Below are 57,671 nucleotides of genomic sequence, written 5' to 3'. Positions count from 1 at the left end.
TCTCGCTACCTTTTAGATCGACTAGATCTATGAGAAAGCAAGCTTCAACGCAGGTTGCGTTAGTTTGATTGATAAGCTCAACTGAAGCCTTTGCAGTGCCTCCAGTGGCTATGAGATCGTCCATCAAAAGCACTCTAGCGCCCGCTTTTTCTCCAAAAGCATCGATGTGAATTTGCACTTCATCGACGCCGTATTCTAGGCTATATTTTTGAGAAAGTGTGATAAAAGGCAGTTTTTTTGGCTTGCGAATAGGCACAAAAGGCAGCCTTAGTCTTGCTGCAAGCGCTGCGCCAAAGATGAAGCCGCGAGACTCGATGCCAGCGATGTAGTCGATATTTGCGTCCTCATATCTAGCCACTAAATGATCTATCAAAAAGTTAAATGCTTCTTTGTTATTTAGTAGTGTCGTGATGTCGCGAAATACTATGCCAGGCTTTGGAAAGTCGTTTATGCAGCGAATAGAGTTTAGTAAAAATTCTCTTCCTTTTTGATCTAAAATTTTCATAAATTTCCTTAAATTTGATGTTAAAGTAGCGCTTCGATTTTGCCTTCAAGCTCACGTATACGTTGTCTTAGCTTGTCGTTTTCTAAGCGGTACTGGGAATTTCTTGTGCGAAGCGAGGTCACGTCGTTTTTAGTTTTGTTTAGCTCGTCTGTTAAGATGTCGATGTTGCCTAGGCTTCGCTGAAGTTGGATCTGAAATTTTCTTATGACGACCTCGGTATCTTGGAGGTTATTTTTCATAAAATCTTTTGTCGCACGCTCTTTTTTTAGAAGCGTTTTGAAGTAAAAAACCATAACAGTTAGGTAGATCGCAGCACAAACAAGAGCGGTAAAAACGATCCACTCGCCTATCATTTGGCTTCCTTAAGCTCTATTTTTTTGATTCTTCTTTCATGTCTGCCGCCTGCAAACTCTGTCTTTAAAAATGTTTCAAGTGCTGCTGTAGCCACGCCAGCTCCGATAACCCTTGCGCCAAAAGCAATGACGTTTGCATCGTTGTGCTCTCTTGCAAGTCTTGCAGTAAATTCATCGTGACAAAGGGCACACCTTACGTTTTCATGCCTATTTGCAGCGATTGAGATGCCAATACCTGTGCCACAAATGAGCACGCCGTAGCAGTTAGGCTCAAGCTTGCTTGCTAGCAAATGCGCATAGTCAGGGTAATCAACGCTATTTTTGTCATTCGTACCAAGGTCAATGACTTCATAATCAAGCTTTTTTATGGCTTCTTTTAACTCTGCCTTAAGCTCTACACCAGCGTGATCGCAAGCGATAAAAATTTTATCTATTTTCATGAAAAATCCAATAAATTTTTTGCAGATTATAGTCAAAGTTGCATTAAAATAAAATTTTGCTTGCATGTGAGAAAAGGCTATAATTTTAGAAATTCTTAAAAGGGAAAAATATGAAAAAGACGCTCTTTTTAATGGCTTCAGCGTTAGCCTTTGCAAATGAAAATTTGATAGAGATCTACATTGATCAAACCATCATCACTCAAAAATTTAGCGACGCAAATAGCTCTTTTAGCGCCTTTGTGCCAGAGGGTGTACAGAGTGATAGTATCACTATAAATGGCGATTGTGACGTGAATGCTAATCTAAAAAAGATCAGTGAAGAAAATAGTCCAAGTTACATAAAATGGAAGCAAGAAGTTGTAAATTTAAGTAGCAAGCTTGAGGCACTAAAAGCAAGAGGTAGGTTTATAGAGCAAGCTTTGATAGGAGAAAACAAAAGTAATGATGTGACAAAAAGAGCTGATGAGTTTTATAAATTTAGCCTAGAAAATATCGAGAAAATTTCAGCTGTCAAAGGCGAGCTTGAAGCGCTTAATGAAAATGAGCCAAAGAGCGAGATGGCTGGATTTTTGCAGCTTGATATAAAATTTGCTTGCGACCTAAAAGAGGCGACACTTTCATATATGGATGATGAGGCCCCAAAGACGCTAAATGAAATTTACGCAGACACAAAAAACAAAAATATCTTGATAAAACAAGAAATTTTGCTCACCAACCCATTTGCCAGCGATATTAAAAATTTAAAACTCGTTATCTATCCAACCAGATATCAAAAAGCGCTTGCTCCAAGCAAGTTTTACCCTTGGTACGAGGAGAGTGAGGCGGAGGCTGATGGTTACGGCGCTTCAAGAAATATGCTAAGGGCTGCAAAAGTCACCGCTGAGGTCGCTGATATGCGTGTGCAAAGAGATGAGAATGAATTTGCCAAAATTTGGAAGATAGATGGGCTAAATTTAGCAAAAGGTGAGAGCAAATATATAACTTATGACACACAAAAGATGGATGCAAATTTTAGTGTTTTTGCTGATTTTTACGGCTCGCTAAAGGCATATAATGTGGCTAGTTTTAAGATAAATGACGATCTAACTCCAGCTAAAACGCAGTTTTATGTTAATGGTGTGAGTGTTGGTAGTCCTAGCGAGTTTGAGATGAAAGCAAAAGATGAGCCAGTGCAGTTATTTTTAGGGCAAAACGAACTAATCGAACTTAAAAAAGAGCGCTTAAATAAATTTAAAAAGAGTTCGCTTCTTGGCAAGGAGCGCATAAGCGAAGAGGGCTATGAGATAAGTGTCAAAAATAACTCAAGTAAGAGCGTTGATGTCACTTTGGTGGAGCGCGTGCCAGTATCTGCTGATGAGGCGGTAAAGGTCGAGGTAAAGGGCTTTGACAAAAAAGATATCAGCAAAGATGGCAAGGTGGAGCTTAAATTTAGCCTTGCGCCAAAAGAGGAATTTAAAAGAGAGTACTCTTATAAGATCACAAAGCCAAAAATTTAGAGCAAATTTGCTCTAAATTTAGCCATTTATAAAGGTACTTGCGATATCTAAAACGTATCTTGTCGGATAAAAGATAGTATCTTTTAAAGGCGAGACGAGGATGATGATAAGGATGACAAAGCCATATCTTGAGATGCCCTCTAGCTTTTCAGCCAGTGCGTGAAAGCCAAAATTTCTAAGCACATACTCGAGCGCGTGAAAGCCATCAAGTGGCGGGATCGGATAGAGGTTGAAGATGGCTAACATCAAATTTAAAAGCGCAAGCGTAAATAAAAACTGAAGTAAAATTTCAAAGGTTTCTATATTTAGCAGAGCCTTTAGCACAAATAGCGACAAGATGCCTAAGATGACGTTGTAGCAGATGCCAGCTAGACTTACGTAGATAGCTGCCTTGTAGCCGCCATTTCGTACGACTGTGTAGGTATTTACAGGCACTGGTTTTGCCCAGCCAAACATCATGCCAGTGCTTAGATAAAGCACCAGTGGCACGATGATAGTGCCAACAAGATCGATATGTTTTATGGGATTTATGCTAAGTCTGCCAAGATTTTTTGCGGTGTTATCGCCAAATTTATAAGCGACATATCCGTGAGCGATCTCGTGACCGACGATGGCGATTATTAAAGAGATGACGATAGTGGCGACCTTGATAGGGTCAAAATTAGTGAAGCCCATCTACTTCGCCTTCTTTTAGAGCTTTGTTAGTGAAAAATTCGTCATTTTCTATCGTATCCACAAAGCGTCCGATACGCTCCCAGCGCACATTGTAGTTGCTATCCCAGCTAAAATATATAAACCAAGGCTGTCCGACTATGTCCTTGTAAGCCACGCTTCCCCAAAAACGGCTATCGTTTGAGTGATCGCGGTTGTCGCCTATCATGAAGTATTCATCTTTTGGCACTTTGACGTAAAATGCATTAAAGTTAAAATTTGGATTTTGAGGAAGTGAGCTAATGGACACTGGCTTCATAAAAACACTATCTTTGTTTGTATTTAGCATGAAAATCATCTGCTCAAATAAATTTACATTTTCGTCATAGTGGATGCCACTAAACCTATATGGCTCTTTTATGAAAAGTTTGCCATCAAGCTCGGTTATATCGCTACATGAGTAGCCAAATTTACTCTCTTTCCCGTTTAAATTTTCACGGCAGTTTGCCTTTATGAAGCTATCTCCCTCTTTTGGACGCAAATACAAGGCTTTTTCGGTAAACACTATCTCATCTTCGCTTGTGGCAAAGCAGCGTTTTACAAAGTGGGTCTTTTCATCTTTTGGATAACGAAAGACGACTATATCGCCTCTTGCCGGACCATCGCCTGTGATAAGATGCCCATTGTCATTTAGCTCGGGTAAAATTTTTACCTCAAGCCATGGAATTCTTGGTGTTGGTATGCCATAAACAAATTTTTTTGCAAATAAAAAATCACCAACCAAAAGCGTATTTTTCATCGAACCAGACGGGATAACAAAGGCTTGAGCTATGAAAAATATAACAAAAAGTACGATGATGACCGTGCCTGTCCAGCTCGAGCAAAAGTCATAAAATTTAGTAAAAAATTTTTTCATTATTACGCTCTTTTGTGGCTAGCTATCTTAGCTTGGGCTGCAAGGATTGTGTTGTTTAAAAGCATCGCAATCGTCATCGGACCCACACCTCCTGGAACTGGTGTTATGTATGAGCATTTTGGTGCGACCTCGTCAAAATCCACATCACCTACAAGCCTGCCATCATCAAGTCTATTTATGCCTACATCAACGACTACTGCGCCATCTTTTACCATATCAGCCTTTAAGAAAAATGGTTTACCAATGGCTGCGACGATGAGGTCGGCATTTTTACAAATTTCTTTTAAATTTTTAGTCTTGCTGTGAGTCACGGTAACGGTTGCTGAGGCGTTTAAAAGCAAATTTGCCATAGGCTTGCCAACAATGTTGCTTCTACCGATCACTACTGCATTTAGCCCAGTTACTTCTATGCCATACTCTTTTAAAATTTCCATCACGCCAAGCGGTGTGCAAGGCACAAAACCATCAAGGCCGCTAACAAGTTTGCCGACATTTACAGCGTGAAAGCCATCTACATCTTTTGCTGGATCAATTGTTGCTAAAACGGTATTTGTATCTATATGTTTTGGAAGTGGTAGCTGAACCAAGATGCCGTGGATGCTATCGTCTAAATTTAGCACATTTATAAGTGCTAGAAGCTCCGCTTGGGTTGTATTTTCGCTTAGACGGTGAGCCACGCTTTTTATGCCGTATTCGTTGCAGGCTTTCTCTTTGGCTCTAACGTATGTTTGAGATGCCTTATCTTCGCCGACCAAGACGACGGCCAAGGTTGGCTCGACGCCAAATTTTTTTAGTTCTTCAGCTCTTACTTTTACGCTTTCTTTGACCTTTAAAGATACGGCTTTGCCGTCTAAAATTTTCATATTGGATCCTTATTTAAAAGCTTTTTTAATCACAAGGGTGGTATCATACCTAAAATTAAATTAAATTTTTAAAAGAGAGGTTTATGCGGTCTGTTTTTTTGATTTTGCTTTTTTGTGTGGCGATTTTTGGAGCTGATTTTATCACAAAGACTGAGTACGCCAAGATGCTATATCTAAATCCACGCGGCATAGGATGCGATAAATGTCACGGCGCAAAGGGCGAGGGTAGTCTCATATCTAAATACAAACACTTTGACAAAAAAGCAAACAAAACGGTTGATGATGAGCTTAGAGCACCAAAGATAAACGATATAGATTTTGAAAGCTTTAAAGCAGCTCTAACTAAGCCAAAAGGCGTCATGCCAAGCTACTTTTTGACAGACGAGGAGACTACGATTCTTTATGAATACATTACGAATAAGATAAATACTCCTTCAAAAGCAGCAAAAGCGCAAAATTTGGGCAAGTCAGTTTCCACTGATACGACGCAAAAACAGCCAGAGCAATCTACTAAAGCCGCTCCTGCTACAAAACCAGCAGAACCAGCTAAAACTGCCCCTGTAAAACCAGCTGAGTCAGCAAAAACCGCTACTACGCAAGCCCCAAAGTCGCCAGCAAAACCAGCTGCAAACCCAAAAGATAATCAAAAAATAAATCTAAAAACACAAAATCAAAAGGATAAAAAATGACAAATAAAGAGGCATTTAGCGAAGCCAAAAAATATATCCCAGGTGGCGTAAATTCGCCAGTACGTGCATTTGGAAGCGTTGGCGGTGAGCCTGTGATGATCGATCACGCAAAGGGAGCTTATCTATACGACGTCGAGGGTAAAAAATATCTTGACTTTATCCAAAGCTGGGGACCGCTCATCTTTGGTCACTGCGACAAAGATATCGAAGAGGCGATCATCTCTGCTGTAAAACAAGGCGTCTCATACGGTGCTCCGTCACCAAAAGAGACAGCTCTAGCAAAGCTTATCTGCGATGAATTTAAGCAAATAGATAAAATTCGCTTCGTTAGCTCTGGTACGGAGGCTACCATGAGCGCGATCAGGGTGGCTAGAGGATATGCTAAAAAAGATGGACTAATAAAATTTGAGGGCTGCTACCACGGACACAGCGACGCACTTCTTATCAAAGCAGGAAGTGGCGCTACGACATACGGCAACGCATCAAGCAGCGGCGTACCACAAGATGTTGTGAAAAACACCTATTTAGCAGTTTATAACGATATAGAAAGCGTAAGAGCTATTTTTGAAAACAATAAAGACAAAATAGGCGTCGTTATAATCGAGCCTATTGCTGGAAATATGGGGCTTGTGCCAGCTGATAAGAAATTTTTACGTGAGCTTAGAGAGCTTTGTGATAAATTTGGCGCTGTGCTCATTCTTGATGAGGTTATGAGTGGTTTTAGAGCTTCTCGCCTTGGCTCATATCCATTTCATGAGGTGGACGCTGATCTCATTACATTTGGCAAGGTTATAGGCGGAGGCATGAACGTCGCTGCATTTGGTGGCAAGGCCAAGATAATGGACTGCTTAAGCCCAGAAGGTGCTGTCTATCAAGCAGGCACGCTAAGTGGCAACCCAGTAGCGATGAGTGCTGGTATAGCAGCGATTTCTAAGATAAATAACGACGTAAATTTATACACCAGACTCGAAAAGCTTGCTATAAAACTAATGGACGGCTTTAAAGAGGCTGCAAAGAGTGCTGGTATTACTATCCAAACTGATGTTCGTGGCTCTATGTTTGGCTACTTTTTTACAGATCACGCCGTAAAAAACTACGACGATGCACTAAAGAGTGATACAAAGCTATTTGCTAAATTTCACCAAGCGATGCTTAAGCGCGGAATCTATCTAGCTCCAAGTCAGTTTGAGACTGGATTTGTTTGCGATGCGATGAGTGAAGCGGATATCGATCTAGCGGTAAGCGCAGCTAAAGAGGCGTTTTTGGAGATAAAAGCCTAATGGCAAAATTTAAGATAAAAGATATCGTAGCGGGGGCTGAGCAGCTAAGCCTTGGCGTTTCAATCGTAGTTGCGATCTTGCTTGGCACTGGACTAGGGTATTTTGTAAAAAAGGCTACAAATTTCACGCCAGCTCTTTGGATAGGCTTTGCTATTGGCATTGCAGCTGCTATTTTAAATGTCTATAAAGCTTACAAAGCACAGATAAAAAGCCTAGATGAGCTAAAAGATGAAAGCAGATACAAAGGCTACACAAAAGACGATGATGAGGACGATTAGTAGGCTTTTGATTTGCTATTTTGCGCTTTGGCTAGCTCTTAGCGTGGTTGGCAAATTTATATCAAATCAATTTTTTATAAGCTCGCAAATTTCATTTTTTGCCTCGCTTATCATCCTAACGGCTAGTTTTTTTGCCTATAAAAACCGCATAAATTCAAGGCTAGAAAATGCTAGAGAGGAAATTTTAGCCAAGATAGAAGAAGAGAACGATGAAGATGATGAAAATTTGGTGCAAAATGAGACAAACGAATTTAGCCTAAAAGAAGAAAAAGCAAGGCTAAAAAAGCAGAAATTTTCATTTAAAGATAAAAGTTTTGTAGCAGCCTTTATGCCTTACCGCTTGGTGGCTTATGCGATACTTTTTTTTGGATTTATTTTTTTAAAAAATGAAAATTTACTAAATGTGTCTGGCTTTTTAGTTGGGCTTGCTCCGATGCCTATTGGTGCTTTTGTCTTTGGGCTTATGGAGAATAAATTTAATACTGCAAAGGACACTGATGGCAAGTAGCTTTAGGATCATCCGCTCGATGGGACCGCTATTTTTGGGCATGAGTTTGCTTTTTATCGGAAATGGCCTAGTCATCGCATCTTGCAGCGCACTTCTTAAGCAAAATGGAGTGGGCGAGCTAGAGATTGGATTAATCAATACAGGCTTTTTTGTGGGTGCGTTAATTAGCACCATTACAGCTCACAGAGTCATCTCAACTACTGGCCACATCAGAGCATTTGCCATCTTTTCAGCCATTTTTGCAGTCTCAGCTATGCTTCATGCGGTAAATCAAAATTTAGTATTCTGGGCGATCTTGCGTGCATTTTTGGGATATTGCTACTACGCGCTTTTGATGGTTATAGAAAGCTGGCTAAATGCAAAAATTCCAAACAAAATAAGATCTCGTGTGATAGCCTTTTATGAAGGCGTTTTTTACACAAGTTTTGGACTTGGCATTTTGATCTTAGCGCTTGATCTTAAAACCTTTGAAATTTTCATCATAAGTGCAGCTTTTATCATGCTCTCAAGCATTCCATTAAATTTGATTCGTATAAATCAGCCTCAAATCCCAGAGCGTCAGCCTATAAACATCCCAAAAATTTTTGGTATCGTCCCGCTTGCTCTTGTTGGCGCGCTCATTGCAGGCTTAGCGATAAATGGCTTTTTTTCGATGGCAAGCCTTTTTGTTTTGCTTCAAGGATACGGCACAAAAGAGGCGTCATTTTTTATGACGGTTGCGATGATCGGAGGCTTTTTAGCTCAAGTTTTTATCGGTAGTTTCTCTGATAGATATGGTAGAAGGCCAGCTATTTTGCTTTGTAGCAGCGTGGCTTTAATAAGTGCGGTTTTGTTTTTGCTAAATGGCAAAAATTTAACGGTTGAATATCTACTTTCATTCTTTTTTGGAGCTGGAATTTTTTGCACCTATGGGCTTTCTTTAGCTAGGGCAAATGATGAGATCACAGATAAAACTAAAAGCGTGCAAGTCGCACGTGCCTTGCTATTTAGCTACTCTTTGGCTTCGCTTTTTTCGCCGCTTCTTATGAGCTATGCGATGAAAATTTTTGGAGCATTTGGCTTTATCTATGTTTATTTGGTGCTTTTTGCTGGACTTATTTTATTTGCGCTAACGCAAAAGACAATACCACAGCACATGAGAAAAGAGTACAACGACAGGCTCGTTGCAAGAACGGCTGGTATAGCTACTATTGAGCAAAATGGAAATTTTGCCGATAGAAAAAATAAAAAGTAAAAAATGGACGTAGGAAATTCTTTGAATATATCAAACACTTCGGTTCAGACCGGACAAAATACTACTCAAAATGTGCCAGTTCGTAAAAATGAAGGCTCGCTTTTTAAAAATCAGCCAAGCGTACAAACGCCTAGTGAGCAGAGCATTTCAGAGACACTTGATAATGTTGGAAAACTCGTTGCAAGAGTACTTGATGATCTAAAAAGTGCTTCAAGTCTTAGCAAGGCTGAACAAATTTTATCTCAGGCAAAAGATACGAAAATCGCTCCAAATTTAGCCAGTGAGCTATCAGACCTTACAAAAAGCTTAGAAGCAGAAGCAACCCAAAATGAAAGCCCTGAGATAAAGAGCTTGGCTTTAAAGCTCAAAGAATTTCTAAAGCCAATAGCCGATCTAAAAGCTGGCTCGCTCAATGATCAGATCAAAAATTCAGGTGTCATGCTTGAAGCAAATTTAAAAGATGCACTTAGCCCAGAGAAGCTTCCAAACTCGGTTCAGAAGCTACTAAGCGATATAAAAAATCTCTCAAGTGGGAATTTACTAAATCAAATTTTAACCCTAAATGATGAAAAATTAGATAATCAAAACTCTTTTTCAAAGCTTGCTTCTATACTTGAAAAAGCGAGCAATGACGCAAAAAACATTCTTGATAACTCAAACATAAAAACCCTTTTAAAAGATGTTGATAAGCTTGATAGTGTGGTTAAATTTTTAGATAAAAATTTTTCAAAAGATCAAAATGGCGAGCTAGTAAAAAATCAAATAGGCAAAATGCAAAATTTCATCTCAAATTTAAGCGAGAAAGTCGCAAGCCTAGCAAATGAAAAGCTAAATCAAAATTTTGGTTTTAGCCAAAATCACAAAGAGCTAAAAACTATCCTTGATAGCATAAAAAACGATCTAAAAACGCTAAATAATATAGGCGATGAAGTAGGGCTTGTAAAAGCGTTTAATGAGATGAGCGATGTTTCAAAGGATGGCAGCTTGCAAGATAAGCTTCAAAGTGCGGCGAGACGTCTTGCTCATAGCCTAAGTCTTGCTGATGCTAAGGCAAGTTTGGCTAAAAATGAGCTAAGTGAGAGCAAGGCGCTTTTAAAGCAGTTAAATCTCGCTACAAATGATATAAATAACATTACGACTAAAAATAGTGGTGAAATTTCAAAGGTGCTAAGCCAAGATATAAAAAGTACGCTTTTAAATATCAGTGAAAAGAGTCAAAACTCACAAAGCGTAAATGCTGCAAATAAGATGATTTCACAGATTGAGATGCATCAAATGATATCAAGCCTTCAAGGCGGGATTCAAACCTATATGCCTTATATTTGGGACGGCGTTGAGGGTGGAAATATCGCATTTAAGCAAGGCAAAAAGGATAAATTTTACGCTCAGATCGATCTGAATTTTAAGAAATTTGGACAGATAAATGTGATGGTTGGACTTATTGATAAAAGATACATTGATCTCTCGGTAGCTACGCAAACAAATGAGTTTAAGGAGCTAATTCTTTCAAACTCTAGTGAATTAAAACAAGCAATATCAAAGCTTGGACTCATAGTTTCAAACTTTAATATCAAAACTTTGTCAAAAGTAAAGTTAAATGATAGATTTAAAAAATTTGGTGGCCTTGATGTGGGCTTTGATAAGAAAATTTAATGCAAGTAAATAAGAAAAAAGCAGTAGCTCTTGGCTACAACAGATCTAAAGATAATGCTCCAAGAGTGCTGGCTAGTGGCGCTGGCGAGATAGCAAATAGAATAATTGATCTTGCAAAAGAGCATGATATACCGATCAAAGAGGATCCTGATCTTATTGAAATTTTAAGCAAGGTTGAAGTTGATCAAGAAATTCCACCAAATTTATATAAAGCTGTTGCTGAAATTTTTAGCTTTTTATATAAGATCACAAAGAAATGATCTATAAATTTGCTTAAAAATTAGCAAGGCATATAAAGAGTGGCAAGGATATTGACGATATACAAAAAAGTGGCGTAAGCTAAATATTAAATTAAAATTTTAAAGGCTATTTGTGGCACAAAAATTAATATTAATAGGGGCATCTACTGGCGGGCCTGGGCATTTAAAAAAGTTACTAAAAAACGTAAAACTAAATGGAGCTATCATCGTGATAGCCCAGCACATGAATAAAATGTTTATAAACTCTTTTGCTATGCAAATTGGAAAAGAGTGTGGCTTGGATGTTGAAATTTTAAATGAGAGGAAAATTTTAAAAGAAAATACCGTATATGTCTGCGAACAAAATGTAGTGGTATCACCAAATTTACCAATTAGTGCAAAGCCAAATACAGAAGAAAAGACTATATATACGCCAAATGTTGATGTGTTGTTTAAATCTGGAGTTGGAATTTGCAAAAGTGCAAATGTCTTAGCTATCTTGCTAACTGGCATCGGAGACGATGGTGCATCTGGGCTTGACAAGCTTTATAAGGCTGGAGCAAAATGTATAGCTGAAAATGAAGAGAGTGCGATAGTTTATGGTATGCCAAAACGTGCAAAAGAGCTAAATCAAAGCTTAAAATCATTAAATCTAACTATGATAAAAAAAGAGCTGGAGGATTTTTTAAATGCTATTAACTAATGACGCAAAAGATACAAAAACAATGCAAACAAATACTTCACAAGATATGGATAGTTTTAATGAATTTATGAATGTTATCAAAACTCTTTGCGGAGTTGATCTGGAGCCAAAAAGAGATATTACATTGCAGCGAATTACCATTTTTATTAGAGATCGCCAGATAAAAAGCTTTAAAGATCTTGTTTCGATGATAAGATATAACTCAAGCTTACGACAAGACATTTTAAATCTAGTAACTGTAAATGAGACTTATTTTTATAGAGAATTACCTCAACTTAAAGATGTGATCTATTACGCAAAGGAGCTTGGAGGAGCTAGAATTTTGTGTGCTCCTTGCTCTACTGGAGATGAGTCATATTCGCTTGCAATGCTTGCTTATGAGATGGGATTTAAACAGCATGAAATTTCGATCGTAGGTATAGACATAAACTCAGAAGCCATAGCAAGCTGTCAAAATGGTATTTTTAGTGAGAGGAGCTTGCACAGATTAAGCGATTTTCAAAAAGAGAGATTTTTTACAAAAGTTGATGATAAATTTAAGATAAAAAAAGAAAACTTACCAAGGTGTGAGTTTAAAATTTTAAATGTTTTTGATGATGCTATTTTTAATCTAGGAAAATTTGATATAGTGCTTTCAAGAAATATGATGATTTATTTTGATGATGATTTTAGATTAAAATGTGTTGAGAGGCTTCATAAATTGCTTAAGCCAGATGGTAGGCTTTACGCTGGGCACGCTGATCTTGTGCCTTACACTCCAGCTTATGAAAAACGCTTTTCAAATGGAACTACCTACTATCTAAAAAAATAAAAATTTGCCAAGTCGCCTTTTAACTTAGGCGACTTAATTTAAAAACAATCACCTTATTTTGTAGCTTTTTAATACGATGTGATAGTAAAAAGCCCCTATAAAAAAGAGGCTTCCCATAAAACTCGCAATCATCTCAACGCTAAGCCCAATATCATAAAGCAGACCAATGATAAATGAAATGAGAGCGCTAAAGCCAAGAAAAACCATATCGTTATATGCAATCACTCGGCCATAAAATTCTTTTTTGCAGTTTTGCTGAAGCATCGTATAGGTGTAGCTCCAAAGACTTGATGTGCAAAATCCAGCGAAGATAATGCCAATAAGCGATAGATAAAAATTCCAAAGCGATAAAGCCCAAATAATGATACCAAGGCCTTGACCGATATATACGAAAATAAGCGTATTTTTATTTATAAATTTACTAAGTATGGCTGGAGCAAACATAAGTGAAATGGATCTTGAGGTATTTAATAATCCTATAATTAGCGATGTCGAGAGCAAATTTGCATATTTGTAATCAGCCAAAAGTGCTATAAGCGCGTCATAAGCGGTAATGCCAACAAAGGCATGCAAAAATATAAGATGCACGATAAGCCTGTTTTCTTTTAAATACACAAGGCCATTTTTTAGCATTTTTAGTGGTTTTTCTATAAATTCTGGCTTTAGACCTTGTAAATTTAAAAAATATAAAAATCCAAAGCTAAAAATGTATAGTATGCCATCAAGCAAAAATGCGCTTTTAATACCAAAAAAGTGTATATAAACTCCAGCTAGCCCCATACCAGCGGTGTATGAGACTGCCCAGATGATAGAGTGGATCTCATTTGCGAGTTTGAGATTTTCTTTGCTTAAAATTTTTGGCAGTACGCTCATCTCTACTTGAAAATACATTCCACCGGTGCCATTTCTAACAAAAATGATAAGTAAAAGTAGCCATAAAAAATCAAGTGAGTCTATAAAAAGAAGCATGAAAACGCTTATCGTCTCAACTGCCATCATGATGACAAGCATCGGTTTTGGGCTAAATTTATCAACTAAAATTCCACTAAATGGAGCTATGACAACACCTGGGATAAATGCCATCGCTGCACTTAGCGTAATCGCCCAAACAGGAGCGTCAAGCTTGATAAGAAGGGTAAAAATACCTGTGTGCGAAAACCATACGCCAAAATAGCATATAAGCTGAATGATGCTTAAGAGGCGAAAATTTTTCTCTTCTTTTAAAAGTTTAAGATATTCTTTCAACTTATTGATTCCACATTAGCGTTATTTGCTCTATCTTTGTTTCATCTGGTATATCGTTTAGGCTTGTTATCTCTTTGGCAAGTGGATTTTTTAGTGTGATTAACATATCGTGGCTATCTATTTTTAGATAGATATTGTTTTTGTCACTACTAAATTTAGAGATAACAAGAGAATTTTTTATATCTTTGAAATTTGATTTAAGGCTGATATTTTCTGGAGTTTTAAACTCATTTGAATAAATTTCAATGCTTGTGATAATGCCATTTAGCAAGGTGTATTCAAAAATTCTTTCATTTTTATTTATTACGATGTAGCTGTTTTCTTTTTTTGTGTTATCACGTTTTATGTTTTTTGAGCCGTAAATTTTTATCACATCTCTATTTGCTGATTCGTTTGTCAGCTCTGCAAAAAAGCCTTTACCAAAGAGATTTTTTTGATCTTTATCTTTTTTATATCGTCCGCTTATGTGAGCATTTTTACAAATTTTATCGTTTGCTACTAGAAAAATTGCATTATTTATCCTGTGTATGCTTAGAGCAATTCCTTTTTCATCTAAAAGGTAAAAAATTCCTTTGTCGTAAAGTAGCTCAGAGCTAAACTCGCAAAGTGGCGAGCCATTTTTTAACGATGAATAAAAACTTATTTTCGCACCATTTTTGCTTGGTACGATTACAATGTCTAAAAAGTTATCTTTGTTTTTAAATTTATAAAATTTGGCAAAAAAACTATCTTTGTAAGCTTTGTTTACCGGCTCGAAATTATAAATTTGAGCTAGCACGCCAACTCGCTTATTTTTCTTGTCATCAAGTTGAAGAAGTGAGTTTTTATTTGGCGCAAAGTAGCTAAGATTGCCATTCTCATCTTTTAAAATGATAGCACTATCATCAACATCAAATGTACCATTTTTTTCAACCAAGCTTACTTCTTTATCCATAGTAAGCATTGTTTTTGTATAGGTTTTGTCTTTATTTAACGTAATGATAGTTTTTATGCCTTCGCAATTTGGGCAAGGCAAAATAGTGTGAAAACTACTATAAATTGAGTTTGGAAGTATTAGCTTTTCTGGCTTTTTGGGTGTATTTGCCTGAACTAGCAGTTTGTCTTCTTTTACTGTATTTTGTGTGCTTTGATTTGGCTCTAAATTTTCATTTTTTGCGCAGCCAAGGATGAAAAATGAGATAAGTATGGCAAAAAGATATTTCATTTGCAACTCCTTAAAAATTGCAAAATTATATCATTTTGCCTTTAAAATTTATTTTACGCGTTTAAAGATGTATTTATCTTTTAGCTCGCCAGTGACCTCTTTTTGATCCATATCTAGCATTTTTAGGTTCTCGCCTTCTATTTTATAAAAGCTCTTTTCTTTATACTCATCAATCGTTGTTATCACACCATTTTCGATTGAGTATTTGCCTTTACTAACAGCTTTGTAGTTGTCTTTTGACTTGTAGTTCATCACACTTTCAAATGTGCCGTCCTTTTTTAGTATAAGGGTTGAGTCTATACCCATGCAGCTAGCGCAAGGCAAAAATGCTTTATAAGTGCCCTCGATGCTGTTAATTGGAGCTTCGCAGCTACTTTTTACTTCACATTTGCCTTGTGGGACGTTTGTGTTTTGGCTAGATGATGCACAACCTGCCAAAAGTAGAGCCGCACTTAGTGCAAATATAAAATTTTTCATGCTAATCCTTTTTGAAAATAAAATTTAAAATGTATTATAATACTTAAGAAAATAACAAATTATAAATTAAAGGAGTAAAAATGCAAATCGAAGCATTTGGCGTTTTAGTCGTAGTTCTGGTTATCTTTGCGTTCTTGTTTTTAAAGGCTGGCATCAAGATCGTCTCACAAGCTGATAATCTACTCATCGAGCGACTTGGTAAATTCCACAAAGTGCTTGACGGTGGATTTCACATAATTATCCCATTTGTCGATCAAATAAGAGCGATAATCACCGTAAAAGAGCAGCTAGTAGATATTACAAAACAGCAAGTCATCACAAAAGATAACGTTAATATAAGCGTCGATGGTATCGTTTTTTTAAAGGTATTTGATGCAAAAATGGCGGTTTATAATGTAGATAACTATAAGCGCGCCATAGCAAATTTAGCCATGACAACGCTTCGTGGCGAGATCGGCGCGATGAATCTTGATGATACACTAAGCTCACGTGACCGCCTAAATGCCGCACTTCAAGTGGCTCTTGGCGACGCTGCTGGCAACTGGGGCGTAAAGATCATGCGTGTAGAAATTTCTGAAATTTCTGTCCCACTTGGCATCGAAGAGGCGATGAATATGCAGATGAAAGCCGAGCGTGAAAAACGTGCGATCGAGCTAAAAGCCTTGGCTGAAAAAGAGGCGCTAATACGCAACGCCGAAGCGTTAAAACAAGAAAAAGTACTTCAAGCAGAGGCGATCGAGCGTATGGCTGATGCGAAAAAATACGAACAAATCGCTATCGCAACGGCTCAAAAAGAGGCTATGGATATGATAAATGATAGCATGAGCAAAAACGCGAATGCGGCAGAATTTTTGCTCGCGCGCGATAGAGTCGGGGCATTTAGCGAGCTAGCTAAAAATAGCTCAAAAGATAAAATTTTAGTCCCTTATGAGGCGACTGAGCTTATTGGTTCACTTAGCGTTTTGAAAAATTTTCTAGCTAAGGATAAGGCGTGATCAACCCTTTTATAATGATAGCAATCGGTGTGGTTTTGTGCATCACCGAGTTTATCTTTTTTTCATTTTATTTGCTATTTTTTGGCATAGCTTTTATAGTAGTTGGAGCTATAAATTTTGGTTTTAGTTTTGCTTGGAGCTATCAAATTTTAATTACGGCAGCGATTGCGATCATGCTTCTTGCACTTTTAAAAGCACCGCTAAAGAGCAAATTTATGTCTAGAAAAGAGAGCTTTAACGAGGAATTTTTAGACGAAGCCGGAGTTGGCGAGGTCAGAGAAAATATGGTCTATTTTAAAGGCACTCTTTGGAAATATGACGGAAATTTAGCTAACGGAGAAAAAGTGACGGTTCTTGGCACCAAAGGCGACAAGGTGATATTAAAATAAAAGTGCCTTTTGGCACTTTTACTATTTTGCGTGAGCTGGGCAGCCTTGCATATCGCCGTGCATTGAGCCTTGCATCATGCAACCTTGATGGTGGCAACCTTGTTTTTGCATATCACTTTTTGTCTCTTTGTGATGAGAACAACCGCAACCTTCGTGGCTTGCTGGCTTTGGCTCATTTTTAGCACAACCAACTAAAAATAGTCCGCAAATAACGGCAAATACTATCTTTTTCATAACTTGCTCCTTTAAAGAATTTCTCACATTTTAGCCTTTAAAAATTAATTTTTCATAACGCCTGATTTATCATATTTAAAAGCATTTTTGGCTAAACTTTCGCCCAAAAATAAGCAAAATAAAAGGTTAAAATTGAAAAGACTTAGTGTAAATGAGGCCATCGATCTTATAGAAAATGCACCGCTTCACGAGCTTGGCAAGATGGCATTAGCTAGAAAAAAAGAGCTTCATCCAGAGGGCATTACGACCTTTATCGTCGATCGCAACATCAACTATACGAACGTCTGCTGGGTGGATTGTAAATTTTGCGCATTTTACCGTCACGCAAAAGAGGAAGACGCTTACGTGCTAAGTTTTGAGGAGATCGGCAAGAAGATCGAGGAGCTAATCGCCATTGGCGGCACGCAAATTTTATTTCAAGGTGGTGTTCATCCTAAGCTAAATATCGAGTGGTACGAGGAGCTTGTCAGCTACATCAGCAAGCACTATCCAAGCATCACGATACATGGTTTTTCAGCCGTTGAGATCGACTACATCGCAAGAGTTTCAAAAATTTCTACCAAAGAGGTCTTAAGGCGCCTAAACGAAAAGGGCTTATACTCGATGCCAGGGGCTGGAGCGGAGATTTTAAGCGACCGCGTTCGTGACATCATCGCCCCAAAAAAGTGTGACACCGCAGACTGGCTTCGCATACACAAAGAGGCGCACGAGCTTGGCATAAAAACGACTGCTACGATGATGTTTGGCACGGTTGAGAGCACTCGTGAGATCGTGGAGCACTGGGAGCACATCAGAAATTTACAAGATGAAACGGCTGGATTTAGAGCGTTTATACTTTGGAGCTTTCAAGGGTTAAACACAAGACTCATGCAAGAATTCCCAGAGATCAAAAAGCAAAGCTCAAACGTCTATCTAAGGCTTCTTGCGGTTTCAAGGCTCTTTTTGGATAACTTTAAAAATATCCAAAGCAGCTGGGTCACGCAGGGCAGCTACGTTGGTCAGCTTGCGCTTCTTTTTGGCGCAAACGATCTTGGTAGCACAATGATGGAGGAAAACGTCGTAAAAGCCGCAGGTGCTAGCTTTAGGATGAATCAAGACCAGATGATCGAGCTTATAAAAGATGTCGGAGAAATCCCAGCTAAGCGCAACACAAACTACGATATTTTGGAGAAATTTTAGATGAAAATTTTAGATATCAATGTAAAAAATGTAAAAATTCCAGTCGTTTTTGAAAGTTCAAAGGCGATGCCAGTAGTGAGCCTCAGACTTGTTTTCAAAACAGCTGGTAGCTCGCAAAATGGCAAGCTAGCAGGCCTTGCAAGGCTAAGTGCAAATTTACTAAACGAGGGCGATATAAAGCTAGGCTCGGCTAAATTCGCTAAAGAGCTTGAAGTAAGGGCGATCAGCCTAAACGCAAGCTGTGGCTTTGAGACATTTTGCATCGATCTAAACTGCCTAAAAGAGCACTTTGCCTTTGCATGCGGCAAGCTAAAAGAGCTACTGCTCGCCCCAAATTTGACAGATGAGATCCTAAATAGGTGCAAAACCGTCACACTTGGCGAGATCGCAGCAAATGAAAACGACTTTGACTACGTGGCAAGGCAGGGGCTCTTTGAGCTTTTGTACCCAAAAAGCGTGCTTGCTCTGCCAAGTATCGGCACTAAAAAGAGCATAAAAGCGATCACGCTTGAGGATGTAAGTAAATTTTTAAACGAGCATTTAGACCTTTCAAATCTGCTTTGCGTGCTAGGTGGCGACATCGATGAGAAGCAGACAAAAGAGCTTGCTAGTGTTTTAGAAATTTTAAAACCTGGTAAAGCTCGAAGGTTAGAGCACTTTAGCCCAAGTGACAAGTGCGAAAGCAGCGAGATCATCAGGCAAAGCGAACAGGCCTACATCTACTTTGGCGCGCCATTTGATGTAAAGCCTGAAGAAAAATACAAGGCCGCTGTGGCGACATTTATTTTAGGCGAGGGCGGCTTTGGCTCGAGGCTCATGGAGGAGATACGCGTGAAAAGAGGGCTTGCATATAGCGCATACGCTAGAAATTTGCTAAATCTCTCTTACAGCCAGCTTTACGGCTACATGCAGACAAAAAATGAGAAAAAAGATGAGGCGATCGCCGTTATAAAAGAGGAAATTTTAAAATTTAGTAAAAAAGGCGTTAGCAAGGCCGAGCTTGAGCAGGCGAAGAAATTTTTACTTGGCTCGTTGCCACTTAGACTTGAGACGCTATTTAAGCGCCTTGACATAGCACAAGGCGAGTTTTATGAGCATGGCGAGCTTGGGGCATTTTTAAAGGATCTGGATAAAATTTCAGCCCTTTCGCTAAGTGAGCTAAATAGCTTCATAAAAGCCCACACAGAGATCAATCAGCTAAGTTTTTGTGTCCTAAAAAATGAAATTTGAAGCAAGCGATAGAGCAAAACTTCTAAAAATAGGCGTGCTTAGCCTGCTTGACCTTGCTCTCGTGCTACCAAAGGGCTTTGAGGATACGACGATCGCTAAGAGCCCAAGAGAAGGGCAGGTCTGCATAAATGTAAAGATCACCTCACTCGCCTCACGCCCTGGCATGCTAACTGCACTTGCCTTTTGCGAGCAGTGGCAAAGTAGCGTAAAGATCGTCATTTTTAACGCAAAGTCTTGGCACTACGGTGCTTTTAAGGTTGGCAAAGAGATGGCGATATATGGGCTTTGCTCCTACGCCTTTGGCTCGTGGCAGATCGTAAATCCAAAAATCACCACAAAAGTAGGCCAGATCGTGCCTAAATTTAAGACTGAGCTAAAAGATGAAGAAGTCAAAAAACTTGTTTTAAAATATATAAATTTACAAAATTTATTAGCCGAGGGCTTAAATGAAAAAGAGGCTAAATTTCTAGCTGATCTGCAAAGGCTAGATGAGCAAAGCGTACAAATTTTATACCGCCTAAAAAACGACAATGAGGGTGCGCAGATCTTAAAATTTGTAGAAATTTTTAACTACATAAAAAAGCTAAGTGCCAAAAAAACCTACTTTAAAAGCCCAAAAATCAAGCTTTTTGACATAAGCTCTTGGCTTAAGAGCTTGCCATTTACGCCGACAAATGACCAGATAAACGCCATAAATGACATCAGAGACGACCTTAGCGCTGTGCAGGCAAAAAGGCGCGTCATAATGGGCGATGTAGGAAGTGGCAAGACGCTTGTGATCCTAGCAGCAGCGTTTAGCGTCTATCCGCAAAGTGCCATTTTGATGGCGCCAACAAGCATCTTAAGCGAGCAAATTTACAACGAAGCAAAGAGGCTGCTGCCCGCTTTTATGAACGTGATGCTGGTGCGAAGCGGGGAGAAAAAGATAGACTTTAGCGGGGCAAATTTGATCGTTGGCACGCATGCGCTGCTCTTTCACGAGCTGCCAAACTCACCGCTTATCATGGTTGATGAGCAGCACCGCTTTGGCTCAAATCAGCGTAAAAAGATAGAGGAGCTTGCCTCAAACGAGGACGAGCGAGCAAATTTCGTGCAGTTTTCAGCTACGCCCATACCAAGGACGCTAAGCCTCATTCAGTCTGAGATCGTAAATTTTAGCTTTTTAAAGCAGATGCCATTTAAGAAAAATATAACGAGCCAAATTTTAGGCGCTAGCGAGTTTGGTTTTTTGCTAACTCACATCAAAAAGCAGCTTGCGGGCGGCTTTCAAGTAGCCATCATCTATCCGCTAGTTGAGAGCAGCGAGAGCTCAAACTACCAAAGTCTAAGCGAGGCGCAGGGCTTTTGGCTAAAGAATTTCAAAAATGTCTTCGTCACACACGGCAAAGACAAAGAAAAAGAGGAAATTTTAAGGCGATTTAGAGAAGAGGGTGAAATTTTGCTCTCAACCACCGTTGTTGAGGTCGGGATCTCGCTACCAAGGCTAAATACGATAGTGATCGTGGGCGCTGAGCGGCTGGGGCTTGCCACGCTTCATCAGCTGCGCGGTAGAGTGGGGCGAAATGGCGGCGATGGATACTGCTTTTTATTTACCAAGCTAAAAGAGGCGCCAGCTAGGCTAAAAGAATTTTGCGCGACAAATGACGGCTTTAAGGTGGCCGAGCTTGATCTGAAAAACCGCCAAAGCGGCGATATACTAAATGGCTTTTTCCAGCACGGAGCGACCTTTAACTTTTATGACTACGAGGATGATATCACACAGGCTGCAAAGGCTAGAGTGGCGGCGCTTGCTAAAAATAACGCCTAGTTGCTTTTAGCTTAACCTAAATTTTTGATTTTGTTGGCTTTAAATTTTAGCGGAGTAAATTTTAATAAAATTATTTTTCTACTCTGCGCTCTTTGCATACATTCTCGCATGGTATACCGTCACGATCACGATCAAACCCACTGCGTCCGCATTTTCTTAGATAGTGATATGCTTCTTCGCAACTTTTCATCTCTTTGCAGTAGCGTTTAGAACAATCAAATTTATCCGCTGCGTTTGCCATCAATGCAAAAAATAAAATCAAAACTACTTTTTTCATTTTTACTCCAAAGGCAGTATTAAATAAGAAAAATAATACAAAAAAGCGCTCTCAAAAGAATTTCTCTTTTGAGAGTATAAATTTAAAGAGGATATGTTAAGCAACACTCTCTTTTTACCTCGTCGATGTAGCTTACGTTTAAGCTTAGTCCGTAAAGCTTGCTTAAATTTTCGCTTCTGATGATCTCATTAACCGTGCCAAACTCAACATTTCCATCACCTTTTACAAGTGCGACATATCCGCCAAGAAGCACGGCAAAGTCAGGGTTGTGAGTGGTTAGCACGACTGAGTAGCCAAGCTCTTTTAGCCACTTAACGGTGCGTAAAAATTTATACTGGTTGCCAAAATCAAGCGCACTCGTTGGCTCGTCAAAAATGATCATCTTTGGCTGCGCAGCCATCGCACGAGCGATCATACACATCTGCTTTTGACCGCCACTCATTTGAGTTATAAATTTCTCTTCAAGGTGCTCGATCTCAAGCTTTTTAGTGTAAATCTTAGCTATCTCTTCATCTTCTTTGCTAGGTCTTGCAAAGATGCCAAGGTGCGCCGCACGTCCCATCGTGATGAACTCAAGTCCAGTGTATTCATACTCGGCAACCTCACTTTGAGCCACATATGCCATGATCTTAGCGCGCTCTTTATTGCTTAGGCTATCTACGTTTTTGCCATCAAGGAAAATTTCTCCTGAAATTGGCTTTAGTGAGCCGCTTATTAGCCCAAGAGTGGTTGATTTGCCAGCTCCATTTCGACCAAGTATGGTTAAAATTTCGCCTGCGCCTATCTTTAAATTTACATTTTCTAGTTTGCCAGCCCCATTTGGGTAGCTAAAGTTTAAATTTCTAACTTCAAGCATCATGCAACCTTTTTATTTCGCCATAAAACCCAGACAAAAAATACCGTGCCGATAAAGCCAGTAAGCACGCCAAGAGGCACTTCACTCACGCTTATGCTGCGAGCTAAGGTATCTACAAATAGCAAAAATATCGCGCCCATAAATATGCTTGCAGGCATGCTTTTTATGTTATTTGCTCCAACTAGCATGCGTGCTAAGTGAGGCATGAGAAGTCCCACCCATGCGACTATGCCGCTTATGCAGACGCTGCATGCCGTAAGAAGCGTGGCGCATATTATAACGATAGCACGTTCAAAAGCCACATTTACGCCAAGTCTAGCCGCACTCTCGTCGCCAAGAGAGACTAAATTTATACGCCAGCTCATGGCTATTAGTAAAATGGCACAGATGATCATAACTGGGGCTATGTACTTTAAATTTTCACTATCAAGCTTTGCAAGGCTTCCAAGCTGCCAGTAGACGATATCAGGTAGCTTTGTTTCAGGATCAGCGACGTACTTTAAAAAGCCGATGATTGAGCCCATAAGACCGCTTACGATGATACCAGAAAGCACCAGCATAAGCGTGCTCGTACGCCCCATCATCTTTGGTATGGCTAGCGTGATAGCAACGGCTGCTAGGCCAAAGCCAAATGCAAAAGCCTGTATCCAAAATAGCGATAGATCAAAGATGATCGCAGTGGCAGCGCCCACGCAAGCGCCTGCTGATACGCCTAGAAGATCTGGGCTTACAAGCTGGTTTTTAAAGACGCCTTGATAGGCAGCACCGCTCACGCTAAGAGCTGCACCGACTAAGATAGCTGCGATGATGCGTGGGATACGTAAATTTTCTATCACGTTTGTGATGTTGCTAGCTGCTCCCTCTCCTAGGCCAATGCTATGAGCTAACACACTAAATACATCGCCAAATGAAATGTAAAATCTACCAACGCAAAGTGCGACAAAGGCGCAAAGAAGCGTTAGCAGAGCTAAAAAAATGGTAACTAATGAAAAATTTGCGTTTTTCATATATTATTTTTTGCTACCGTCTGGGTTTAGACCTTTTAGGATATAGTCGTACTCTGTATCGCTAAGATCGTGGTTTAAGAACTCTTTGTAAAATTCTTTTGTCTTAGCTTTTATATCGACATCTTTAAATAGATCTGGTTGGATAGTCTTTGCTGCCCATAAAATTTGAAGAGCACTCTCTGCGCCGTATCTATCCCAGCCAAAAACGCCTTTTGGGTTGCCATAAACTTTGCCGTTTTTAACAGCATTTGAGCCCGAATATGCAGGGTTTTCTTTTATACTTTTGATCTGTGCGTCTGTATCAGCACCACCAACGATGATGATATCAGGGTTTGCATTGATGAGCTCTTCAGCTGTTAGCTCGATCATAGAGCCCTCTTTTGAGACTGCGTTTTTGCCGCCAGCTAAATTTATCCAAGTGTTTATGATAGTTTTTGTGCCATCAACCTTTAATAAATTTGCTCCACCAAGCAAGTGAAGCACTTTTGGACGTTTAGCATCAGGGATATTTTTTGTCCTATCAGTTACAAATTTAGTGTTATCTTGGATATTTTTTGTAAGTTTATCAGCCATAGCTCTAGCCTTGTCAGTGCCGATCACTTCAGCTGTTGCGTAGATACTTTTTTCCATATCTGGATAGTCTCTAAAGATCAAATTTACAGCGCTAAAGCCGTTTTTGCTAAGCTCATCTTGATAGTTTTTGCTTGAGACTACGACAACATCAGGAGCAAGCTTAACAAGCTCTTCGATCTGAAGATCTTTGCCATCAAGTGCGGCTGGTAAATTTTTAAGTCTTGGATAGACGAGGGCGAACCACTTGTTTTTCTTGATCTGATCGGTTGTAGCTACAACTTTATCCATACCGCCAAGCGCTAGGATGATCTCGTTGTTTGCGTGCCAAAGAGCAGCGATCTTTTCAACCTTCTCAGGCACGCCTACTTTGACGCCTTGCATATCTGTTATGCTTCTAGCAGACTCAGCTGCGTTTAGGTTAAGAGCCATAAAAAGTGAAGCGACAAGGCTAAATTTAGCCATTTTTTGCAAAAAATTTCTTTGCATATTTTTTTTCCTTTATTTTAAAAATATAAAGTTGTATATTAATAATTTTTAGGTTAATTCTATGTAAAATTCCGCCAATTTCATAAATTTTTTAAAATTTTTATTAAGACAATATATATCTTTTATTGACATATATCATTAGCTGCTTTTTTAAAATGAGATAAACTTCGCCTTAAAATTTTTAAAAAAGGAGAATCAATGCGTGAATACAAAAAGTATTGGCTAGCACTTGTTGCAGTACTAGTAATTTGCTTTAGTATTTTAGGCTACTACGGCGTTGAAGTTTATAGAAGCTCGCCACCAGTTGTAAATTTTACAGATGAGAATGGCAATGTCGTTATCGACAAAGAGAGCATCTATAAAGGTCAAGAGGCCTGGCAAAGCATAGGAGGTATGCAAGTTGGCTCTGTTTGGGGACACGGTGCATATCAAGCACCTGATTGGAGTGCGGACTGGCTTCACAAAGAGTTAGTTATATTTTTAGAGTTAAAAGCAGATGAAATTTACCACTCAAAATATGCTGACTTAAATGATGAGCAAAAGGCAAATCTAAAAGTTCTACTTAAAAAAGAGTACCGAGAAAATGGCGTAAAAGACGATAAGATCGTACTTAGCAGCGATAGATTAAAGGCTATGAAACAAGTAAGCCAAGAGTATTCGTCGCTTTTTGGAAATGACCCTAAGTTTAAATCTTTAAGAGAAGCTTATGCGATGAAAGAAAATACTCTTCCAAATGCTTCTGATAGAGATGATCTTAATAACTTTTTCTTCTGGTCAGCATGGGCAACTGCAGCAAATAGACCTAATAGCGATGCTACATACACAAACAACTGGCCACACGAGCCACTAATCGATAATGTACCAACAAGCGAAAATATCTTTTGGTCAATCGCAAGTGTTGTAATACTTATTGCTGGTATTGGATTTCTTGTTTGGTTTAGCTCTTTTTATGGTAAAAAAGATGATGAAAAGTTGGAAGCTATTAGCGAGGATCCGCTTAGTAAATTAAGCCTAACTCCATCTCAAAAAGCTCTTAAAAAATATCTTTTTGTAACTTTGGCTCTTTTTGCATTCCAAATTTTAATAGGCGGCTTTACAGCTCACTATACAGTAGAAGGACAAGAATTTTACGGTATAAATTTATCAGCTTATATTCCTTATTCACTTGCTAGAACATGGCACATTCAGGCTAGTATTTTCTGGATTGCGACAGGATTTTTAGCAGGCGGTCTTTTCCTAGCACCTATTATAAATGGCGGTAAGGATCCAAAATTCCAAAAGCTTGGCGTAGATTTATTATTTTACGCACTACTAATCCTTGTGGTCGGCAGTTTTGCTGGCGAGTATTTAGCGATCGCAAATATTATGCCTATAAATTTAAGCTTCTGGTTTGGACATCAAGGATATGAATATATCGAGCTTGGACGTGTTTGGCAAATTATTTTATTTGTTGGCCTTGTCATTTGGATGCTACTTTTACTTCGCGGATTTATCGGTGGATTTAAGAACAAAGGTGACAAAAATTTACTTGCTATCTTTGCAGCTTCAGCCGTTGCAGTTGGATTATTTTACGGAGCAGGATTATTTTACGGTCAAAGAAGTCCACTTCCAGTGATGGAATACTGGCGCTGGTGGGTTGTACACCTTTGGGTTGAAGGCTTTTTTGAGGTATTTGCTACCGCTTCACTTGCTTTTGTATTTGTTAGTCTTGGTCTTGTTTCAAAGAGATTTGCTACGTTTTCAACACTTGCGAGTGCATCACTTTTCTTAGTAGGCGGAATTCCAGGAACTTTCCACCACTTATATTTTGCAGGCACTACAACACCTATAATGGCAGTTGGCGCTAGCTTCTCAGCACTTGAAGTAGTTCCTCTTGTATTACTTGGTGCTGAAGCTTATGAGCATTACAGACTTCAGTTTGCTCAAACTTGGGCTAAGACATTAAAATGGCCACTTTACTGCTTTATTGCAGTTGCTTTCTGGAATATGCTAGGCGCTGGTGTATTTGGATTTTTAATCAATCCTCCAATTTCACTATTTTATATCCAAGGCCTAAATACGACTCCAGTTCACGGACATGCTGCGCTATTTGGTGTTTATGGATTTTTGGCACTTGGATTTGTTTGGCTAGTAGCTACTTATCTATTCAAAGGTCAAGAATTTGATGAAAAACTTATGAAAGTAGGTTTTTGGGGCTTAAATATAGGTCTTATGCTAATGATCGTGCTTTCACTACTTCCAATAGGAATTTATCAAGCATTTGCAAGCCTAGAGCATGGTATGTGGTATGCAAGAAGCGCTGAGCTTTTACAACAATCACACTTACAAAATTTAAGATGGGTAAGAATGATTGGTGATACGATTTTAATAATCGGTGGAATCAGTTTCCTTGCACAACTTCTAAAATTTATGCTTAATAAAAAAGCTTAAAATCAAAGGGGTATTTTGCCCCTTTATTAAGCTATCTTTTCATAAAATAACGCAAATTTAAAAGGAAAGAAATGATTACATTTTTTAAAAGAATTTGCGTTATTTTTATCGTGCTTTTACACTCTTTTTTGGCTCTTGTAGTTGATTATTCGTTTCCACACTATGCAAATGTGCAAATCACAGGTGGCGATGTCAAACGTATGGACAAAGATGGTATCATCGATGCTAAAAATCCGGCTGATGGCCCTACCAGAGATGTTTATTTTATCTACACTAAAGATTCTAATAATTCAAATAAAGTCATGGCTTATAGAAATGAAGATACTGCATGGGGATTTCCGTTTTATTTTAAATTTAATTCAGCTGATGTACAAGCCAAAGCTCAAGGCTTTGCAAATAGCGATAAAAACGTAACTGTAAAATATTATGGATATAGAATTTCTATGCTTCAAGAGTTTAGAAATGTCATCTCACTAAAAGAAAGTGGCACAGATACTAGTTGGCCGGTAGCTAGCTATGTATTTTACTTTATCTTGTTTATCTCGCTAATCATTTGGATAAGAAAGATAAATAAGGCCTTTAGACCAAAAACTAGTGAAAATTTAGAGAAATAGATAGCATTTGTTTTAGCTATTTGATATTTTAAAAATCAAAAAGAGAGCTTTGTTTCTCTTTTATCTTTAAAAAATTCTAGTGCTATCAAGTATATTTTTAGCTCGTTTGCTCTGCTATGTTGTTTGTTATATTTATCTACGCTTTCTCAGCCTATAAAATAAAATTCCATACTTTGATACTTGCAATTATTTTTTTTAAAAAATACTTACTTTTTTACAGCACTTACTTCTTTGCCGTGCTCTCTGCCAGCTACAACTTAGTTTATGTCGTTAAATTTGGTTCGCCAATCTTCTAAAATGACTCGCACGAAAGCCACCTTGTATATGTATCTATCTCACACAAGGATATCTATTCTGCAAAATTTTAGGCACTTTTTGATTTTAGAGTACTCTTTTATTATATATGTATTTGGTTAAAACCAGAATTGATGATTTGATAAGATTTTTTGCAACCTTAATAGTCTCATAAACAAAGCTAAATAAAAATTGCTCATAAAATTTACAAAAATATAGTTGAATTTTTAACGCTTAAAGGATCGCTCAAACGCTTGGGTAAAATTTTAAATTTAAAGCTATTTGCTGGCACAGTAGTTTTTGCAACAGGTTTTTTAGATTTTAGAAAGAAAATTTATAGTGAATTAGCTTAAATTTTAGGGGCAAAGCTGCCCCTGTTTTTAGTAAAGACCGAAAGTTCCGTCTGTTCTTTTGTAGATCACACGCATTTTTGCGTCAACATCGTTAAATACGTAAAATTGTTTATCGCTTGATTTTAGTTTATCAAGTGCCTCTTCGACTTCAAGTGGTTTATAAATTTCAAGCTCCATAGGCACGATCTCTTCAACGCCTTCGATCTTTTCTTCGCCTATTCTTGAGCGAAATTCTTTGTCGTCAGCCTTACCTTTAACAGTAAATTTCTTATCATGCTCTCTTCTTAAAACTTTTGATGCTTTTTCGATAGCAAGATCGATCGCAGCATAAAGATCTTTATCTTTTTGGCGAACGACTATAGTGTCTTTATGAGCCATATTTAGAGAAAATTCTGCATTAAAGCCTTTTTTTCCTTGTTTTTCATCGGCTGCTACAACACATCTTGCTGAGATGATGTCGAGATTGTATTTGCCAAGAGTATCAAAAGCGTCTTGGATATAGTTTTTGATTGGCTCTGTTAGCTCAAATTGTTTTCCTACAATGCTTATGTTCATCGTAATCTCCTTTATAGAAAGTAAGATGATTATAACACGCTAAAACTAAAAACAAATTAAACTAAAATCTTTATAAAATTTTAAAGTTTCTGAAGAGTTCGTTTGTGAAAATTTATAGGATTTGGTGTTTTTTTATCTTTTGATGTTACAAAAACATCAAAGATCATATTGCCAGTACTTGCGACTCCGTTTGTTCCTGGCATGATGGTCGGTGGAGTGCATATGCCGATATCGCCAAAGTAAGTTATTTTTACTTTAAAGTCGAACATATCGTTAAATTCCCCATTTACTTTATCTAGGCATTTGTTTGAGAAATCGGTTCTAAAAATTTCAAACATCGCATACTCTGCTGCTGCTTGAGCAACGAGTTGTGCTTGCTCTCTTAGATAAATTTCACTACTTTGTCTAGCTGATGTGCTAGCTATCGAAAGGGCAAGAGTGCTGATAGAAGCTGCTACAACTAGAAAAAATATCGCTGCTATTAACGTAAATCCTTTTCTCATCAATAAACCGCCTTTGACTTGCAAATGGTTATTTCTGATTTTTCTGCTTTAAGGCAAAGCTTTAGCGCGATGACACCATTTTTTTCCGTGAAGACAAATCTTGTTACGTGTTTAGCTAGTGTTGCACTTTCGGCTTTGATAGCCTTTGTAGATGTTGAGTTAAATTTTTTAAAACTTTCATTTAGCCATGGTCTATAGTTGTAGTAAATTTTAAGGTCAAAAGAGCCGCTTTGTATATCCTCGGCACTTTGCTCAGCTGGTGCTATGGCAATGGCTGTATAAGCTAGTTTATACTGTTCTGAAATTTTTTTATTTTTAAAATCACTTGAAATCTTAAGCGTGTCGATTGATTGTATGCCTACTTTTGCAATATCTAAGTGCCTTTGGTCTAAATTTTCTTGATAGCCAAAGCTGCTACCAACTCTATAAAGTATGCTAGAAAATATCGCCACTAAACCACCATTTTCATTATCGGCGTTTATGCACCTAGAGCCGCTATTTACATCTTCTTCATTGCTATCATTTTCGCAGGTCAAGTCCATTACGCCGTTTCTAAAAGCGTCATTAAATTTACTTCCAGGGCTTTTTAATCCATTTGCAATAGAGCTATTTGCAAGATCTACATATCCACTATATATGCCTTCTTCGATGATCGGATCTCCGTTAGTATCATCTCCTTTATATTCGTTTATACCATCAAATAGCTCATAAGCAGCTGGGATAAATTCTAAAATTTCAAAGTCGCTACTTAAATTTACACCACTATCATTTAGAGCTAGGTAATCTCCATTTTTTTTCCTAGCGATAACGCTTTGTTTGATTCTGTGGCTAAGTAGTATTGAAATTTGCTCTAGAGCGATTTCGCTTTGTGTTTCTAGTTCGTTTATTACTTTGCTTTGAAAATAGTTTTGATATAAATTCATAAGCGTGTTAAAGCTCATAAGTGAGATAACGCCAAGTACGGTGATGACTATTATTAGCTCAATTAATGTAAAAGCTTTTTTTGTTTTTTTCATTTCCATTCTTTTACACTTAGAGTACTGCTTTCACCTATATTAAAGGCATATCCATAAAGTACGCTTTTGCTCTCTTTTGTAGTTTTCATAGTCGTATCTAGCTTTATCTGTAAAACGTCGTTATCGTTTAAAGGAGTGCTAACTACAAATTTATCAGCTCCATTTGTTATGGTTGGAGTCGTTTCTGTATCTATGATAAAGTCACGTTTGGTAGTGCTAGCAGTTGGCGAGATGGATTTTTGAGTATTGAAATTTTTGATAGATTTTACTTTAAAATTTACGCTTTTGATTGATTCTGGAAGCTTTGAATCACTAGGCCTTGTGGCACATGCAGATGAATTTTGTACCGGATACGCAAGTATCCTATGTCCTTCACCTTTTACACCGCTTTTTTCATAAAAATCCGGATTTGCCCCTTGATCGCAGATAATAAGAGGAAAAATTATAGCCTCTTGAGTCGTTATAGAAGATGGCATGGTATTTTTACCGGCTATTAAGACTTGATCACTAAATGGTGCTTTTAATATTAATGACATATAGGTTTTAGCATTCATTAGTCCTTCTTGCATTAAGGACTGCTCGCTTAAATTTGAAGTAGTTCTTACTGCTAGTGGTAAGCTTGCACTTACTATGGCTACTACAAGCACTGACAAGATAAGCTCTATCAATGAAAAGCCGCCTCTTTTTACCACTCTATTCTCCTGTTTGTCTTATCGCTTATATCTAGGTTACTATCACTATTTGATTTTACTCCTATAAAACCTCCAACTGCACCGCTTGTCTTATCCTCTATATTATTGCTCTTTAGGACTTTACCAGCCCATTCGCCATTTGGTACTAGAAAATTTAGATTGAAATTATTTGTTTCAGGTTTCTCATCAAATTCACTATAAAGAAGCCAACTAGGTGCTCTCATTTTAGCCACATCAGTAACTGCTGACGGGTTTCTTATAAAAATTATTTGCTCGCCATTGCTTATACTACTTACATCATTTCTTAAAACAGTACCGCTGTAAGTGTTTGTAAAGCTAAAGTCATGATAGTTAAGTACTCCTGCGCTATGTTTTGGATTGGTAGCCCAAAATGGTGCAGCTGGAAAGTCTTGCCATAATTTACCATCATTTTTCATGTAGGCATTTTTATTGCATCCATCGCAGTAGGCACCATAATAAATTTTGGCATAAAAGCCACTATAAAGCCCTTCATAAAATGGTGCATAAACCCTACCAAAGTAAAATTTTGCCGTTGTTTCTGTTGCTGGTTTTTCATATTTTTTTACTGTATCGGTGCTGTCTGACATGCCACTAAAGCTAAAATCATTACTTGAAATAGTAAAAGGGTTTTTAGCATGATTTACTTTTCTTTCAAAATTAAAATATACTTCACCTTTGCCTACGCCATTTACAAAAGTGTTTTTCTCTACATAAAATGTTGATTTTGTAGCACTTGGATCTATTGCTTTTCTAGTGTTTGAGCCAGGAATTTCAAAAAATAAAATTTCTTCATTTGCTTTTGCTAATGTACCGACATTGCCATCGTTGTCTGTAAAATTTAAAGGAACTCTATCTAGCTTTATGTCAAAGTTCATATTTTTTGCATAGCAATCTTCATTATAAAGTTTTGCAGGGTCATCGTTAAATAACCTGGCAGTTACTTCAAAGTCAAGCTTTGCTTTTTGTATGCCTTCATTATCAAGGTATGTTATATCGCTATCTTTTGTTATCTTTAATTTGCTTATTTGTATATCTTTTGGCCTAAATAGATAATCTCTATTACCTTCTAGCTTTATATTGCATCCGATCCTTCCTTCTTGAGCAGTATCTTGTGACGGATCGTTGCTAATTGAGTTTTTTACACAATCATCAGCTCTTGATGGCGTATGTTGATCAGTTATTGTATAGTCTTTGTCTAATACATAAAAATATGTATCACCTATATCTGAGTAAGAAAAGCCAACAGGTCCACTTGATGTGTGACGGAAAATTTTACCCAATGCTTTATTTGGATCGTTAAAATCTACGCTTAGTTTGTTCTCGCTCTCTATAATGCTAGGATCGCAAGTCGCACTATATGCTGGTACAAGTTTTATCTCTCCATTTGAGCCACTTATATTGTTTATATATCCATTTGCTAATCCACTATCAAGAGGTTTCATAGCCGCAAGAGCAATGTTGTTATAAGCTTTGCCGCCTATTAAAACATTGTTATTATTGATCGTATTCTTGTCAGTATCCCATAGCCTAAAGTGACTTGGTCTTATGGCAAAATCATCTAATTTTTCGCATTCAACCTTTGTAGTATTTGTCACTGGATCAAGATGAGAAATTCTAAATTTTACACTTTTATAGGCTCTGTCAATACTAATACCTGATAACAAAATATCAGTTACGCCATTAAATGTTATATCTTGTTCATATAAATTTGTTGGAGCACTGCAAGACTCGACCAACTCTACTTTTACATCTACTGGGGCATCTGGTACTTTTTTGTTGCCATCTGTATCATAGTTCGTGATATAGACATTAAATGGCATAGAAACGATTTTAGTTAGAAGTCTATTTTTAAATTTAGTTTTAAAAGTCGCTGAACCATCGTCTTGTCTATTACTTGCGACGAAATTATTTGGACTGGCACTAACGCCTAAAGTAATGTTGTAGTTTTGATTGCTACATCTTCTTATATATGTGTCATAGGGTTGTAAATTTATATCAGCATTTGCAACCGTGGCTTTGTAACTATTTGGCTCAAATTTAGACTTAAGGGTGGTTTCATATATGGCATAAGCGTAGTTGCCTTGATGAATTAGCATTTCTCCACCCTTATTTGCAGCCGCACCTTGTCCCAAATAAAAAGTTAAGTCATTTCCGCTTAATTGCTGCAAGCCTGTGTTGTCGTTATAGTGTACCTGTCCTGACATAGTAAGCAGATCACTAGGCCCTTGTGATGCTTTATCTGCGTAAATGTAAGTTGAGTTTGGATTATAAATTTGGCTTGGATCTATTGTAGCTTTTAGTGCAAAGTCTTGAGCAGCTTCATTTGTATTGTTTGTAACTTCAACGAAAGTTTTTAAAATAGTATTTGCTGGCACTACTGTTGGAGTATTTTCTTGCACCTTTGTAAAAGTACTATCGCTAGGTTTTTTTGCATAAATATATTCCATATAGCAAACATCTGGTTTGTATATACGAGAAGAAAAGCCAACTAGAGCTAAATTTATACGGTCAGCACTTACGACATTAGCACCGCCTGAGCTTTTAATCGTTGTAACTGTAAATTTTATATCCGCTTCTTTTTGAGCATATGACATTTTGTCTGATATATCAAATATATCTAAGTCCGCTTGAGAGTGAAATTTTTTACCTGGATTTATAAGTTGTCCAAATTTTGTCATAGTTGAGTTAAACTGATCGCCTTGTGCGTTATATCCGCTGGTGATACTCTGATAGCTGCCACCTTTTTTTATCTTAATATCTTCACCTTTTGTTTCTGGCTTGCCGCCAAATGAAAACATTGTAAGCGAAGCATCTATATTTCCTGCTTTTGGTGTGTAGATATTTTCAAATTTTACATCTATGGTTGAGCTCTTTACAGTACCAAATGGATCGCTTGACTTCATCCAGTCTGCTGCAAGCCTTTCTAGTCCATCAAATATACTAACAAGCTTTGGCTCTATATTGTTTGCTGCAGCGGTTTTATCATCAAAGTCATAAATGATGACCAAACTCCAAGCCGCAAATTGTGGTGCAATGGATTGTATCCAGTAACCATTTTGCCCTTGAACTGGTGAGAATAGTAGCGTGCCGTATGTTTTTTTTAGTTTTCTATTAGTAGAGTCGGCTACCTTGTATGTGCCATCATTTGGGTCTATAAATTCATTACTGAAGGGAATCGTAGTGGATCTGATATTACCGGCATAGAATGTCCTGTCTGACTCGCTAGTGCCAAGAGAGTCTCTAACTATATCTGTTACATCAGCGCTTGCTACATATTGGTAGTTTATTCCAGCCTTTACATAGTAGCTATTAGACTCGTTTTGATTATATGATTCAAGAGTCATTGATTTTGGTCGATACTCGCTAAAAGATCCAAACCAAAAAACATCTTTTGGATCAGCATCTATTGTGATTACACTCTTTCCAGGAGCTTTAAAATCAATCCTGCTATATCCTTTTATGTAATTTAAAGCACTTACATATAAATTTGACCCAAGATTTTTTATTGCCCAGTTTTGATAAAGAGAGCCGCCCCAATAAAGCCTGGCATAGACTACGTTTTTGCCTTTTAAATTATTTTGTATAAAGGTATTTTTCTCACTAAAATCAAATGTGGAAGAGGATGAATTTTTACAATAAGGATGCTTGCTAGGATTATAAATATATGTTGTTTGACAAAGTGTGTAATTGCTAGGCGAAAAATTACCAGTATCTAAAAATATTCTATCGGCTGTAGATGATGTTCTTGTTACGTTAGATGGATCTGGAACAAAATTATATCCAGCGTATTGTGGAATCATAATAGTAGCACCAATGGTAGCTATATCTCCATTTACTCTGGTATTTAGATTTCCATTTATTGATCTTTGTCTTAAGCCTTTAGAGTGATCATCCCACATACCTATTAATGATCGTTGATTCCATGGAGAAAATTGCTCAACGTAAATATGATAGTGATCTTGTGCTAAGCCTGAAGAAAAGCTATTGGTATCTATCGTCCAGGTTCTATCAGATTTTCTTATGCAATGTGGGATATTTTTAGAAGAGTTATCTTGGTACTCTTCAGCGTCTATAAAGCAAGAATAATTTGCTCCACTACAACCAATAGATGCTGCTTCTACTGTCGTACAAGCTCTGGGTGCACAAAAACCAAATGTGACAATAAAACAGAGTAAATATGCTATCTTCACAACAAATCCTCTAAATAACAACAAAAATCTATCCTTAGATTTTTAAAAACTTTTAGCTACTATTTTTGTATAAAATTTTCTATCATTTCAGCTTGCCCGTACTGAGGATATTTGGCAATGTCTAAAACGACTTGGGATAAGGTCATATTGTCCATATTGCAAACAATAGGAGCTATAAAATTTACAGTTGATTTTTCAAGCGGGAGTGCAACAACGATAATGTTATAAATTCTAAGTTGAGAGCTTTCTTTAATCTCCATAAGATCTTCATAATAGCTTGGAATATCGAATTCGTAGCTTCTTAATGCAAAAGGATTTATCATTGTAAAAGATGTCTCATCATCTTTGCTTGCTAGCTTAACAAAAAATTTATCAAGTTCAATTAACTCCATCGTCTTGATATGCTCAAAGCCTAAAATAGGGCTTTTAACACTAAAAATCATACTAACTCCTATTTTGTAAAGTTGCCGTATTTTATCATAGTTTTAAAAAATTTATACAAAAATAATAGCAAAAAATGTAGAATACGAGGATTTAAACTTTTTAAGGAAAAGCATGAAAAGATTTTCTAAATTTCTAGCAGTTGTAGCTCTTTTGGGGCTTTTTAGTGGTTGTGCTGAAAAATATACCGAGCTTTACAATCTAACTCCTGATGAGTGGTATGCTCAGGTTATCGCTGATATAAAAGATGGTGATCTTGAAGCAGCCGATAAACACTACGTTTCAATGGCTAGCGAGCACGTAGCAAGCCCGCTTTTGGAGCAAATTTTACTCATCCTTGCCCAAGCTCACGCAAATGACGAAGAGTATCTGATGGCAAATCACTATCTTGACGAGTACATCAAAAGATATGGTGACAACGGCCCAAAAACAGAGTTTGCTCAGTATCTAAAGATAAAAGCAAATTTTGACTCATTTACTCAGCCAAACCGCAACCAAAAGCTTATGGAAGATAGCGTAACAGAGATTGAGAAATTTCTTTATATGTATCCAAATACTGAATATAAGCCTCTTATCGAGACTATGCTTATCAAATTTAAACTCGCGCTTTACTTCCTAGATATGCAAATAGCTGATCTTTACAATAGGACTGGTCGTGATGTTTCGGCTAAAATTTACGAGCAAAAGCTTGAAGAGTCGCCGTTTAAAAACTCAGATCTTATTAAACCTGACGTGGCATGGTATAGAAAACTGTTTGAATAGGAGAAATTTTGCAAATAAACGAAAATAAAGGCTTCCCAACTGAAATTCCCATCATCGTTGAGGACGAGCTATTTTTATATCCATTTATGATAACTCCGCTTTTTTTAAGCGATGATGAAAATTTAAAGGCACTTGAACTCGCCATACAAGAAGAGACTCCGATCCTTGTGGTGCCTACAAAGCCTCAGCAAGACGGTGCTAGAGACTTTGATGGTATCTATGATGCTGGCGTTATCGGCACGATAATGCGCCGTGTGCCACTACCTGATGGACGTGTAAAAGTTCTATTTCAAGGCATAGACAAAGGTAAAATTTTAAAACAATCAGGCATAAACCCACTCCGTGGTATCGTTGATATGCTCCATGTCAAGCGCCCATCACAGGTCAAAACTGACGCATTAATCGTAGTTTTAAGAGAAAAAGTAAGAGAGCTTTCGCAGTTTAGCCACTTTTTTCCACCTGATCTTTTAAAGACGATCGAAGAGAGCGCTGAAGCGATCAGGGTTTGTGACCTAGTTTCAAGCGCACTTCGTCTAAAAAAACAGATCGCTTATAGCTTTTTTGTCGAAGAAAATTTAGAGCAGCGCCTACTAAAGCTCATCGACTATGTTATCGAAGAGATCGAGGCAAATAAGCTTCAAAAAGAGATAAAAAATAAAGTCCATTCAAAGATCGACAAGACAAATAAAGAGTACTTTTTAAAGGAGCAGCTAAAGCAAATTCAAGCTGAGCTTGGAGCGGATACTAGCCGTGAAGAGGAGCTTGAAGAGTACCGCAAAAAGCTTGATGCGAAGAAGAAATTTATGGCCGAGGATGCTTACAAAGAGATCAAAAAACAAATAGATAAACTTAGTCGTATGCACCCAGACTCAGCTGATGCAAACACTTTGCAAAGCTATCTTGATTGGGTACTTGAGATACCATTTGAAAATGTAGCTAAGAAAAAATCATCTATCGCTGAAGTGAGCAAGCACCTAAATGCCGATCACTACAGCTTAGAGAAGCCAAAAGAGCGCATCGAAGAGTATTTTGCTTTGCGTGAGCTTTTGGAGCTTAGAGGCGTTGGCGAAAAGGTAAATAATGGCGCTATTTTATGCTTTGCAGGCCCTCCAGGCGTAGGTAAAACTAGCCTTGCAAACTCGATCGCAAAGGCGCTAAAACGCGAGCTAGTTAGGATCGCGCTTGGTGGACTTGAGGACGTAAACGAGCTAAGAGGACACCGCCGCACCTACATAGGCGCTATGCCAGGGCGCATCGTTCAAGGGCTCATAGAAGCCAAGCAGATGAATCCAGTGGTTGTTTTAGATGAGATCGATAAGGTTGGCAGAAGCTACAGAGGCGATCCGACTGCTGTTTTACTTGAAATTTTAGATCCTGAGCAAAATAATAAATTTAGAGATTACTATCTAAATTTCAACATCGATCTTAGCAAGATTATCTTCATCGCTACAGCAAATGATGTGAGCATGATCCCAGCCGCACTTCGCGACAGGATGGAGTTTATCGAGCTTAGCTCATACACCCCACAAGAGAAATTTGAGATCGCTAAAAAATATCTCTTGCCTCAAGAGCTTAAAAAACACGGGCTAAAACCAAGTGATGTGAGTATCAGCAAAGAGGCACTTGAGCTAATTATCAGCGACTATACAAGAGAGAGTGGCGTGCGAAATTTACGCCGCAGGATCGCTGATATACTAAGAAAAGTCGCCAAAAATATCCTCACCAAAAAGAATGAGAGCAAGATCAGCGTCACGGCTAAAAATTTAAAAGAGTTTTTAGAGAAAAAGGTCTATGAGATCGAGCCAGCGGATAAAAAAGATCAGATCGGCTTGGTAAATGGTCTCGCGTGGACAAGTGTCGGCGGCGATGTGCTAAGGATCGAGGCTATCAGGATCCAAGGCAAAGGCAATATGCAGATCACCGGTCAGCTAGGTGACGTGATGAAAGAGAGCGCTCAGATAGCATTTAGCGTGGTAAAAGTGCTGATAGATAACAAAAAGCTAAAAGTACCAATGGCTATCGTGCCGAAATTTGATGATGACAAGCACAAGCTTGAAGCCAGCGATGTTTATAGACGCTACGACCTTCACTTACACGTGCCAGAGGGTGCGGTGCCAAAAGACGGTCCAAGCGCTGGTATCACGATTGCAACTGCGATCGCATCAATACTAACTGACACAAAGGTCAAACACGACATCGCAATGACTGGCGAGATCACACTAACTGGTAGAGTTTTACCTATCGGAGGACTAAAAGAGAAGCTCATCGCCGCTCACAAAGCTGGCATCAAAACAGCTCTGATACCTCGCAAAAACTATGATCGCGACCTTGTTGATATCCCAGCCGAGGTAAAAGGTGACATGAAGATCATCGCTGTTGATACGATCGATGATGTCTTAAAAAACGCTCTTGTAACTAAAAAATAATCTTTCCCTAGTCCTAAGTGAGATTAGGGCTAGGGAAATTTATAAATTTCGACGATTCTAAAATCCAAATAAAAAGCCATATAACGCATAAAAGCAATTAATAATTTAAACAATATAAGCACATGCAGTACACTAGAGAAAAATAAATTTTAAAATTTATGAGCGAGTAATTTTGGCTCTAAAATCTGAGCTAAGTGGTAAGCGAATTTAGATTTTAGTTCTTGCGAGTGAATGAAGTTTTAAAATTTGAAAACGCTTTATTAAATTTATAAATTCCTTTTTATTCAAAAGAGAGACAATGGGGCTTGGATTACGAGGCCGTCCTCTTCTCTTACTTTTTTTAAATCCGCTAAATCACTCACGTTCAAGATGCATTCAATGGCGCTAAAGCACTTCACGCGTTTCAAATACTCTGATAAATTTTAAAAATGTTCGCTTGTAAATTTTAAAATTTGATAGACTTTTATTTTGTTATAAATTTTTAGCTATTTATGCTTTGCTTCATGCTCTAAAAGCCAGATTTTAGTTGGCAAGCCATCTCCACCTGAGTAGCCGCCAAGCCCACTGCTAGCTAGCACTCTGTGACAAGGAACGATGATAGGCACTGGATTTTTAGCATTGGCTGATCCTACTGCTCGGTAGGCATTTTTGTGGCCTACGGCAAGTGCAAGGGCTGCGTATGTGGTCGTTTCCCCGTATGGTACTTTTTGTAAAGCCTCGTAAATTTTTGCTCTAAAATTAGTTGTTTTTATATCAAGCCTTACGCTAAATTTTTTAAGCTTGCCATTAAAATAAGCCTCTAGCTCATTCAAGCAAAGCTTTAAATTTTCATCTTTTACCGCTATTTTTTCAAATTTATCTACAAAATTTATCTCACAAATTCCATTTTCGCTAGCGATGATCTCCAAAATTCCGATAGGCGATTTTAGGTAAGCTTTTGACACATTTGCTCCTTGAAATTTGAAATTTTGGGCAAATTTTACTTTAGTTTGTTTTGCTTTTTGATAAAATGCAAGCAAAACTAGCAATTTTTAGACTAAAAATAACAAGCAAAAACCACAAAGGAATTTCATGAGCTTTTTTACCGACTACGAAAAACACGTGAGCGAGCGAGAAAAAGAGGGCGTGCCACCGCTTGCGCTAAATGCCAAGCAAACAAGTGAAGTTTGCGAGCTAATAAAGCTTGCCAGTAAGTCTAGTGGCGACGAAAAGGCGCAAAGCGAGCTAAAATTTCTTATAAGTTTGCTTGAAACTCGTATTAATCCTGGCGTTGATGATGCAGCGAAGATAAAGGCAGAATTTCTTGGTGAAGTAATAGACGGGTTTGCTGTTAACGGCCTTGACGCTATGCGTGCTATTAAAATTTTAGGCAAGATGCTTGGTGGATATAACGTGGAAATTTTGGTGCGAGCTCTAAAAAATAGCAATGAAAATATCGCTCGCGCTGCAGCAAATGAGCTAAAAAATATTATCCTGGTGCATGAATATTTTGACGAGATCGCAAAGCTAGCAAGCAACAATAAATTTGCAAAAGAGGTGCTTGTTTCTTGGGCAAATGCGGAGTGGTTTACACATAAAAAGCCAATTGAAACCTGTATAAACGCAGTCGTTTTTAAAGTACCTGGTGAGACAAATACTGATGACCTAAGTCCAGCGAGCGAAGCCTATACAAGGGCCGATATACCGCTTCACGCAAAAGCAATGCTTGTTAAAAAGATGCCTGAGGGTCTAGAAATTTTAAAAGGGCTCAAAACTCGTGGTAAAAAAGTGGCGTATGTTGGCGATGTGGTTGGCACTGGCAGCAGCAGAAAGAGCGGTATAAACTCGATCCAGTGGCATTTAGGCGATGAGATAGAGGGCGTGCCAAACAAAAAAACTGGCGGCATCGTGATAGGCACGACCATAGCTCCAATATTTTTTAACACCGCCGAAGATAGCGGTGCAATGCCAATAGTTGCAAACGTAAATGAGCTTGAGATGGGCGATGAGATAGAAATTTATCCATTTAAAGGCGAAATTTATAAACTTGTAGGCACTGAGAAAAAACTCGTGGCAAATTTTAAACTAAACCCAAATACTCTAAGCGATGAGATAAGAGCAGGTGGCAGGATACCGCTTATGATAGGACGGCAAGTGACCAAAAAGGCTAGAGAGGCTCTAGGGCTTGGCGAGGAGCAAATTTTTATAAAGCCAGATCAGCCAAAAGAGCAGAGCGGTGGCTATACGCTGGCTCAAAAGATGGTTGGCAAGGCTTGCGGCGTAGCTGGCGTTAGAGCTGGGGCATACGTGGAGCCAGAAATTTTAACTGTTGGCTCGCAAGATACGACTGGGCCGATGACTAGAGATGAGATAAAAGAGCTTGCTAGCCTTAGTTTTGGCGCGGATTTTGTTTTGCAAAGCTTCTGCCATACGGCCGCTTACCCAAAGCCAAGTGATCTTGTGATGCATGAGAGTTTGCCAAAATTTATAAATTTACGCGGCGGTGTGAGTCTAAAGCCAGGCGATGGCGTCATCCACTCGTGGCTAAACCGCATGGTACTACCTGATACGGTGGGTACTGGCGGCGATAGTCATACGAGATTTCCTATCGGCATTAGTTTTCCAGCTGGAAGTGGTCTAGTGGCGTTTGCAGCGGTACTTGGAATGATGCCACTAAATATGCCAGAGTCGGTTTTGATCAAATTTAAAGGCGAGCTAAAAGAGGGCGTGACGCTTAGGGATCTTGTAAATGCGATACCTTATTTTGCGATTGAAAAAGGGCTTTTAAGCGTTGAAAAGAAAAATAAAAAGAACATTTTTGCGGGCAAAATTTTAGAGATAGAAGGGCTTGAGAATCTAAAAGTAGAGCAGGCATTTGAGCTAAGTGACGCTTCGGCTGAGCGCTCGGCAGCAGCTTGCGTGGTAAATTTAAGCGTTGATAGTGTCGTGGAGTACGTTCGCTCAAACGTTGCGCTAATTGATGCAATGATAAAAGCTGGTTACGAGAGCCGTGAAACGCTTGCTAGACGAAAAGAAAAAATGCAAAAATGGCTAGAAAATCCAACTCTTTTAAGAGCTGATAAAGATGCAAAATACGCTGAAATTTTGGAGATCGATCTAACTCAGATAGATGAGCCGATTTTGGCGTGTCCAAATGATCCAGACGATGTGGCAACATTAAGTGAAATTGTAGCTGATAACAAAAGAGTGCATAATATCGATGAAGTTTTTGTGGGAAGCTGTATGACAAATATCGGCCATTACAGGGCGCTTGCTAGAATTTTGGAGCATGAGAGCAAGCTTACAACTAGGCTTTGGATAGCACCGCCGACAAAGATGGATAAAAGCACACTTGAAAATGAAGGCGTTTATGAAATTTTTAAAAGATTAAATACAAGGACAGAGGTGCCAGGCTGCTCGCTTTGTATGGGTAATCAAGCAAGAGTTAATGACAATGCCGTTGTCTTTTCTACCTCAACCAGAAATTTTGATAACAGAATGGGTATGGGCGCGAAGGTCTATCTAGGAAGTGCCGAGCTAGCCGCTGTTTGTGCGCTGCTTGGGCGTTTGCCAAGCGTAGATGAATATAAAAAGATAGTAAAAGATAGCCTTAGCTTAAATAAAGATGAAATTTATAAATATCTAAATTTTAATGAAATAAGCGAGTTTAGCATATAAATTTGTTACAATATCGCGAAATTTTAAGGAGCTTTGATGAAAAAAGTAGTTTTTTTTCTCTTTTTTAGCGTTTATTTTTTTATAAATTTACACGCTTTAGAGTGCAGTGATCTTGCTAAAAAAGAGAGCTTTAAAACTACTCCAAATGATCTTGCTTACGCGAATGAAGGGCTATTTTACTGTGATGGTTCGCTTTTAAACTTAAAAGAGGTAAAAGAGCTTTTTGATGCGAGTGTGGCTGTGAGAAGTGAGTCTCAAAGTTGCGTTGGTGATAGAGTTTATAAAGAAAATTTAAATAAGCTTAGATGGCTTTTGCTAAAAGCGTCATTTGCACCTGAGCTTTATCAAAAAGAGCTTGCAAAGCCAGAGGTTGCTGAGGGTGAAAAAGACGCTAGGATGGAGTATCTTAGATACTGGGCAAACGAGAGCTTGTTTAATTTTTTAAAATATAAAAAATTTATCGAAGCTTACAAAAACGCTCAAACTCCGCTTGTAAAATTTTATGAAAGCCTTGGACTTGATACGGCAAGTGCCGCTTACTACGCAACTAGCGTGGTAAATGAGTTTTTGACTTTTGGTGTTGGTAAAAATGTAAATAAAGCTAAAATTTTAACACCTGAGCAAAGTATGATGGCTCAAAGGATAAATTCCGATGAGCTAGCAAATTTACTTTACTCAAAAAATTTCAGTACCGCTGAGCTTACAAATTTGCTTAATATCGCACTTTTAAACGAAAAAAGTAGCGATATGATAAAAGAGATCATAAGGCGTGGGGCCGATGTGAATTTGGGTGATGAGACGCCACTATTTTTTGCTTTAAAAAATATAGAAAATGTAAAAATTTTACTTGCAAATAAAGCCGATGTAAATCACAAAAATTTCTTTGGAAAAAGTGCGCTTTTTTACGCTGTGCAGTTTAGCGATAAGCCACTTTGTGAGCTTTTGCTAAAAAATGGTGCCAATGCAAATGAGAGTTACATAGACGAAAATGCCAAGATGAATATGATAAATTTGGGTATGACGCAAGTTGAAGATACATGCGGTCTAGAGCATACAAACAGAAGCGTTTTTATGCATGCAGCAGCTCATGCAACGCCAGAAATTCTAAAGCTTTTGATTGATAATGGTGCTGATATTAACGCCACTGATGACGCTGGATTTAACGCGCTTGACTATGCCATGAAAGAACAAAACGAAAAGACGATCAAATTTTTAGAAAATTTGGGTTTAAAACCAAATTTTAATTAGGAAAAATCATGAAAAAGACAGCTTTTGTAACCGGTACAACATCTGGATTTGGCGAGGCGATAGCCAGAAGACTCTCAAAAGAGGGCTACAAGATAGTCGCTCTTGCAAGGCGAGAAGATAGGCTAAAGAAGCTTGCAGACGAGCTTGGCGATACGCATATCATCGTAGCTGACATACGCGATAAAGAAGCTGTTTTTAAGGCGGTAGAGAGCCTGCCTGATAAATTTAAGGACATTGAAGTGCTTGTAAACAACGCTGGCATGGCACTTGGACTTGAAAAGACGATAGATGCGAAAGTGGAAGACTTTGAGGCGATGATAGACACCAACGTCAAGGGTCTTATCTACTCTACAAAGGCGGTTTTGCCGCTACTTTACAAGCAAGAAAAGGGCTATATCTTTAACCTAGGCTCGACAGCTGGCTCATGGCCTTATCCTGGAAGCAACGTTTATGGTGCTACAAAGGCCTTTGTAAAGCAGTTTAGCTTAAATTTAAGAAACGATCTGGTCGGCACAAATATCAGAGTGACAAACATTGAGCCAGGACTTTGCAAGACTGAATTTAGCGAGGTTAGATTTAGGGGAGATAAGGCAAAGGCGGATAGTCTTTATGAAAATACAAATTTCATCACATCTGAGGATATCGCGACGATTTTGGTAAATTGTCTAAATATGCCTGGAAGTGTCAACATAAATAGGGTCGAAGTCATGGCAAATACGCAGACTTGGGCTGGGCTTGCGATAGAAAAATTTTAAGGAGTTCTTGTGAGACAAATTTTATTATTACTTTTTTTTAGCGTTGCGCTTTTTGGTGTCGATCCAGAAGTGGCAAAGAGAAACGCTGAAATTTATGGCGTATTTACGCTTATACCGCCTGTTGTGGCAATAGCACTTGCTTTTATCACAAAAGACGTCATCTTGTCGCTATTTATCGGTGTTTTTAGCGGAACATTTCTCATAAACATCATCAATGAAAACATCTTTATGGGTATCGTAAAAGGATTTACAGGTATCGTTTCAAGGGTCGTTGAATCAATGGCTGATAAGACCGATTCAGGTATTTTGCTTCAAGTGCTTTGTATCGGCGGCGTGGTCGCACTCATCACAAAGATGGGCGGCACAAAGGCGGTTGCTCTTTGGCTTAGCAAAAAAGCAAAGACTGGTATCTCGGCTCAAATTTCAACATGGCTCATGGGAATTTTTGTATTTTTCGATGACTACGCAAATGCCTTAATCGTAGGTCCTATCATGAGACCAATAAGCGATAAATTTAAAATCAGCCGCGAAAAACTAGCTTTTATCATAGATGCTACTGCAGCACCAATCGCTGGTATAGCTATCATCTCGACATGGGTTGGCCTTGAGGTTTCACTTATTGGAAAGGGTTATGAGCTAGTTGGTGAGACTGATATTAATGCTTATTCCATATTTATTGAGACAATTCCATATAGATTTTACAACCTTTTTATACTATTTTTTATAGTTTGTACTGCTTTGATGCAGCGTGAATACGGCCCAATGTTAGTGGCTGAAAGACGTGCTAGAAAGGGCGAACTTCACTCTGGCAAAACTCAGATCCAAGACCTTGAAGACAAAACTCTTGAGCCAAAAGAAGGCGTAAAACTAAGCGCCTCAAACGCTGTCGTGCCACTTCTTGTGCTAGTTATTGGTGCTTTTACTAGCTTTTACTTTAGTGGTCTTGCTGCACTTGAGGGCGATGCTCTTAAAAATGCACTTGCCAATCCGCTTGCTTTTTCTACTTTTAAAGATACTTTCGGTGAAGCAGACTCAGCTACATCGCTATTTCAAGCAGCACTACTTGCTAGTATCGTAGCTATCACAATGGGCGTTTGGCGTAAAATTTTTGACGTAAAAGAGGCTATCAGTACATGGGTAAAGGGCTGGAAGACTATGATAATTACGGTTGTGATTTTGCTTCTTGCGTGGAGTCTTAGTGCTGTTATAAAAGAGCTTGGCACATCAAGATATTTGGTTGATTTATTAAGCTCTTCAACACCTAAATTTATATTGCCAGTGGCTGTTTTTATCCTTGGTTCGTTTATCAGCTTCTCAACTGGAACAAGCTATGGCACAATGGGTATTTTAATGCCTCTTGCTATCCCACTAGCTTATGCTGTCGGCAAAAACTACGGCCTAGAGGGCGATGCAATGCACGCTTATATGATCGTAAATATTTCAGGCGTGCTTACAGGTGCGATCTTTGGCGATCACTGCTCACCGATATCGGATACTACGATCCTTTCATCAATGGGTGCAGGATGTAATCATATCGATCACGTATCGACTCAAATGGTCTATGCGCTTAGCGTTTGTGCGGTTTGTGTGCTAGTTGGTTACTTGCCGGTTGCACTTGGTCTTAGCGTTTGGATCGCGCTTCCTTGCGGATTTTTAGCGATTTGGGCGCTAGTTAGATTTGTTGGAAAGAAAGTAGAAGCATAAATTTGGATTGCAATTATTTAAAAGAGTGCGGCTCTTGCACTCTTTTTACTCCTTATGATGAGCAAATTTTATTTAAAACTGACCTTGTAAAACAAAATTTTTCAGAGTTTTATGATGGTGAGTTTGATGTTTTTAGCTCAACACCAAAACACTACCGCACGAGAGCTGAGTTTGGCATCTGGCATGAAGGCAGCAAGCTTAGCTACACGATGCATGCAAGCGAAAAGGGTAAAAAGGTCTTTATAGATGATTGTCCAAAGGTTTGCGAGCAAATTTCAGATCTCATGCCAAGCTTGCTTTATGGCTTACAAGAGAACGAAATACTGCGCGCAAAGCTTTTTGGAGTGGAATTTATCTCTTGTAAAAGCGGTATTTTGGTCACACTTCTTTACCATAAAAGACTTGATGGCGAGTTTGAGGCGGCTATGAAAATTCTAGCTAGCAAGCTTGACGTTACCATACTTGCCAGATCTCGCGGGCAAAAGCTACTAAGTGGTGAGCTAAATTTGATCGATGAGCTAGATGTTGGTGGTAAAATTTATAAATTTAGCCTATCTGAAAATGCCTTTATCCAGCCAAATAGAGCCGTAAATGAAAAGATGATAGCTTGGGCAAAAGAGTGTGTAGAGGCTGGCGCTGACCTCCTTGAGCTCTACTGCGGACATGGAAATTTTACCATTCCGCTTTCGTTTAAATTTAAAAATGTCCTTGCCACTGAAATTTCAAAGAGCTCGATCGCAAATGCCCTTAAAAACTGCGAGCTAAATGGGGCAGAAAATATCAAATTTTTGCGTATGGACGCTGATGAGCTTATGAGTGCATTTGCTGGCGTTAGGGAATTTAATAGGCTCAAGAATATAAATTTAAGCAATTTTAACTTCTCTCACGTCCTTGTTGATCCGCCTCGTGCAGGACTAAGCGAAAGTGTCATAAATTTCATCAAAAATTTTAAAAATATCATCTATATATCGTGTAATCCAGAGACTCTAAAAGAAAATTTAAATGAGCTTTGTAAAAGCCATAAAGTGATAAAATTTGCCATTTTTGATCAGTTTGCAAATACTCATCACATCGAGTGTGGCGTGCTACTAAGGGCAAAAGAATAATTTAAAAAAGGAAAAATAAAAATGGTTTCACTAAATAAAATCATCCAAGCAAAGATCACGATCGGTCATTTTGTGACTAAGACCCCATTTGCGCTAAGTGCAAAGCTTAGTAAAATTTTAGGCGCAAGTGTTTACCTGAAAGAAGAAAATTTACAAAGAACTGGTGCATATAAAATAAGAGGCGCATATAATAAAATAGCTAGCCTAAGTGATGAGGAGAGAAAACGTGGCGTTGTGGCTGCAAGTGCTGGCAACCACGCTCAAGGCGTAGCAATAAGTGCAAAGGAATTTGGCGTACATGCTTGCATCATCATGCCAGAATCAACCCCACTTCTAAAGGTTGCTGGCACAAAGGACCTTGGCGCAGAGGTCATCTTAAAGGGCGATAACTTTGATGAGGCATACGCTTTTGCGGTGAACTATGCTAAAGAAAAGGGCATGACCTTTGTTCATCCATTTAACGATGAGTACGTTATGGCAGGGCAGGGCACTGTTGGGCTTGAGATGCTTGATGAGATAAGTGACCTTGATATGGTCATCGTCCCAGTTGGCGGCGGCGGATTAGCTAGTGGTGTGGCTAGTTGTATAAAGCAGGTCAATCCAAAGACAAAAGTGGTCTGCGTTGGTGCAAAGGGTGCTCCAGCTATGTTTAATAGCTATGGCGCTAAAAAGAGTATAAATTCAAAATCAGTCCGCACCATAGCTGACGGCATCGCTGTGCGTGACGCTAGCGAGATCACACTGGCAAATATCGTTGAGTGCGTAGATGAGTTTGTGCAAGTCGATGACGAGGAGATCGCGACTGCGATTTTATTTTTGCTAGAGACTCAAAAGATCGTAGTTGAGGGAGCTGGCGCAGCTGGCGTGGCAGCACTCATGCATGATAAGATAAAATTTAAAAAAGGCGCAAAGATAGGCGTGGTGCTAAGTGGTGGAAATATCGATGTACAAGTGCTATCTATCATCATCGAAAAAGGTCTTATCAAGTCTCACCGCAAGATGACCTTGCAAATAACACTTGTGGATAAGCCAGGAGCGCTCATGAGCTTAACTGACAGCCTAAAATCAGCAAACGCAAACATCGTGAAGATCGACTACGACCGCTTCTCTACTAAGCTTGACTATGGCGATGCAAGCATCACTATCACGCTTGAGACAAAGGGTCTTGAGCATCAAGATAAGATTAAAGAAGTGCTTACAAAAAACGGATTTTCTTTCACTCAACTATTTTAATTTAATGGCTCGCTACCCTTTAAAGTAGCGAGCATAGCTTCTACTAAAACAATATCTCAAATTTTGCATTTACGCTATTTGACTTCACGCCTTTAGCAAAAGCACCTGTGTAAGATAAGCCTAAATTTATATTTTTATAAACATTAGCTTTTATACCAAGGCTGGCTGTGCCAAGATCACGCACCTCTTTTCCTTCAAGTTCCAAGTATCCAGCATTTGCAACATTTACACCGATATTTGCTCTTGTATCGCCGACTAGTCTGTTGTAGGCTAGATCAGCTTCAAATTTCATCTTCATGTTGCCAAGACTAAATGGCACGCTAGGATTTAGACCTAAGCTAAATATGCCTAAATTTCTAGCTTTTTCATCAACGTCCATTCTAAAAATTCCTACATTTTGGCTAGTGCTATCAGTTTTCATATGTAGATAGCTTGCACCCACATAAGGATTTAGTGAGAAATTTGTACTGTTAAAGCTAGTTAGTGCCAAATTTGCGTAAGTAGTAAGTGCTTTTTCTTTGCTCTTTACATGCTCTTTTGAGTAAAAGCTAGCTATTGTAGCACCATTTTGCGTTTTGCGTTTTGCATTTGTGTATATGAGGCCAAGGTCTAGCTTTGTGCTAGAAATTTGACTTTTTGAGTAGATACCGACACTTGCACCTTTTGTTTTGTAAGCATTTTCGCCATCTTCTTTTACTTTTTCGTTGCTAGCACCAAGCACACCACCAAGTGTGAAAGCGTCATTTACACTACCGTCAAATCCAAAAAGCTGGGTGAATGAGTTTGCTTTTACATCATCAAATTTCATAGCGTTAGCCATGGTATTTGACCAAAATTTCATGCCACTCGCATCGATTGCTTTTGCACTGAATGGATCAAATTCATGGTTGATGATTGCATTTTTGAGCAAGATATTTTCTAGTAAAAATGCATTATGCTGAGCTAAATTTGCATTATTTGCAAATGTTTTTAGTGTATCACTTGCTTCTTTTGGTGTAGCGTAGATGAAGTGTCTGTATAGATCACTTGTGATGACTGCTGGTCTACTTCTAAACGGCGAAGCAAGGAGTGCTGGTCTGCTAGCTGTACTCTCTATGAGCTGTGCTACTCTTTTTTGGCCGTCGCTAGCTGCTATACTTGTTATTGTATTTTTTGATTTTTTGAGTGTTAGCTCTAGCTTGTTGTCACTATAGTTTCTAGTAAGGTCAAAAAATGCGTATTTTTTTGAGATGGTGTCGTTGTAGCCACTAAAATTTCCAGTTACGGCGTAAGTTTTTACCTTTGAGCTATCATCATATAGTCTTTTCATGACATCTACATCTGGCTCACTTACATCTATAATAGAGTTCTTCTCAAAATTTAGATTTAAATTTGCTGCATTATTTGAGATGATATAACTACCACCTGTTTTTATAGTAGCTTTTACTGTGTCATTTGTACTTTTTCTAGTTACATCTTTAAAAGATAGCTTTTGAGAAAATCTACTTTTATCAATCTCTCTAACGCTCATCTCTTTAACAATCTCAAGTGCACCACCATTTTCAACGACTACTTCACTTGTCTTTAATGCTTGATTTAGTGCTGTGATCTTGCCACTTTTTATTATGGTTTTGCCAGTGTATGAGTTGTTACCTGCTAGTTTTAGGGTGCCTAGACCTCTTTTGATAAGAGTTCCTTCATAGCCTTCGCTGGCTCTTTGCTCTCTTGCTTTTTCTCTGGCGTTACCTATATCAAGTTCAGCCCTTTGCTCGGCTGTTAAATTTGCCATTTGTTCAAGCTCGGCTTTGCGTTGAGCCCAAATTTGTGCCTCTGCCTCATCTTCAGTCTTTCTATATTTTATAGCTACATCACTGATATTATTTGAGTAAAGATCATCTGTGTCTAGACTTACATCAAATACGCCTAGTAGCTGTCCTGGCCCAAACATAGCCTTTGACATATCAAGTGCTCCCCAGCCCCAGCGTTCGTCAGGTACGCCAAGTGGTGCAGTAAAGCCAGAAATTTTTCTTGTATCGGCTGGCTTTTTAAACTCATCTCTAACTTGTCTTGCCGTAGTTAGCAAAACATCTCTTGCTTGAGAGTTGCTCATATATGGATATCTTTGCATGACAAGACCAAGTGCGCCAGTGACGTGTGGAGCTGCCATTGATGTACCATCCCAGCTGTCATAGCCTGCTTCTCCATTTTTAGGATCAACTGTGCTTGATTTTATACTTTTGCCAGGTGCTGCGATACTCCACCATTTTGAGTGACCTGCTGTGTTAAAGTATTGTGCATCGCCATCTGTCACTCCAGTGACGTTTATCCAGTATTTTTCAGCATCTGGACGAAAATATGGAAGCATTGCTCTTGTGTATGACTCTTTCATGCCATTTCTATTTCCGGCAGTGAAGACTTGAATGATGCCGTATTTTTTGGCGACTTCATAAGCGGCATCCATGAAATTTTTACCATTTGTGACAAATGGATAGTAGCTTTTATAGGCTGCGTCAAGGTCTTTTATATCTAAGCTATTGCCACCATCAAATCCAGTTGCTCCCTCATAAGCTTTATAAAATTTTCGGTTTGAACCCCAACTATTATTTATAGCTCTTGCACCACCTTTGGCTAGTCCCTCGTAAGATGCTAAAAAGAAGTTGTAGTCTTGGTTTGGTCCATATGTCATACCGTCGGTTCCGCCAGTATTTCCTACTATAAGTTTTGAGCCAAACGCTACACCATGCATCCCTTTGCCATCTCTTGAGCCAGCAATTGTACCAGCTACGTGTGTACCGTGCGAGTCGTTTACACCAGCGATCCAGTTGCCATCAGCTTCAAATTTTTCACCTTTTTTAAAGTCGCCAAAGTCAGCTCTGTTTTTGTCAGTGCTTCCTTTTTTTAGGTAAGGTGAGTTGCCGTGCTCAGTATCTGGATATTTTTGCCCATCTTTGTAGTAGCTACCAGAAATTTTTAGTGCGCTTATCCTGCCGTCACTAAGTTCAGGGTGGCTAAGTAATGCGCCAGAGTCCATAACACCAAGCGTCACACCTTTGCCTGTCACTCCAAGAGCATACGCGATAGCTGCATTTATACGCTTTAGTCCCCAGTATGCTTTATACTCAGCGCTCTCCCAGCTGCTTATGTCGCCAAATTTGCCACTTTCTTGATCGTTGGCATTTAGTGAATTTGCAAACAAAAGAGCACAACAAGCTGCACTTATAAAAATACATTTTTTGTTTAAAATGGATCTTTTCACATCTCATCCTTTGCATAAAATTTAAATGGATTGTAATATCCTTAAAATAAATTATTAATTAAAATATTAAAATTTATGATAAAATTTACTTTAATAATCCCTTTTTTACGCTATTTTTACTATAAGATATGAAAAAATAGTTAATATATTATCACAAAAGTATTATTAATTACATTTATATCTTAAAACAATTATTTAAATATGATTTTTAATAAAAGTAAAATTTCACCTTTGCTTTATAAAATTAAGCTAAAATAGCAAGCTTTAAAGGAGAAAAAATGAGCGAATATGCAAATTTGATATTAGCTATCTTATTAGCTGTTTTGGCATTTGCATTTTATAGGTCAAATAAGGCGTTAAAAAAGGCAAAAGATGATAGCGAAAATCTCTCAGTCAGCACTGAAATTTCGCAGCTAAAAAGTATAGGCGAGCTATCTGTTTTTCAAGTATATAGCAAAGAGATCGTCACAAAAACAGATCATGCGTTTGGAAATTTTGGCAAAGAGTATCTAAGATGGCTTATAAGCGAGAAGAAGCTTTCGATGATATTTGAGTTTGAGATAAATTTCATCTACGATCTAACCAGTCCAAAACTCGAGATCACGCAGATCGCAAACTCTAGCTATAAGATCAAGATGTCTCCTTGTAAGTATAAATTTTCGATCGCCGATATGAAATTTTACGATGAGAAAAATGGCAAATTTATACCATTTTTGCTGCCTGACTCGCTAAATGGCTTTTTTGGTAGTACTTTTACAGAAGAGGATAAAAACAGACTAATCGAAGAGGCAAGAAATGAAGTCAAAAAGATGAGCGTTCGCCTTATCTCGCAGCTTCAAAGTAAAATTCATAAATCAGCTCGCGATACGCTTGAAGCGATCGCAAAGAGCTTTGGGGCAAACAAAGTTGAATTTGTCTTTGACGATAATGATGAGCAGATAAGCTCGCAACTAAATTTAGAAAATATTGCATAAAATTTTAAAAAGGAGAAAAAATGAGCGTAAATTCACAGGAAGTCACGCAGACACCAGGCAACAACACAGTCTTTCAAACATGGGTTTTAACAGCTGACAAAAAGGCTTGTAAAGAGGGTTTTGCCGAGCTTTGCGCTTTGGTTGTAAATTTAAATAAAACTGCCAAGATTAGATTTGGCGCAAATGAAAATGTAAACTGCGTCCTTGGCGTGGGCCATGATGCTTGGAAAAAGCTTGAAATTTCAAAAGAATTGCCAAAAGAGCTTGTAAATTTTAAAGCGATAAAAGGCGATAAGCACGAAGCTGTTAGCACAAAGGGCGATATTCATATCCACATCCGCGCCTTAAATGCACCTGATTGCTTCGATATGGCTCAAGCGATAAAGGCTGTGCTTTTTAAATTTGCAGAGCTTACAGATGAGACGCAAGGCTTTAAGTATCATGACGGTAGGGCGATAATAGGCTTTGTTGATGGCACTGAAAATCCTGAGGGCGAGGAGAGAGACTTCTTTGCTAAAGTTGGCGATGAGGACGCTAAATTTAAAGGCGGCAGCTACGTTTTTGTACAAAAATATTTCCATAATATGAAAGAGTGGAACGCTACAAGCGTAAGTGAGCAAGAAAAGGTAATAGGCCGTTCAAAAGAGCTTGACATCGAGATGAGCGAGGATGTAAAACCTACAAATTCACACTCAGCTGCTGCAAACGTAGGAGACGATAAAAAGGTCGTGCGTGGCAATATGCCTTTTACTGAAGGTAGTAAAACTGGCACTTACTTCATCGCTTATGCGAGTACATTTTCAACGGTTGAGCTTATGCTTAAAAAGATGTTTATCGGCGAGCCAAAGGGCAACTCAGATAGGCTGCTTGACTTTAGTACGCCAGTAACCGGAGCTCTATACTTTGTGCCAACAGTTGATATGTTAAGCGATTATGAGGGCTAAATTTAAATGGGTGAGGCAACTTGCCCTTTTAAATTTTAAATAAAAATGCCAGAGTGGTTTATCTACGCGGCTCTTTCAGCTGTTTTTGCTGCGCTTACAGCGATCTTTGCAAAGCTTGGCGTAAAGGATATTGACAGCGATTTTGCGACATTTATAAGAACGATCGTTGTCATTTTGATGCTTGTTTTACTCCTAAGTGTGGCTAAAAAATGGCAACCACTAAGCTCACTAAGCCCCAAAAACTGGCTCTTTCTCATACTAAGCGGCATGGCAACTGGACTTTCGTGGCTCATGTATTTTAAAGCTATGCAGGCAGGCAAGGTTTATCAAGTGGCTTTGATTGATAAATTTAGCGTTGTGCTGGCTATCATTTTGGCTGTCATCTTTCTTGGCGAGAGGTTAAATTTAAAAGAAATTTTAGCCGTCTGTCTTATCGTGTCTGGCGTATTTTTACTCATTTTTAAATAAAATTTTCTGCATTATTCTTAAAATATATTTTTAATTTTAATTTGTAATTAATCAAAAAGCTCCTAAAATTTGAACGATTTCATTTTGAAGGGAGAAATATGAAAAAAATCATTTTTTCAGCCATCGTGGCTTGTGCAGCATTTGGTGCTAGTGTAAACTACACAGATATTGTAAAAGATGTTTACGGTGATGCTAGCTCAACAAAAAGTATAGGCAGACTGCTACCAACCAACGCAGTTGAAATTTTACAAACAAGCGGTGACAGAGCGCAAATTAAAGTAAAAGGCTATCAAAACCCAGCTGTTAGCAACGTAGTTTATTTTGCTGATGGCGCGAGGATTATCTCGGTGGCATTTGCAAAAACTGCACCTTTTGATATTAAAGTGATCAAAGAGGGCAAAAACGGCAAATGGAACGAGGTAGAAACAACAGTTTTTGTTCAAAAAGATGGCTTTAGCACTGACGTAAACGCGATGTTTGCAAAAGCTGATAAGATGTATAAAGAGAGCTGTGGCGTTTGCCATGCGTTGCCTCAAACCACACATTTCAACGCAAACCAATGGCCGTCACTTCTAAAATCAATGATCGGCAGAACCGCAATAGAGAAAAAAGACGAGTGGTTGGTTGTTGAATACCTTCAAAAACACTCATCTGACGTAAACCTAGGTAAATAAGCAAAACTTTTGTAGCGACGAGTAAAAACAAATATTAAAGTTTAGCTTATTCAAAAGAAAACTTAAAATGAAAGGGAGATAAGATGAACGAGAACAGACGAGAATTTCTAAAAAAAGGTGCTACAGCAATTGCAGCGACACCTTTGCTTTCAAGCGTAACAGCATCAAATTTATTTGCTGATGGCGTAAAAAAGAGTGTTTTAAGAGATAGCGAGGTTATCACAGCTGCTCACTGGGGTATGTTAAAAGTGACAACCAAAAACGGCGTTGCAGTAAAGTCAGAACCTATCCAAAAAACAAGTGAAATTTACAATCCGCTTCAGCACTACACACCAGATATGATCTACAAAAGTCGTATCAAGCGCCCAGCAGTAAGAAAGAGCTACCTTGAAGATCCAGATAATCCAAAACCAGAGCTTCGTGGCAAGGATGAGTGGGTTGAGGTGCCTTACGAAGAGGCGATCAAGCTAGTTGCAAGAGAGCTTAAAAAGACAAGAGCGCAAAAAGGCTTACAAAGTGTATTTGCGGGCAGCTACGGCTGGAAGTCAAGTGGAAACGTGCATAACTCAAGAATTTTACTTCATAGATTTATGAACCTTAGTGGTGGCTTTGTTGGCTCGTTAGGGGACTACTCAACAGGTGCTAGCCAGATCATAATGCCTCACGTTGTGGGTAGTATCGAGGTCTATGAGCAGCAAACCAGCTGGCCAGTCGTGCTTGAAAACTCAAAAGTCGTAGTCATTTGGGGTGCAAACCCACTTGCGACACTTCGCATAGCTTGGACTAGCACCGACGAGCAGGGCTTTAAATACTTTGAAGAGCTCAAAAATAAAAAAGATATCAAAGTGATCATCATCGATCCTATCAAGAGCGACACAGCGCAGTACTTCGACAAGGCCCAGTGGATAGCTCCTGTGCCAAATACCGACACAGCGATGATGCTTGGTATGATGCACTACCTATATGAAAGCGGCAAGTATGATAAAAATTTCGTTGAAACCTACACAACAGGCTTTGATAAATTTCTCCCATATCTACTTGGTAAGACAGATAATACTCCTAAAAATTTAGAGTGGGCGAGCAAAATTTGTGGCATCGATAAAGATACTTTAAAAGAGCTAGCTGATACATTTGTCGCAAACCGCACTATGATAATGAGTGGTTGGGGTATGCAGCGCGCTCACCACGGCGAGCAACCACACTGGGCGATGGTGACACTAGCAGCTATGATTGGTCAGATCGGACTTCCTGGCGGTGGATTCGGGCTTAGCTATCACTATTCAAACGGTGGCGCTCCGACTTGCAAAGGTGCGGTCATCGGCGGCATAAATAGTGCAAGTGTTGGTAAATTCAACGAAAAAGGCGAGTTTATTGGCACAGACACAGGCGAGTTTGATAAACGAGGTCGCTTCGTCGCAAAGGCAGCTGCAGCAGCAGGTACAGGCCAAAGTTGGCTACAAAAAGCAACCAACTATGCCTTCCCGGTCGCAAGGATTGCAGATGCGTTGCTACATCCTGGTAAAGTGATCGACCACGACGGCAAAAAGATAACCTATCCAGACATCGACTTTATCTACTGGGTCGGCGGCAACCCACTTGTACACCACCAAGATACAAATACAAATTTAAAAGCGTGGAGAAAGCCAAGAACGGTTGTTGTACATGAATCATACTGGACACCGACAGCAAAAATGGCTGATATAGTATTTCCAGTCACAACAGAGTATGAGAGAAACGACATTACCATGACTGGCGACTACTCAAATATGAACATCGTGCCGATGAAACAAGTCGTTGAGAAATACCACGAGGCAAGAGATGATTATCAAATTTTCATCGATCTTTGCAAGGCTTATGCTAAAAATTTGGTCATTGCCTACACAGATAACGGCAAGGATGAGTTTGACTGGATCAAAGAGTACTATGACGCAGCCTATGCTCAGGTCAAGGCTGTGCCAGAGCTAACTACTGATATGAAGCCATTTGAAGAGTTTTGGAATGAAAATAAGCCAGTTACATTTGCCTCATCTCAAGATAGTGATAGCTGGGTGAGATTTGGCGAATTTAGAGAAGATCCTGTGCTAAATGCTCTTGGAACGCCTAGCGGTCTTATAGAAATTTACTCAGATACGATCGAGAAAATGGGCTATGACGACTGCAAGGCGCACCCAATGTGGTTTGAGCCGATCGAGTGGCTAGGCATGAAAGACAAACCTGCAAAATACCACATGATAAGCGCTCACCCAACTGACCGCTTACACTCACAGCTAAGCCAAACTTCACTTCGTGACAACTACGCTATCGCAAATCGCGAGCCTATCTGGATCAACGAAAAAGACGCAAAAGAGCTTGGCGTACAAAGCGGCGACTTGGTGCGTGTATTTAACGCACGTGGCGAGGTTTTAGCAGGTGCTCATGTCACTAAAAACATCAAAGAAGGTGTTGTAAAACTAGCTGAGGGCGCTTGGTATGACGGCTTTGATAGTGGAATTTGTAAAAATGGCGGTGCAAACGTGCTAACCATAGATATCCCAACAAGCAAGCTAGCAAATGGCAATATTAGCCATACAGCTCTTGTAAATATCGAGAAATATAAAGGCGACGAGGCGTTAAATCTTACAGCCTTTGCTGAGCCAAAAATTTCTAAATAATATTAAAAGCAGGGGAGTCTTCTCCTGCTTTTGAACTTAAAATTTAAAATAAATCTACTACTCACAAAAGCTTAAATTTATATTTAAAGCCCTATAGCTCTATAAAATTTTATTTCACAATGGATGTTGAGGTGATGGGTATAATTT

The 57,671-nt window shown here is 38.7% G+C and carries 51 protein-coding genes and 1 pseudogene (1 of these 52 running past the window's edge); 30 read left to right on the top strand and 22 right to left on the bottom strand.

The window, feature by feature from the left end:
• The 3 genes in view from apt to rpiB are tightly spaced (at most 20 nt apart) and all read right to left on the bottom strand, a layout consistent with a single transcriptional unit that may run on beyond the window.
• Window positions 1-505: the 5' portion of an adenine phosphoribosyltransferase gene (gene apt, locus CVS92_RS01605; protein WP_107788286.1), read on the bottom strand. The gene continues 44 nt to the left of window position 1, outside the view; the window shows 505 of its 549 coding nt (coding positions 1-505); it begins with the start codon at window positions 503-505; the stop codon falls past the left edge of the window.
• Window positions 506-525: 20 nt separating this feature from the next.
• Window positions 526-858: a hypothetical protein gene (locus tag CVS92_RS01600; protein ID WP_002939538.1), complete on the bottom strand. Its 333-nt coding sequence runs from the start codon at window positions 856-858 to the stop codon at window positions 526-528.
• Window positions 855-1,298, bottom strand: a complete 444-nt coding sequence (rpiB, locus tag CVS92_RS01595; protein WP_107788290.1) for a ribose 5-phosphate isomerase B — start codon at window positions 1,296-1,298, stop codon at window positions 855-857. The genes CVS92_RS01600 and rpiB overlap by 4 nt, the downstream gene beginning before the upstream one ends.
• A 110-nt stretch (window positions 1,299-1,408) precedes the next feature.
• Between rpiB and CVS92_RS01590 the strand changes: the two genes are divergently transcribed.
• The gene (locus tag CVS92_RS01590) at window positions 1,409-2,794 is read left to right on the top strand and encodes a DUF4139 domain-containing protein (protein ID WP_107788285.1); all 1,386 of its coding nucleotides are present in this window, start codon (window positions 1,409-1,411) and stop codon (window positions 2,792-2,794) included.
• An 18-nt stretch (window positions 2,795-2,812) separates the two neighbouring features.
• On the opposite strand, the gene CVS92_RS01585 is transcribed toward CVS92_RS01590, so the two are convergent.
• Genes CVS92_RS01585 through folD form a run of 3 tightly spaced genes read right to left on the bottom strand, consistent with a single transcriptional unit; the run spans window position 2,813 to window position 5,224 of the window.
• Window positions 2,813-3,469 carry a site-2 protease family protein gene (locus CVS92_RS01585; protein ID WP_107788284.1) on the bottom strand — a complete coding sequence of 219 codons (657 nt, stop codon included), beginning with the start codon at window positions 3,467-3,469 and terminating at the stop codon, window positions 2,813-2,815.
• A complete protein-coding gene (gene lepB, locus CVS92_RS01580; protein ID WP_107788283.1) occupies window positions 3,456-4,361 on the bottom strand; it encodes a signal peptidase I in 906 nt (301 codons plus the stop codon). Before lepB ends, CVS92_RS01585 begins: the two co-directional genes overlap by 14 nt.
• A 2-nt stretch (window positions 4,362-4,363) precedes the next feature.
• On the bottom strand, window positions 4,364-5,224 hold the full coding sequence (gene folD / locus CVS92_RS01575) for a bifunctional methylenetetrahydrofolate dehydrogenase/methenyltetrahydrofolate cyclohydrolase FolD (protein WP_107788282.1): 861 nt from the start codon (window positions 5,222-5,224) through the stop codon (window positions 4,364-4,366).
• An 83-nt stretch (window positions 5,225-5,307) separates the two neighbouring features.
• On the opposite strand from folD, the pseudogene CVS92_RS09025 reads away from it, so the two are divergent.
• The 9 genes and pseudogenes from CVS92_RS09025 to CVS92_RS01530 form a co-directional block, all read left to right on the top strand.
• Window positions 5,308-5,643 (top strand): annotated as a pseudogene (locus tag CVS92_RS09025) (c-type cytochrome); the annotation flags it as partial.
• Between the two features lie 266 nt (window positions 5,644-5,909).
• Complete coding sequence (hemL, locus tag CVS92_RS01565; protein ID WP_107788280.1) at window positions 5,910-7,193, top strand: glutamate-1-semialdehyde 2,1-aminomutase; 1,284 nt, start codon at window positions 5,910-5,912, stop codon at window positions 7,191-7,193.
• Window positions 7,193-7,471 (top strand): AtpZ/AtpI family protein, encoded by a 279-nt coding sequence (locus CVS92_RS01560; RefSeq protein WP_084108504.1) that lies wholly within the window; start codon window positions 7,193-7,195, stop codon window positions 7,469-7,471. Before hemL ends, CVS92_RS01560 begins: the two co-directional genes overlap by 1 nt.
• A complete protein-coding gene (locus CVS92_RS01555; RefSeq protein ID WP_234398680.1) occupies window positions 7,422-7,979 on the top strand; it encodes a hypothetical protein in 558 nt (185 codons plus the stop codon). Before CVS92_RS01560 ends, CVS92_RS01555 begins: the two co-directional genes overlap by 50 nt.
• Window positions 7,969-9,213, top strand: coding sequence for an MFS transporter (locus CVS92_RS01550; protein WP_107698055.1), 1,245 nt, complete (start codon window positions 7,969-7,971; stop codon window positions 9,211-9,213). The genes CVS92_RS01555 and CVS92_RS01550 overlap by 11 nt, the downstream gene beginning before the upstream one ends.
• Before the next feature lie 21 nt (window positions 9,214-9,234).
• Entirely contained in the window at window positions 9,235-10,866 is a 1,632-nt protein-coding gene (locus CVS92_RS01545) for a flagellar hook-length control protein FliK (protein ID WP_194167333.1), read from the top strand.
• Entirely contained in the window at window positions 10,866-11,126 is a 261-nt protein-coding gene (locus CVS92_RS01540; RefSeq protein WP_021090972.1) for a FlhB-like flagellar biosynthesis protein, read from the top strand. Before CVS92_RS01545 ends, CVS92_RS01540 begins: the two co-directional genes overlap by 1 nt.
• A gap of 112 nt (window positions 11,127-11,238) precedes the next feature.
• Window positions 11,239-11,808 carry a CheB methylesterase domain-containing protein gene (locus CVS92_RS01535; protein WP_021090732.1) on the top strand — a complete coding sequence of 190 codons (570 nt, stop codon included), beginning with the start codon at window positions 11,239-11,241 and terminating at the stop codon, window positions 11,806-11,808.
• On the top strand, window positions 11,795-12,619 hold the full coding sequence (locus tag CVS92_RS01530) for a CheR family methyltransferase (protein WP_081004427.1): 825 nt from the start codon (window positions 11,795-11,797) through the stop codon (window positions 12,617-12,619). Before CVS92_RS01535 ends, CVS92_RS01530 begins: the two co-directional genes overlap by 14 nt.
• 48 nt (window positions 12,620-12,667) lie before the next feature.
• Here CVS92_RS01530 and CVS92_RS01525 read toward each other — a convergent pair whose 3' ends face one another.
• Genes CVS92_RS01525 through CVS92_RS01515 form a run of 3 tightly spaced genes read right to left on the bottom strand, consistent with a single transcriptional unit; the run spans window position 12,668 to window position 15,545 of the window.
• Window positions 12,668-13,864, bottom strand: a complete 1,197-nt coding sequence (locus tag CVS92_RS01525; protein WP_107788277.1) for an MFS transporter — start codon at window positions 13,862-13,864, stop codon at window positions 12,668-12,670.
• A gap of 1 nt (window position 13,865) precedes the next feature.
• Window positions 13,866-15,068 (bottom strand): copper resistance protein NlpE, encoded by a 1,203-nt coding sequence (locus CVS92_RS01520; protein WP_107788276.1) that lies wholly within the window; start codon window positions 15,066-15,068, stop codon window positions 13,866-13,868.
• 48 nt (window positions 15,069-15,116) lie between these two features.
• A complete protein-coding gene (locus CVS92_RS01515) occupies window positions 15,117-15,545 on the bottom strand; it encodes a copper resistance protein NlpE (protein WP_084108484.1) in 429 nt (142 codons plus the stop codon).
• An 80-nt stretch (window positions 15,546-15,625) separates the two neighbouring features.
• Between CVS92_RS01515 and CVS92_RS01510 the strand changes: the two genes are divergently transcribed.
• A complete protein-coding gene (locus CVS92_RS01510) occupies window positions 15,626-16,540 on the top strand; it encodes an SPFH domain-containing protein (RefSeq protein WP_054196349.1) in 915 nt (304 codons plus the stop codon).
• Window positions 16,537-16,929, top strand: a complete 393-nt coding sequence (locus CVS92_RS01505) for an NfeD family protein (RefSeq protein ID WP_107788275.1) — start codon at window positions 16,537-16,539, stop codon at window positions 16,927-16,929. Before CVS92_RS01510 ends, CVS92_RS01505 begins: the two co-directional genes overlap by 4 nt.
• A 21-nt stretch (window positions 16,930-16,950) precedes the next feature.
• Here CVS92_RS01505 and CVS92_RS01500 read toward each other — a convergent pair whose 3' ends face one another.
• On the bottom strand, window positions 16,951-17,163 hold the full coding sequence (locus CVS92_RS01500) for a hypothetical protein (protein WP_107788274.1): 213 nt from the start codon (window positions 17,161-17,163) through the stop codon (window positions 16,951-16,953).
• A gap of 132 nt (window positions 17,164-17,295) precedes the next feature.
• Between CVS92_RS01500 and CVS92_RS01495 the strand changes: the two genes are divergently transcribed.
• Genes CVS92_RS01495 through recG form a run of 3 tightly spaced genes read left to right on the top strand, consistent with a single transcriptional unit; the run spans window position 17,296 to window position 21,379 of the window.
• Entirely contained in the window at window positions 17,296-18,342 is a 1,047-nt protein-coding gene (locus CVS92_RS01495) for a dehypoxanthine futalosine cyclase (protein WP_107788273.1), read from the top strand.
• Window positions 18,343-19,572: a M16 family metallopeptidase gene (locus tag CVS92_RS01490; RefSeq protein ID WP_107788272.1), complete on the top strand. Its 1,230-nt coding sequence runs from the start codon at window positions 18,343-18,345 to the stop codon at window positions 19,570-19,572.
• Window positions 19,562-21,379 (top strand): ATP-dependent DNA helicase RecG, encoded by a 1,818-nt coding sequence (gene recG, locus CVS92_RS01485; RefSeq protein ID WP_107788271.1) that lies wholly within the window; start codon window positions 19,562-19,564, stop codon window positions 21,377-21,379. The genes CVS92_RS01490 and recG overlap by 11 nt, the downstream gene beginning before the upstream one ends.
• A gap of 70 nt (window positions 21,380-21,449) precedes the next feature.
• On the opposite strand, the gene CVS92_RS01480 is transcribed toward recG, so the two are convergent.
• The 4 genes from CVS92_RS01480 to CVS92_RS01465 form a co-directional block, all read right to left on the bottom strand.
• Window positions 21,450-21,656 (bottom strand): excalibur calcium-binding domain-containing protein, encoded by a 207-nt coding sequence (locus tag CVS92_RS01480; RefSeq protein WP_072594813.1) that lies wholly within the window; start codon window positions 21,654-21,656, stop codon window positions 21,450-21,452.
• An 82-nt stretch (window positions 21,657-21,738) separates the two neighbouring features.
• A complete protein-coding gene (locus tag CVS92_RS01475) occupies window positions 21,739-22,512 on the bottom strand; it encodes an ABC transporter ATP-binding protein (RefSeq protein WP_107788270.1) in 774 nt (257 codons plus the stop codon).
• A complete protein-coding gene (locus CVS92_RS01470; protein ID WP_107788269.1) occupies window positions 22,512-23,519 on the bottom strand; it encodes a FecCD family ABC transporter permease in 1,008 nt (335 codons plus the stop codon). The genes CVS92_RS01475 and CVS92_RS01470 overlap by 1 nt, the downstream gene beginning before the upstream one ends.
• Window positions 23,520-23,522: 3 nt before the next feature.
• On the bottom strand, window positions 23,523-24,578 hold the full coding sequence (locus tag CVS92_RS01465) for an ABC transporter substrate-binding protein (RefSeq protein ID WP_107788268.1): 1,056 nt from the start codon (window positions 24,576-24,578) through the stop codon (window positions 23,523-23,525).
• 198 nt (window positions 24,579-24,776) lie between these two features.
• On the opposite strand from CVS92_RS01465, the gene CVS92_RS01460 reads away from it, so the two are divergent.
• Both CVS92_RS01460 and CVS92_RS01455 read left to right on the top strand, forming a co-directional pair.
• Window positions 24,777-27,008, top strand: a complete 2,232-nt coding sequence (locus CVS92_RS01460; protein ID WP_021090748.1) for a nitric-oxide reductase large subunit — start codon at window positions 24,777-24,779, stop codon at window positions 27,006-27,008.
• Window positions 27,009-27,079: 71 nt separating this feature from the next.
• A complete protein-coding gene (locus CVS92_RS01455; RefSeq protein ID WP_021090645.1) occupies window positions 27,080-27,622 on the top strand; it encodes a DUF1523 family protein in 543 nt (180 codons plus the stop codon).
• A gap of 674 nt (window positions 27,623-28,296) precedes the next feature.
• Here the strand turns inward: CVS92_RS01455 and hpf are convergent.
• The 6 genes from hpf to fliW form a co-directional block, all read right to left on the bottom strand.
• The gene (hpf, locus tag CVS92_RS01450) at window positions 28,297-28,824 is read right to left on the bottom strand and encodes a ribosome hibernation-promoting factor, HPF/YfiA family (RefSeq protein WP_087579818.1); all 528 of its coding nucleotides are present in this window, start codon (window positions 28,822-28,824) and stop codon (window positions 28,297-28,299) included.
• 80 nt (window positions 28,825-28,904) lie between these two features.
• Window positions 28,905-29,330, bottom strand: coding sequence for a hypothetical protein (locus tag CVS92_RS01445; protein ID WP_181001684.1), 426 nt, complete (start codon window positions 29,328-29,330; stop codon window positions 28,905-28,907).
• On the bottom strand, window positions 29,327-30,343 hold the full coding sequence (locus CVS92_RS01440; protein ID WP_234398679.1) for a type II secretion system protein: 1,017 nt from the start codon (window positions 30,341-30,343) through the stop codon (window positions 29,327-29,329). Before CVS92_RS01440 ends, CVS92_RS01445 begins: the two co-directional genes overlap by 4 nt.
• Window positions 30,340-31,035 carry a type II secretion system protein gene (locus tag CVS92_RS01435; RefSeq protein WP_103560577.1) on the bottom strand — a complete coding sequence of 232 codons (696 nt, stop codon included), beginning with the start codon at window positions 31,033-31,035 and terminating at the stop codon, window positions 30,340-30,342. The genes CVS92_RS01440 and CVS92_RS01435 overlap by 4 nt, the downstream gene beginning before the upstream one ends.
• Entirely contained in the window at window positions 31,029-35,246 is a 4,218-nt protein-coding gene (locus CVS92_RS01430) for a hypothetical protein (protein WP_159070344.1), read from the bottom strand. Before CVS92_RS01430 ends, CVS92_RS01435 begins: the two co-directional genes overlap by 7 nt.
• 59 nt (window positions 35,247-35,305) lie before the next feature.
• Window positions 35,306-35,689 carry a flagellar assembly protein FliW gene (fliW, locus tag CVS92_RS01425; protein WP_054196362.1) on the bottom strand — a complete coding sequence of 128 codons (384 nt, stop codon included), beginning with the start codon at window positions 35,687-35,689 and terminating at the stop codon, window positions 35,306-35,308.
• 112 nt (window positions 35,690-35,801) lie between these two features.
• On the opposite strand from fliW, the gene CVS92_RS01420 reads away from it, so the two are divergent.
• Together CVS92_RS01420 and lon are read left to right on the top strand one after the other, a co-directional pair.
• Window positions 35,802-36,449, top strand: coding sequence for an outer membrane protein assembly factor BamD (locus CVS92_RS01420; protein WP_021091013.1), 648 nt, complete (start codon window positions 35,802-35,804; stop codon window positions 36,447-36,449).
• Window positions 36,450-36,457: 8 nt separating this feature from the next.
• Window positions 36,458-38,875: an endopeptidase La gene (gene lon / locus CVS92_RS01415; protein WP_107788265.1), complete on the top strand. Its 2,418-nt coding sequence runs from the start codon at window positions 36,458-36,460 to the stop codon at window positions 38,873-38,875.
• Window positions 38,876-39,360: 485 nt separating this feature from the next.
• Here the strand turns inward: lon and CVS92_RS01410 are convergent, their stop codons facing one another.
• The gene (locus CVS92_RS01410) at window positions 39,361-39,819 is read right to left on the bottom strand and encodes a methylated-DNA--[protein]-cysteine S-methyltransferase (RefSeq protein ID WP_107788264.1); all 459 of its coding nucleotides are present in this window, start codon (window positions 39,817-39,819) and stop codon (window positions 39,361-39,363) included.
• A gap of 127 nt (window positions 39,820-39,946) precedes the next feature.
• On the opposite strand from CVS92_RS01410, the gene CVS92_RS01405 reads away from it, so the two are divergent.
• From CVS92_RS01405 to ilvA, 6 genes are read left to right on the top strand one after another with little or no spacing between them, the layout of a single operon-like run.
• The gene (locus CVS92_RS01405) at window positions 39,947-42,532 is read left to right on the top strand and encodes a bifunctional aconitate hydratase 2/2-methylisocitrate dehydratase (RefSeq protein WP_107788263.1); all 2,586 of its coding nucleotides are present in this window, start codon (window positions 39,947-39,949) and stop codon (window positions 42,530-42,532) included.
• Between the two features lie 36 nt (window positions 42,533-42,568).
• The gene (locus CVS92_RS01400; protein ID WP_107788262.1) at window positions 42,569-43,780 is read left to right on the top strand and encodes an ankyrin repeat domain-containing protein; all 1,212 of its coding nucleotides are present in this window, start codon (window positions 42,569-42,571) and stop codon (window positions 43,778-43,780) included.
• 8 nt (window positions 43,781-43,788) lie between these two features.
• Entirely contained in the window at window positions 43,789-44,535 is a 747-nt protein-coding gene (locus CVS92_RS01395) for an SDR family NAD(P)-dependent oxidoreductase (RefSeq protein ID WP_107788261.1), read from the top strand.
• A gap of 9 nt (window positions 44,536-44,544) precedes the next feature.
• Window positions 44,545-46,239, top strand: a complete 1,695-nt coding sequence (locus tag CVS92_RS01390; protein WP_107788260.1) for a Na+/H+ antiporter NhaC family protein — start codon at window positions 44,545-44,547, stop codon at window positions 46,237-46,239.
• A gap of 2 nt (window positions 46,240-46,241) precedes the next feature.
• Window positions 46,242-47,345, top strand: coding sequence for a tRNA (uridine(54)-C5)-methyltransferase TrmA (gene trmA / locus CVS92_RS01385; protein ID WP_107788259.1), 1,104 nt, complete (start codon window positions 46,242-46,244; stop codon window positions 47,343-47,345).
• Window positions 47,346-47,366: 21 nt separating this feature from the next.
• Window positions 47,367-48,578 (top strand): threonine ammonia-lyase, encoded by a 1,212-nt coding sequence (gene ilvA, locus CVS92_RS01380; protein ID WP_107788258.1) that lies wholly within the window; start codon window positions 47,367-47,369, stop codon window positions 48,576-48,578.
• Between the two features lie 43 nt (window positions 48,579-48,621).
• Here the strand turns inward: ilvA and CVS92_RS01375 are convergent, their stop codons facing one another.
• Complete coding sequence (locus CVS92_RS01375; protein ID WP_107788257.1) at window positions 48,622-51,813, bottom strand: S8 family serine peptidase; 3,192 nt, start codon at window positions 51,811-51,813, stop codon at window positions 48,622-48,624.
• Window positions 51,814-52,091: 278 nt separating this feature from the next.
• Between CVS92_RS01375 and CVS92_RS01370 the strand changes: the two genes are divergently transcribed.
• From CVS92_RS01370 to CVS92_RS01350, 5 genes are all read left to right on the top strand, one after another.
• Entirely contained in the window at window positions 52,092-52,787 is a 696-nt protein-coding gene (locus CVS92_RS01370; protein ID WP_107788256.1) for a DUF4230 domain-containing protein, read from the top strand.
• Window positions 52,788-52,807: 20 nt separating this feature from the next.
• Window positions 52,808-53,731 (top strand): Dyp-type peroxidase, encoded by a 924-nt coding sequence (locus CVS92_RS01365; RefSeq protein WP_107788255.1) that lies wholly within the window; start codon window positions 52,808-52,810, stop codon window positions 53,729-53,731.
• Between the two features lie 39 nt (window positions 53,732-53,770).
• Window positions 53,771-54,199, top strand: coding sequence for an EamA family transporter (locus CVS92_RS01360; RefSeq protein ID WP_374057432.1), 429 nt, complete (start codon window positions 53,771-53,773; stop codon window positions 54,197-54,199).
• A gap of 98 nt (window positions 54,200-54,297) precedes the next feature.
• Complete coding sequence (locus CVS92_RS01355; RefSeq protein WP_107788254.1) at window positions 54,298-54,873, top strand: cytochrome C; 576 nt, start codon at window positions 54,298-54,300, stop codon at window positions 54,871-54,873.
• An 83-nt stretch (window positions 54,874-54,956) separates the two neighbouring features.
• Entirely contained in the window at window positions 54,957-57,524 is a 2,568-nt protein-coding gene (locus CVS92_RS01350; RefSeq protein ID WP_107788253.1) for a molybdopterin-dependent oxidoreductase, read from the top strand.
• Window positions 57,525-57,671 lie beyond the last annotated feature (147 nt).

The organism is Campylobacter concisus (assembly GCF_003048555.1).
Taxonomy (GTDB): Bacteria; Campylobacterota; Campylobacteria; order Campylobacterales; family Campylobacteraceae; genus Campylobacter_A; species Campylobacter_A concisus_AO.
The sequence above is the reverse complement of the archived record's forward strand: the minus strand, read 5'-3'. Positions and strand labels throughout refer to the sequence as shown.

Bases quoted from the DNA above. Each gene is read 5' to 3' on its own strand.
- CVS92_RS01600 (WP_002939538.1), bottom strand. From the start codon at position 858: ATGATAGGCGAGTGGATCGTTTTTACCGCTCTTGTTTGTGCTGCGATC.
- rpiB (WP_107788290.1), bottom strand. From the start codon at position 1,298: ATGAAAATAGATAAAATTTTTATCGCTTGCGATCACGCTGGTGTAGAG.
- CVS92_RS01590 (WP_107788285.1), top strand. From the start codon at position 1,409: ATGAAAAAGACGCTCTTTTTAATGGCTTCAGCGTTAGCCTTTGCAAAT.
- CVS92_RS01585 (WP_107788284.1), bottom strand. From the start codon at position 3,469: ATGGGCTTCACTAATTTTGACCCTATCAAGGTCGCCACTATCGTCATC.
- lepB (WP_107788283.1), bottom strand. From the start codon at position 4,361: ATGAAAAAATTTTTTACTAAATTTTATGACTTTTGCTCGAGCTGGACA.
- folD (WP_107788282.1), bottom strand. From the start codon at position 5,224: ATGAAAATTTTAGACGGCAAAGCCGTATCTTTAAAGGTCAAAGAAAGC.
- hemL (WP_107788280.1), top strand. From the start codon at position 5,910: ATGACAAATAAAGAGGCATTTAGCGAAGCCAAAAAATATATCCCAGGT.
- CVS92_RS01560 (WP_084108504.1), top strand. From the start codon at position 7,193: ATGGCAAAATTTAAGATAAAAGATATCGTAGCGGGGGCTGAGCAGCTA.
- CVS92_RS01555 (WP_234398680.1), top strand. From the start codon at position 7,422: ATGAAAGCAGATACAAAGGCTACACAAAAGACGATGATGAGGACGATT.
- CVS92_RS01550 (WP_107698055.1), top strand. From the start codon at position 7,969: ATGGCAAGTAGCTTTAGGATCATCCGCTCGATGGGACCGCTATTTTTG.
- CVS92_RS01540 (WP_021090972.1), top strand. From the start codon at position 10,866: ATGCAAGTAAATAAGAAAAAAGCAGTAGCTCTTGGCTACAACAGATCT.
- CVS92_RS01530 (WP_081004427.1), top strand. From the start codon at position 11,795: ATGCTATTAACTAATGACGCAAAAGATACAAAAACAATGCAAACAAAT.
- CVS92_RS01520 (WP_107788276.1), bottom strand. From the start codon at position 15,068: ATGAAATATCTTTTTGCCATACTTATCTCATTTTTCATCCTTGGCTGC.
- CVS92_RS01515 (WP_084108484.1), bottom strand. From the start codon at position 15,545: ATGAAAAATTTTATATTTGCACTAAGTGCGGCTCTACTTTTGGCAGGT.
- CVS92_RS01510 (WP_054196349.1), top strand. From the start codon at position 15,626: ATGCAAATCGAAGCATTTGGCGTTTTAGTCGTAGTTCTGGTTATCTTT.
- CVS92_RS01500 (WP_107788274.1), bottom strand. From the start codon at position 17,163: ATGAAAAAGATAGTATTTGCCGTTATTTGCGGACTATTTTTAGTTGGT.
- CVS92_RS01490 (WP_107788272.1), top strand. From the start codon at position 18,343: ATGAAAATTTTAGATATCAATGTAAAAAATGTAAAAATTCCAGTCGTT.
- recG (WP_107788271.1), top strand. From the start codon at position 19,562: ATGAAATTTGAAGCAAGCGATAGAGCAAAACTTCTAAAAATAGGCGTG.
- CVS92_RS01480 (WP_072594813.1), bottom strand. From the start codon at position 21,656: ATGAAAAAAGTAGTTTTGATTTTATTTTTTGCATTGATGGCAAACGCA.
- CVS92_RS01475 (WP_107788270.1), bottom strand. From the start codon at position 22,512: ATGCTTGAAGTTAGAAATTTAAACTTTAGCTACCCAAATGGGGCTGGC.
- CVS92_RS01470 (WP_107788269.1), bottom strand. From the start codon at position 23,519: ATGAAAAACGCAAATTTTTCATTAGTTACCATTTTTTTAGCTCTGCTA.
- CVS92_RS01465 (WP_107788268.1), bottom strand. From the start codon at position 24,578: ATGCAAAGAAATTTTTTGCAAAAAATGGCTAAATTTAGCCTTGTCGCT.
- CVS92_RS01460 (WP_021090748.1), top strand. From the start codon at position 24,777: ATGCGTGAATACAAAAAGTATTGGCTAGCACTTGTTGCAGTACTAGTA.
- CVS92_RS01455 (WP_021090645.1), top strand. From the start codon at position 27,080: ATGATTACATTTTTTAAAAGAATTTGCGTTATTTTTATCGTGCTTTTA.
- hpf (WP_087579818.1), bottom strand. From the start codon at position 28,824: ATGAACATAAGCATTGTAGGAAAACAATTTGAGCTAACAGAGCCAATC.
- CVS92_RS01440 (WP_234398679.1), bottom strand. From the start codon at position 30,343: ATGAAAAAAACAAAAAAAGCTTTTACATTAATTGAGCTAATAATAGTC.
- fliW (WP_054196362.1), bottom strand. From the start codon at position 35,689: ATGATTTTTAGTGTTAAAAGCCCTATTTTAGGCTTTGAGCATATCAAG.
- CVS92_RS01420 (WP_021091013.1), top strand. From the start codon at position 35,802: ATGAAAAGATTTTCTAAATTTCTAGCAGTTGTAGCTCTTTTGGGGCTT.
- CVS92_RS01405 (WP_107788263.1), top strand. From the start codon at position 39,947: ATGAGCTTTTTTACCGACTACGAAAAACACGTGAGCGAGCGAGAAAAA.
- CVS92_RS01400 (WP_107788262.1), top strand. From the start codon at position 42,569: ATGAAAAAAGTAGTTTTTTTTCTCTTTTTTAGCGTTTATTTTTTTATA.
- CVS92_RS01395 (WP_107788261.1), top strand. From the start codon at position 43,789: ATGAAAAAGACAGCTTTTGTAACCGGTACAACATCTGGATTTGGCGAG.
- ilvA (WP_107788258.1), top strand. From the start codon at position 47,367: ATGGTTTCACTAAATAAAATCATCCAAGCAAAGATCACGATCGGTCAT.
- CVS92_RS01370 (WP_107788256.1), top strand. From the start codon at position 52,092: ATGAGCGAATATGCAAATTTGATATTAGCTATCTTATTAGCTGTTTTG.
- CVS92_RS01365 (WP_107788255.1), top strand. From the start codon at position 52,808: ATGAGCGTAAATTCACAGGAAGTCACGCAGACACCAGGCAACAACACA.
- CVS92_RS01355 (WP_107788254.1), top strand. From the start codon at position 54,298: ATGAAAAAAATCATTTTTTCAGCCATCGTGGCTTGTGCAGCATTTGGT.
- CVS92_RS01350 (WP_107788253.1), top strand. From the start codon at position 54,957: ATGAACGAGAACAGACGAGAATTTCTAAAAAAAGGTGCTACAGCAATT.